Origin of the sequence: Cellulomonas sp. PhB143 (assembly GCF_003752595.1) — a bacterium.
GTDB lineage: Bacteria > Actinomycetota > Actinomycetes > Actinomycetales > Cellulomonadaceae > Paraoerskovia.
In genome coordinates this window covers 1-56959 of the sequence record NZ_RKIJ01000015.1, presented here as the reverse complement: position 1 = coordinate 56959, position 56959 = coordinate 1, and the positions used below count along the sequence as shown (strand labels likewise).

Annotated in this window: 47 protein-coding genes, 1 pseudogene and 2 riboswitches (1 of these 50 cut by a window edge); of the genes and pseudogenes, 13 read left to right on the top strand and 35 right to left on the bottom strand. The window is 74.0% G+C overall.

Features of this window, described 5'->3' with window-relative positions; all coding sequences use genetic code 11:
- From EDF32_RS12995 to EDF32_RS12935, 13 genes are all read right to left on the bottom strand, one after another.
- Positions 1–2225, bottom strand: the 5' portion of a protein-coding gene (locus tag EDF32_RS12995) for a glycoside hydrolase family 38 C-terminal domain-containing protein (protein ID WP_123308987.1). It extends 793 nt beyond the left edge of the window; only the first 2225 of its 3018 coding nucleotides appear in the window; its start codon is at positions 2223–2225; its stop codon lies off the left edge, out of view.
- 60 nt (positions 2226–2285) lie between these two features.
- Positions 2286–3209 carry a carbohydrate ABC transporter permease gene (locus EDF32_RS12990; RefSeq protein ID WP_370449989.1) on the bottom strand — a complete coding sequence of 308 codons (924 nt, stop codon included), beginning with the start codon at positions 3207–3209 and terminating at the stop codon, positions 2286–2288.
- A complete protein-coding gene (locus EDF32_RS12985) occupies positions 3209–4144 on the bottom strand; it encodes a carbohydrate ABC transporter permease (RefSeq protein WP_123308986.1) in 936 nt (311 codons plus the stop codon). The genes EDF32_RS12990 and EDF32_RS12985 overlap by 1 nt, the downstream gene beginning before the upstream one ends.
- A gap of 2 nt (positions 4145–4146) precedes the next feature.
- Positions 4147–5520: an extracellular solute-binding protein gene (locus EDF32_RS12980; protein ID WP_233565907.1), complete on the bottom strand. Its 1374-nt coding sequence runs from the start codon at positions 5518–5520 to the stop codon at positions 4147–4149.
- A gap of 115 nt (positions 5521–5635) precedes the next feature.
- A complete protein-coding gene (locus EDF32_RS12975) occupies positions 5636–6883 on the bottom strand; it encodes an ROK family transcriptional regulator (RefSeq protein ID WP_123308984.1) in 1248 nt (415 codons plus the stop codon).
- Between the two features lie 74 nt (positions 6884–6957).
- A complete protein-coding gene (locus EDF32_RS12970; RefSeq protein WP_123308983.1) occupies positions 6958–7608 on the bottom strand; it encodes a sugar O-acetyltransferase in 651 nt (216 codons plus the stop codon).
- Positions 7605–9746 (bottom strand): alpha-galactosidase, encoded by a 2142-nt coding sequence (locus EDF32_RS12965; RefSeq protein WP_123308982.1) that lies wholly within the window; start codon positions 9744–9746, stop codon positions 7605–7607. Before EDF32_RS12965 ends, EDF32_RS12970 begins: the two co-directional genes overlap by 4 nt.
- 44 nt (positions 9747–9790) lie before the next feature.
- Complete coding sequence (locus EDF32_RS12960; protein WP_233565906.1) at positions 9791–10870, bottom strand: LacI family DNA-binding transcriptional regulator; 1080 nt, start codon at positions 10868–10870, stop codon at positions 9791–9793.
- 28 nt (positions 10871–10898) lie between these two features.
- The gene (locus tag EDF32_RS12955; RefSeq protein WP_123309042.1) at positions 10899–12938 is read right to left on the bottom strand and encodes a beta-galactosidase; all 2040 of its coding nucleotides are present in this window, start codon (positions 12936–12938) and stop codon (positions 10899–10901) included.
- Positions 12939–12985: 47 nt separating this feature from the next.
- Positions 12986–14752 (bottom strand): beta-galactosidase family protein, encoded by a 1767-nt coding sequence (locus tag EDF32_RS12950; RefSeq protein ID WP_123308981.1) that lies wholly within the window; start codon positions 14750–14752, stop codon positions 12986–12988.
- A gap of 92 nt (positions 14753–14844) precedes the next feature.
- The gene (locus tag EDF32_RS12945) at positions 14845–16203 is read right to left on the bottom strand and encodes a sugar ABC transporter substrate-binding protein (RefSeq protein ID WP_123308980.1); all 1359 of its coding nucleotides are present in this window, start codon (positions 16201–16203) and stop codon (positions 14845–14847) included.
- 97 nt (positions 16204–16300) lie between these two features.
- The gene (locus EDF32_RS12940) at positions 16301–17308 is read right to left on the bottom strand and encodes a carbohydrate ABC transporter permease (protein ID WP_123308979.1); all 1008 of its coding nucleotides are present in this window, start codon (positions 17306–17308) and stop codon (positions 16301–16303) included.
- Between the two features lie 4 nt (positions 17309–17312).
- Positions 17313–18251: a carbohydrate ABC transporter permease gene (locus tag EDF32_RS12935; RefSeq protein WP_123308978.1), complete on the bottom strand. Its 939-nt coding sequence runs from the start codon at positions 18249–18251 to the stop codon at positions 17313–17315.
- A gap of 197 nt (positions 18252–18448) precedes the next feature.
- Between EDF32_RS12935 and EDF32_RS12930 the strand changes: the two genes are divergently transcribed.
- The 3 genes from EDF32_RS12930 (at position 18449) to metE (ending at position 23755) form a co-directional block, all read left to right on the top strand.
- Positions 18449–19981, top strand: a complete 1533-nt coding sequence (locus EDF32_RS12930) for an ATP-dependent DNA ligase (RefSeq protein WP_123308977.1) — start codon at positions 18449–18451, stop codon at positions 19979–19981.
- A gap of 151 nt (positions 19982–20132) precedes the next feature.
- A riboswitch (SAM riboswitch) is annotated at positions 20133–20236 on the top strand.
- A gap of 49 nt (positions 20237–20285) precedes the next feature.
- The gene (locus EDF32_RS12925; RefSeq protein ID WP_123308976.1) at positions 20286–21293 is read left to right on the top strand and encodes a methylenetetrahydrofolate reductase; all 1008 of its coding nucleotides are present in this window, start codon (positions 20286–20288) and stop codon (positions 21291–21293) included.
- Positions 21290–23755, top strand: coding sequence for a 5-methyltetrahydropteroyltriglutamate--homocysteine S-methyltransferase (gene metE / locus EDF32_RS12920; protein ID WP_123308975.1), 2466 nt, complete (start codon positions 21290–21292; stop codon positions 23753–23755). The genes EDF32_RS12925 and metE overlap by 4 nt, the downstream gene beginning before the upstream one ends.
- 69 nt (positions 23756–23824) lie before the next feature.
- Here metE and EDF32_RS12915 read toward each other — a convergent pair whose 3' ends face one another.
- Both EDF32_RS12915 and EDF32_RS12910 read right to left on the bottom strand, forming a co-directional pair.
- Positions 23825–25582, bottom strand: coding sequence for a SulP family inorganic anion transporter (locus EDF32_RS12915; protein ID WP_123308974.1), 1758 nt, complete (start codon positions 25580–25582; stop codon positions 23825–23827).
- A gap of 101 nt (positions 25583–25683) precedes the next feature.
- A complete protein-coding gene (locus EDF32_RS12910; protein ID WP_123308973.1) occupies positions 25684–25914 on the bottom strand; it encodes a hypothetical protein in 231 nt (76 codons plus the stop codon).
- 160 nt (positions 25915–26074) lie between these two features.
- On the opposite strand from EDF32_RS12910, the gene EDF32_RS12905 reads away from it, so the two are divergent.
- From EDF32_RS12905 to EDF32_RS12895, 3 genes are all read left to right on the top strand, one after another.
- Positions 26075–26347, top strand: coding sequence for a GlsB/YeaQ/YmgE family stress response membrane protein (locus EDF32_RS12905; RefSeq protein WP_123308972.1), 273 nt, complete (start codon positions 26075–26077; stop codon positions 26345–26347).
- Positions 26348–26377: 30 nt separating this feature from the next.
- Positions 26378–27289, top strand: coding sequence for a PhzF family phenazine biosynthesis protein (locus EDF32_RS12900; protein WP_123308971.1), 912 nt, complete (start codon positions 26378–26380; stop codon positions 27287–27289).
- A gap of 96 nt (positions 27290–27385) precedes the next feature.
- Positions 27386–28780 carry a sugar MFS transporter gene (locus EDF32_RS12895; RefSeq protein ID WP_123308970.1) on the top strand — a complete coding sequence of 465 codons (1395 nt, stop codon included), beginning with the start codon at positions 27386–27388 and terminating at the stop codon, positions 28778–28780.
- Here the strand turns inward: EDF32_RS12895 and EDF32_RS12890 are convergent.
- From EDF32_RS12890 to EDF32_RS12875, 4 genes are all read right to left on the bottom strand, one after another.
- Positions 28761–30575: a thiamine pyrophosphate-requiring protein gene (locus EDF32_RS12890; protein WP_123308969.1), complete on the bottom strand. Its 1815-nt coding sequence runs from the start codon at positions 30573–30575 to the stop codon at positions 28761–28763. The genes EDF32_RS12895 and EDF32_RS12890 overlap by 20 nt on opposite strands.
- Before the next feature lie 93 nt (positions 30576–30668).
- Positions 30669–31721 (bottom strand): NAD-dependent epimerase/dehydratase family protein, encoded by a 1053-nt coding sequence (locus tag EDF32_RS12885; protein ID WP_123308968.1) that lies wholly within the window; start codon positions 31719–31721, stop codon positions 30669–30671.
- Positions 31718–32941 carry a zinc-dependent alcohol dehydrogenase gene (locus tag EDF32_RS12880; RefSeq protein ID WP_123308967.1) on the bottom strand — a complete coding sequence of 408 codons (1224 nt, stop codon included), beginning with the start codon at positions 32939–32941 and terminating at the stop codon, positions 31718–31720. Before EDF32_RS12880 ends, EDF32_RS12885 begins: the two co-directional genes overlap by 4 nt.
- A 52-nt stretch (positions 32942–32993) precedes the next feature.
- A complete protein-coding gene (locus EDF32_RS12875) occupies positions 32994–35099 on the bottom strand; it encodes a catalase (RefSeq protein WP_123308966.1) in 2106 nt (701 codons plus the stop codon).
- A gap of 185 nt (positions 35100–35284) precedes the next feature.
- Between EDF32_RS12875 and EDF32_RS12870 the strand changes: the two genes are divergently transcribed.
- From EDF32_RS12870 to EDF32_RS12860, 3 genes are read left to right on the top strand one after another with little or no spacing between them, the layout of a single operon-like run.
- The gene (locus tag EDF32_RS12870) at positions 35285–36004 is read left to right on the top strand and encodes a GAF and ANTAR domain-containing protein (protein WP_123308965.1); all 720 of its coding nucleotides are present in this window, start codon (positions 35285–35287) and stop codon (positions 36002–36004) included.
- A gap of 2 nt (positions 36005–36006) precedes the next feature.
- Complete coding sequence (locus tag EDF32_RS12865) at positions 36007–36765, top strand: ANTAR domain-containing protein (protein WP_158614100.1); 759 nt, start codon at positions 36007–36009, stop codon at positions 36763–36765.
- Positions 36762–37457 (top strand): GAF and ANTAR domain-containing protein, encoded by a 696-nt coding sequence (locus EDF32_RS12860; RefSeq protein WP_123308963.1) that lies wholly within the window; start codon positions 36762–36764, stop codon positions 37455–37457. Before EDF32_RS12865 ends, EDF32_RS12860 begins: the two co-directional genes overlap by 4 nt.
- A gap of 15 nt (positions 37458–37472) precedes the next feature.
- On the opposite strand, the gene EDF32_RS12855 is transcribed toward EDF32_RS12860, so the two are convergent.
- From EDF32_RS12855 to EDF32_RS12840, 4 genes are all read right to left on the bottom strand, one after another.
- Positions 37473–38801 carry an APC family permease gene (locus tag EDF32_RS12855; protein WP_123308962.1) on the bottom strand — a complete coding sequence of 443 codons (1329 nt, stop codon included), beginning with the start codon at positions 38799–38801 and terminating at the stop codon, positions 37473–37475.
- Positions 38802–38843: 42 nt separating this feature from the next.
- A complete protein-coding gene (locus EDF32_RS12850; protein WP_123308961.1) occupies positions 38844–39518 on the bottom strand; it encodes an ANTAR domain-containing protein in 675 nt (224 codons plus the stop codon).
- Positions 39519–39669: 151 nt separating this feature from the next.
- Positions 39670–40455: an MBL fold metallo-hydrolase gene (locus EDF32_RS12845; protein WP_123308960.1), complete on the bottom strand. Its 786-nt coding sequence runs from the start codon at positions 40453–40455 to the stop codon at positions 39670–39672.
- A gap of 4 nt (positions 40456–40459) precedes the next feature.
- Positions 40460–41218 (bottom strand): OBAP family protein, encoded by a 759-nt coding sequence (locus tag EDF32_RS12840; RefSeq protein WP_123308959.1) that lies wholly within the window; start codon positions 41216–41218, stop codon positions 40460–40462.
- Between the two features lie 400 nt (positions 41219–41618).
- Between EDF32_RS12840 and EDF32_RS14750 the strand changes: the two genes are divergently transcribed.
- Positions 41619–42200, top strand: coding sequence for an AAA family ATPase (locus EDF32_RS14750; RefSeq protein ID WP_199734937.1), 582 nt, complete (start codon positions 41619–41621; stop codon positions 42198–42200).
- Between the two features lie 253 nt (positions 42201–42453).
- Here the strand turns inward: EDF32_RS14750 and EDF32_RS14745 are convergent.
- The 7 genes and pseudogenes from EDF32_RS14745 to EDF32_RS12805 all read right to left on the bottom strand — a co-directional run.
- A pseudogene (locus tag EDF32_RS14745) lies at positions 42454–42792 on the bottom strand (NUDIX domain-containing protein); the annotation flags it as partial.
- 109 nt (positions 42793–42901) lie between these two features.
- Entirely contained in the window at positions 42902–43147 is a 246-nt protein-coding gene (locus tag EDF32_RS12830) for a helix-turn-helix transcriptional regulator (RefSeq protein WP_123308957.1), read from the bottom strand.
- Between the two features lie 276 nt (positions 43148–43423).
- Entirely contained in the window at positions 43424–43801 is a 378-nt protein-coding gene (gene gcvH / locus EDF32_RS12825) for a glycine cleavage system protein GcvH (protein WP_123308956.1), read from the bottom strand.
- 66 nt (positions 43802–43867) lie between these two features.
- Complete coding sequence (gcvT, locus tag EDF32_RS12820; protein ID WP_123308955.1) at positions 43868–45010, bottom strand: glycine cleavage system aminomethyltransferase GcvT; 1143 nt, start codon at positions 45008–45010, stop codon at positions 43868–43870.
- Positions 45007–48003 carry an aminomethyl-transferring glycine dehydrogenase gene (gcvP, locus tag EDF32_RS12815; RefSeq protein WP_123308954.1) on the bottom strand — a complete coding sequence of 999 codons (2997 nt, stop codon included), beginning with the start codon at positions 48001–48003 and terminating at the stop codon, positions 45007–45009. The genes gcvT and gcvP overlap by 4 nt, the downstream gene beginning before the upstream one ends.
- Before the next feature lie 172 nt (positions 48004–48175).
- Positions 48176–48266, bottom strand: a riboswitch (glycine riboswitch).
- Positions 48267–48303: 37 nt separating this feature from the next.
- The gene (locus EDF32_RS12810; RefSeq protein WP_123308953.1) at positions 48304–48825 is read right to left on the bottom strand and encodes a DUF4190 domain-containing protein; all 522 of its coding nucleotides are present in this window, start codon (positions 48823–48825) and stop codon (positions 48304–48306) included.
- Positions 48826–48941: 116 nt separating this feature from the next.
- Positions 48942–49889 (bottom strand): LysR family transcriptional regulator, encoded by a 948-nt coding sequence (locus EDF32_RS12805; protein ID WP_123308952.1) that lies wholly within the window; start codon positions 49887–49889, stop codon positions 48942–48944.
- A 218-nt stretch (positions 49890–50107) separates the two neighbouring features.
- On the opposite strand from EDF32_RS12805, the gene EDF32_RS12800 reads away from it, so the two are divergent.
- On the top strand, positions 50108–50539 hold the full coding sequence (locus EDF32_RS12800; protein WP_123308951.1) for a hypothetical protein: 432 nt from the start codon (positions 50108–50110) through the stop codon (positions 50537–50539).
- A gap of 47 nt (positions 50540–50586) precedes the next feature.
- Here the strand turns inward: EDF32_RS12800 and EDF32_RS12795 are convergent, their stop codons facing one another.
- The 5 genes from EDF32_RS12795 to EDF32_RS12775 all read right to left on the bottom strand — a co-directional run bounded on the left by EDF32_RS12795 (position 50587) and on the right by EDF32_RS12775 (position 55089).
- Positions 50587–51780, bottom strand: a complete 1194-nt coding sequence (locus tag EDF32_RS12795) for an aminotransferase class I/II-fold pyridoxal phosphate-dependent enzyme (RefSeq protein ID WP_123308950.1) — start codon at positions 51778–51780, stop codon at positions 50587–50589.
- Positions 51777–52496, bottom strand: a complete 720-nt coding sequence (locus tag EDF32_RS12790; protein ID WP_123308949.1) for a GAF and ANTAR domain-containing protein — start codon at positions 52494–52496, stop codon at positions 51777–51779. The genes EDF32_RS12795 and EDF32_RS12790 overlap by 4 nt, the downstream gene beginning before the upstream one ends.
- 249 nt (positions 52497–52745) lie before the next feature.
- Positions 52746–53468 carry a PAS and ANTAR domain-containing protein gene (locus tag EDF32_RS12785; RefSeq protein ID WP_123308948.1) on the bottom strand — a complete coding sequence of 241 codons (723 nt, stop codon included), beginning with the start codon at positions 53466–53468 and terminating at the stop codon, positions 52746–52748.
- A gap of 115 nt (positions 53469–53583) precedes the next feature.
- Positions 53584–54318, bottom strand: coding sequence for a GAF domain-containing protein (locus tag EDF32_RS12780; RefSeq protein ID WP_123308947.1), 735 nt, complete (start codon positions 54316–54318; stop codon positions 53584–53586).
- A 180-nt stretch (positions 54319–54498) separates the two neighbouring features.
- Entirely contained in the window at positions 54499–55089 is a 591-nt protein-coding gene (locus tag EDF32_RS12775) for a PAS and ANTAR domain-containing protein (RefSeq protein ID WP_123308946.1), read from the bottom strand.
- Between the two features lie 241 nt (positions 55090–55330).
- Here EDF32_RS12775 and EDF32_RS12770 point away from each other — a divergent pair, with 241 nt between their 5' ends.
- Together EDF32_RS12770 and EDF32_RS12765 are read left to right on the top strand one after the other, a co-directional pair.
- Complete coding sequence (locus EDF32_RS12770) at positions 55331–55726, top strand: SHOCT domain-containing protein (RefSeq protein ID WP_123308945.1); 396 nt, start codon at positions 55331–55333, stop codon at positions 55724–55726.
- 65 nt (positions 55727–55791) lie between these two features.
- A complete protein-coding gene (locus EDF32_RS12765) occupies positions 55792–56787 on the top strand; it encodes a hypothetical protein (RefSeq protein WP_148061606.1) in 996 nt (331 codons plus the stop codon).
- Positions 56788–56959: the final 172 nt, after the last annotated feature.

Here is a 56959-nt window from a genome sequence, read left to right as displayed (position 1 = left end):
ACGACGACCTCGTCCGGCCCGGAGACGACGACGTCGACCGTGGCCGGCGTGTCGAGGTCGGTGAGGTGCACGCGGTCCTCCAGGTCGACGTCCCACGCGTCCCACTGCCGCGGGGTGTCGCGCTGCAGCTGCAGGAGGTTGCCCGCCTGGCCCGCGGGCACGAGCTCGCGGTCGGCGCGCAGGTCGCGCAGCGACCGGACCAGGCCCGCCCCGTCGATCCGCAGAGACACGATCCCGTTGCCCACGACGACGCCGTCGGGCCCGTCCTCGACGCCCACCGCGTCGCCGTCCGCCGCTGCCGGGGCCGACGCACCGAGGGCCGCGACCCCGTCCCACGCCTGGGGCGCGGCGTTGAACAGCAGCGGCCGGTCGCCGTCGCCCGCGAGCGCGCCCACGGCGCCCGCCACGATCTCCTCGACGTCGCTCGCCACCTGCGCGTAGCCGGCCTCCGCGTCGCGGTAGACCCACGCGATGGAGCTGCCCGGCAGGATGTCGTGGAACTGGTTGAGCAGGACCGTCTTCCACGCGGCGTCGAGCGCCTCGTACGGGTAGTCGGCCCCCGTGCGCACGGCCGCGGTCGCGGCCCACAGCTCGGCCTCGCGCAGCAGGTGCTCGCTGCGCCGGTTGCCCTGCTTGGTCCGCGACTGGGAGGTGTACGTCCCGCGGTGGAACTCGAGGTACATCTCCCCGCTCCACACCGCTGGCTCGGCGATCGCCTGCTCGGCGTCCTCGAAGAACTCGTAGGGGCTCGCGTGGCGCACCGCCGGCACGCCCTCCGTGGACGCGTACCGCCGGGCCCGGTCCATCATCTCGGCCGTGGGGCCGCCGCCGCCGTCGCCGTACCCGAACGGCACGATCGACGCATCGAACCGGCCCTTCTCGGCGTTGTTGGTCGCGGCGTGGTCGAGCTCCGTGGCCGTGAGCTCGCCGTTGTAGGAGTCGACGGGCGGGAAGTGCGTGAAGATGCGCGTCCCGTCGATGCCCTCCCAGTCGAACGTGTGGTGCGGCATCCGGTTGATCTCGTTCCAGGACAGCTTCTGGGTGAGCATCCAGCGGTTGCCGGCCGCGCGGGCGATCTGCGGCAGGGCGCCGGAGTACCCGAACGAGTCGGGGAGCCACACGTCGCGGGTCTCGACGCCGAGCTCGTCACGGAAGAACGCCTTGCCGGTGAGGAACTGGCGCACGAGCGCCTCCCCGCCCGGCATGTTGGTGTCCGACTCCACCCACATGCCGCCGACCGGGACCCAGCGGCCCTCGGCGACCTTCTCCTTGATCCGCTCGAACAGGTCCGGGTAGGACTCCTTGATCCACGCGTACTGCTGCGCGGAGGAGCACGCGAACACCAGGTCCGGGTCCGCGTCCATCAGGGTGACGACGTTCGAGAACGTGCGGGCGCACTTGCGCACCGTCTCGCGCACCGGCCACAGCCACGCGGAGTCGATGTGCGCGTGCCCGACGGCGTAGGCCGTGTGCGCGCTCGCGGCCGCCGGCATCGCCAGGTGCGGGGCCAGGACGTCGCGTCCCGCCGAGGCGGTGCCGGGCACGTCCGTCGGGTCGACGGCGTCGACCATGTCGTCGAGCGCGGCGAGCACCCCGGCGAACCGGGTGCCCTCGGGCGGCAGGACGCGCAGGAGGTCGCGCAGCGCGAGGGCGTCCTGGTGCAGCTCGTGGACCTCGGCCTCGAAGGTCACGACGTCGGCGCGGCGCAGCACGTAGACCGGCTCGGTGCCCGCCGTCTCCTTGTCGCCGAGCGGGGTGGGGCGGAACCCGTCGGGGCCGAGCACCGTGGGGTTCCCCGCGGCCTCGAGCCACAGGTCGACGGGCTCGTCGGCCGGCCAGTCGACGGCCCGGCTGCGGGGGTTGAGCGCCTTGAGCGGGCGCCCGTCGGCCGACCAGAGCTGGCCCTCGGCCTGGAAGCCCGGGTTGACGTCCGTGAACCCGAGGTCGACGTGCACGGCGGTCCGGTCGCCCGCCGCCGCGGCGCCGTCCACCGGCGCCGGGCCGGTGAGGTGGAACCACGTGGTGCTCCACGGCGCGCCCCAGCGGTGGCCGGGCTCGACGGGAGCGCCGTCGTGCTCCACCGCCTCCGCGAACGGGACGGGCTCGCCGGGCGCCTCCCAGGCGGTGACGGACAGGGGCTCGGCGCTGCGCTGGACGTGCGGGGCGATCCGCTCTTCGACGAAGCGGTCCACCCTGGCGAGGGTCAGCTGCTCGGGTGTGGGCATGACGGAGTTCCTTTGCGTGGTGCGGTGTTCTGACGTGTGGTCGGTGCGCAGGTCCGGCGGTCAGCCCTTGATGCCGCCGGCGAGGGCGTTGGACCCGCCCGAGAGGCGCTGCGTCACCAGGTAGAGGACGAGCACGGGCACCGAGTAGAGGATCGAGAAGGCCGCGAGCTTGCCGTAGGCGACGCTCCCGTAGGTCCCGAAGAAGTTGTAGATCGCGACGGCGGCGGGCTGGTGCTCCGCCGAGGTCATGAGGATGAACGGGACGAAGAAGTTCCCCCAGGCCCCCGTGAACACGAAGATCAGCACGACGGCGATCCCGGGCCGCATGAGCGGCAGGACGATCGTGCGCAGCGCGCGCATCGAGCCGGCGCCGTCCACCCAGGCCGCCTCCTCGAGGGAGATCGGCACGGAGTCCATGAAGTTCTTCAGCATCCAGATCGCCATGGGCAGCGAGGTCGCGGCCATGAAGAAGATGACGCCGGTCGTCGAGTCGAGCAGCTGCAGCTTCACGAACAGCGTGTAGACGGGCACCATGATCGCGGTGATCGGCAGGCACGTCGCGAACAGGATCGTGTACATGAACCCGCGCTGGAACCGCATGCGGTACCGCGAGAGCGGGTAGGCGGCGACGACCCCGACGATCACGGTGAGGAAGGCGGTGCCGAACGAGATCACCGCCGAGTTCCACAGGGGCCTGAAGGTCTGGTCGAGGTTCCACACCGCCGCGAAGTTCTCCGTCGTCAGGCTCGACGGGACGCTCACGGACACGGTCGCGGACGGGTTCACCGACGACAGCAGGATCCAGGCCAGGGGCACCAGGAACGCGACGCCGACGAGCACGAGGATCGCCGAGGCGATGAGCCGGCTGCTCGAGCGGCGCGGCGACGCGACGGTCATGACGCGGCCGCCGCGCGGCGCCCTGCCGGCGCGCCCTCCCCGGGTCCCCGGGGTGCCCGACGACGTCGGGACGGTCGTGGCGGTCATCAGTCCACCTCCGGCTTGAGCACCTTGATGTACACGATCGAGAACACGGCGCCGACGAGGATGGTGACGGTCGCGATCGCGGTCCCGTAGCCCACCTGGGAGTACTTGAACGCCTCCTGGTACGCGAGCACCGGGAGCGTCGAGCTCTTGGTGCCGGGACCGCCGCCGGTCATCACCCAGATGATGGTGAACACCGCGAGGGTCTGCAGCGTCGTCAGCATGAGGTTGGTCGAGATGGACCGCCGGATCATCGGCAGCGTCACGCGGAAGAACGTCTGGCGCCGGTTGGCGCCGTCGATCTGCGCGGCCTCCTCGATCTCGGTCGGCACCTCGGACAGCGCGGCCCGGTAGACCAGCATCGAGAACGCGGTGCCGCGCCAGACGTTGGCGAGGATGACCGCGAGCAGCGGGACCGTGATGAGCCACGTCGTGTCGCCGAGGCCGACGACGCCGAGCACCGAGTTGAGCGTCCCGTCGGTGGAGAAGAACGCGTACAGCGCGAACGCGGCCACGATCTCCGGCATCACCCACGCGACGACGACGAGCGCACCGATCGCCGAGCCGAGCGCCTTCGGCGCCATGCGCTGCAGGACGGCCAGGCCCATGCCGAGGACGTTCTGCCCCACCACGGCCGAGGCGAGGGTGAACACGACCGTGATCCACACCGACGCCCAGAAGTCCGCGTCGGCGAAGAGGGACGTGTAGTTGTCGAGCCCGACGAACTGGGGGTCCGCGGCGCGGTACCCCGTCAGGGCGGTGTTGGTCATGGACCCGTACAGGGACCAGAGGATCGGGCCGAGGAGGAAGACGGCGAGCAGGAGGATCGCCGGCACGAGGGGGACCGAGCGGGTCAGCGCCCGCAGGCCCCCCGACCGGGGCCGGGACGTGGTGTCCCGGCCCCCGTCGGTGCCCGGCGCGAGTGTCTGCGTGGACATGCTCAGCCCGCGGCGACCGTGTTGTTCTTGCCGACGATCTTCTGCAGGCCCTCGTCGTACGACTTCGCGGCGTCCTCAGGCGACTTCTGGCCGCTGGCGACCGCCTCGACCTCCGTCTGGATCACGGAGGAGATCTGCGAGTAGTCCGGGGTGGCCGGGCGGAAGTGCGTGTACGGCACGAGGCTCGAGAAGAACTCGAACGACGGGTTGTAGCTCAGGTACTTCGGGTCCTCCGCGACGTCCTTGCGGACCGCGATCTGGCTGTTCGTCGTGTCGTACTCGAGCGAGCTGTCCTTGTTCGTGGCCATCGCGACGAAGTCGAACGCCGTCTGCGGGCTCTTGGTCTGCGCACCGACCGACAGCAGCCAGCCGCCCGACATCGAGGTGAACCCGTCGCCGGAGCCGTCCTTGGTCGGCATCTTCGCGAAACCGAGCGTCTTCTCCCACTCCGGCCACGCGTTCTCCCCGGAGATCCAGCCGCCGGGCATCCAGGAGCCGTCGATGTCGATCGCGAGCTTGCCCTGGGGCAGCAGCTCGGAGAACACCTTGGTGCCGATGTTCGCGTCGAGCGCCTGGTCCAGGGAGGGTGCCAGCCCGCCGTCGTACACGGTCTTGTAGAAGTCGAGGGAGTCCGTCATCCCCTGGTCGCCGGTGACCCACTTCTTCTGGTCCGTGTTGTACAGGTCGGCGCCGTCGCGGCTGCCGTAGTACAGCATCTCGAGGCCCTGCATGGTGGTCTGCTCGCTGCCGGCCTTGCCCGCGTAGATGTTCATCGGCGTGACGTCCGGGAGCTTGTCCTTGATCGTCTGGGCGGCGTCGATGATCTCCTGCCACGTGGTGGGCTGCCAGTCCGTGGGCAGGCCCGCCTTCTTGAACAGGTCCTTGTTGTAGAAGATCCCGCGGGTGTCGGTGCCCATCGAGACGCCGTAGGTCTTGCCGTCGACGCCGAGGCCGGCGTTCTTCGCGGCGTCCTCGAACTGCGACCAGTCGTCCCACTTCGCGGTGTAGTCGTCGATCGGCAGGAGGTAGCCGGCGGCGGCGTCGGACATGACCTGGAACGTGTCCTCGTAGATCACGTCCGGGGCCGTGTCCTTGGAGCCGTTCATCAGGGCGAGCTTCGTGTAGTACTGGTCCGCCTCGGCCTCGATGGGCGCGAGCTTGACCGTGACGTCGGGGTTCGCCTTCTCGAACTCGGGCTTGACCTTCTGCAGCAGGTCGTCGAGCTGGTGGAACGCCGAGGTCTTCTGGTAGGCGATGGTGATCGTGCGCGGGCCCGAGTCCTGGGCCGCGTCGCCGTCGTCCGACGACCCGCAGGCGGCGGTCGTCAGGGCGAGCGCCGCCACGGCGCCGACGGCCGCTGCTCTCCGAATACGCATCAGATGCTCCTTTGCTCTGGTCGCCGCGTCCGTGCGGCGGCGCAAGTTCATCATTTCGCGGAACTAATTGCAAGGCCCGACGACGTCGCCCAGGTCCGGCGGGCCGGGGTCTGGGTCAGGAGCCGAGGAGGAGGCCTGCCGCGCGGGGCGTGAACGCCTCGTCCAGCGCGAGGCACGCGGCCCCGATCGCGGCCGCGTGCACCCCGCCGACCGACGGCACGACCCGCACGGGATGCCGCCCCGGCAGCCGGAACCGGTCCACCGCGCCCTGCAGCCCGCGCTCCAGCCACGGGCCGAGGCGCTCCCACACCGGCCCCGAGGTGACGATCGTGTCCAGGTCGAGCAGCTCGCACACCCCGGTCACGGCGAACCCGAGCGCGTCGCCCGCGTCCGCCAGGAAGTCGTGCACCGCGGCCTCGCCCCGCTCGGCGCGGACGCGCAGCTCGTCGACGGCGGCGTCGGCCCGCAGGATCGGGTCGGGGGTGACGGCCGAGGCGGCGGCGAGCCCGATGCCGCGCGCCGTCGCGTTCGCCAGGAGCGACTCGGCGCTCAGCACCCCGCCGAGGCACCCGTCGCGCCCGCACGAGCACGGCCCCGACGCGCGGCCGATGCTCAGGTGCCCCGCCTCCCCCGCGTTGCCCGAGACCCCGCGCACCACCTCGCCGCCGCTGACCACGCCGACGGCGACGCCCGTCCCCGCGTACACCACGGCGGCGTCGCCGGAGTGCCCGCCGTCGGGGAACCAGAGGGTCGCGGCGGCGACGGCGAGGACGTCCTTGTCGAGCAGGGTCGGCAGGCCGGTGCGCCGGGCGACCTCGTCGCGCAGCGGGACGTCGTGCCACATCTTCAGGTGCGGCGGGTCGAGCACGAGGCCCCGCTCCCGGTCGATCGGTCCCGGGGTGACCACGCCGACCCCGACGAGCCGGTCGCGGCGCACCCCCGCGTCCTCGACGATCGCCGCGATCTCGTCCGCGACGACGTCGAGCACCGCCTCCGGGCGCTCGGACTCCGGCGTCGAGACCGCGCGCTGGGTCACGAGGTCGCCGGCCAGGTCGATCAGGGCGACGACCACCGCGGCCGGGTCGAGGTGCACGCCCACGGCGTACCGACTGTCGGGGACGACGGCGAGCGCCGTCCCGGGCCGGCCGGAGCCGGAGCGCCGCTGCAGCTCGCGCTCGGCGACGAGGCCCTCCTCGATCAGGCGGCGGGTCGCGTTCGTGACGGTCTGGGCCGAGAGGCCCGTGATGCGGGCGAGGTCCGCGCGGGTGCGGGAGCCGTCGCTGCGGCGGACGGCGTCGAGCACGGCGAACTGGTTGAACCCGGCCATCTGAGGCAGGTTCGTGCCTCGCGTCATCGTCGCCATCGAACGCACGGTAGCGCCTCCCTGTCGCCGCACCGCCTCCGGCCGCCGTGATCCACGGCCGCGACGACCGGGGGCTAGGGCCTCGAGAGCGTGCCCGGCGGCCGGAACCGCCACTCGAGGTCGGCGTCGGTGACCACCCGGAGCACGCGCGCCGGCACCCCGGCCACGACGACGCCGGGCGGCACGTCCGCCGTCACGACGCTCCCGGCTGCGACCACCGACCCTCGCCCGACGGTCACGCCCGGCAGGAGCACCGCGCCGGCACCGAGCCACACGTCGTCCTCGACGACCACGGGGGCCGAGAACTGCCCGCCGCCCCGACGCAGGTCCGGGTGCACGGGGTGGCCGGTCGTCGTGATCGTCACGTTCGGCGCGACCATCACCCGGTCACCGAGGGTGACCCCGACGTCGTCGACGAGGGTGAGGTTGGTGTTGACGTACACGTCGTCGCCGACCGTGACGTTCGCGCCGTACGCGACGTGCAGCGGCGGTTCGACCCATACGCCCTCGCCGACACCGCCGAGCAGCTCGCGCAGGAGGCGCTCCCGGGCCGCGGTGTCGCCGGGCCTCGTGTGCAGCAGGTCGAACGCCAGCTCCCTGGCGCGCACGCGCTCCGCCGCGAGCGCCTCGACGCCGGCGTCGGTGTAGAGCTCGTGCGCCGCCATCCGCCGCCGCACCTCGGCCTCGCGGTCGTCGGCCGCCTGCTCGTCGAGATCCCCGGTCATGCGACGACCCTCAGGCGCAGCAGCACCGCCTGCTCCGGCGCGAGGCCCGGCAGCGGCAGGCCGACCTCCCCGAGCAGCCCGCCGGGCAGCGTCACGACCCGCTCGTCCCACCACGGCGGCGGCACGTCGCCGACGATCACGGGCTCGCCCGCGAGGTCCACCCGCTCGACGCGGTAGGTGCGCGCCGGGTCGAGGCCCGGCAGCCGCGCGGGCGGGGGCACGGCGTCGGGCGTCGAGGTCCGGCTGACGACGGCGAACGCCGCCTCGCTACCGTCCGGCGCCACGAGCCCGTGCACCCAGCACGACTCGTCCGGCCGGTCGGCGCGCACGGTGCGGCCCGTCGCGACGAGCGGGCGCAGCCCGCGCACCAGCGCCGCCCACCGCGTGATCGCCGCCAGCTCCTGCTCCCCGACCCGCGTCAGGTCCGACTCGATGCCGCTGTGCCCGAACGTCGCGGTGACCAGGCGCAGCCCGAGCGACTGCGTGCGGCCGGTGGTGTGCGAGCGGGCGTCGCCGACGTGCGTGCCCACGAGCTCCGGCGGCACGAGCAGGCCCGTCCACCGCTGCACCTGCTCGCGCTCGAGCGCGTCGTTGGTGTCCGACGCCCAGACCCGCGCCGTGCGGTCGAGCACGTCGAGGTCGACCCGGCCCCCGCCCGAGGAGCACGACTCGATCTCGACGCCCGGGAACCGGGCCTGCAGCTCGTCCATCAGGCGCCGGGTCGCGAGCACCTGCGGGCGCGAGGCGGCGTCGAGCACGTCCCGGTTCTGGTCCCACTTGAGGTACTCGACCGGGTACTCCTCGAGCAGCGCGACCAGCGCGTCGCGCACGTGCGCGTAGGCGTCCGGGCGGGCGAGGTCGAGCACCTGCTGGTGGCGCCACCCGACCGGGTCGCGGCCCGGGGCCCCGCGCAGCACCCAGTCCGGGTGCGCCCGCGCGAGGTCGGAGTCGGCGTTGACCATCTCGGGCTCGACCCACAGGCCGAAGTCCATGCCCAGCCCCCGCACGTGGTCGACCAGCGGGTGCAAGCCGTCGGGCCACACCCCCGCGTCGACCGTCCAGTCGCCGAGGCCCCGCCGGTCGTCGCGGCGCCCGCGGAACCAGCCGTCGTCGAGGACGAACCGTTCGACGCCGACGCGCGCTGCGGCGTCGGCCAGGTCGCGCAGGCGGACGAGGTCGTGGTCGAAGTACACGGCCTCCCACGTGTTCAGCGTGAGGGGGCGGGGCTTCGGGGCACGCCCGGGCCGGGCACGCACCCAGGCGTGGAAGCGCTCGGAGGCCCCGTCGAGGCCGTCGCCCGACCACGCGGCAAGGGTCCGCGGCGACTCGTACGCCTCGCCCGGCGCGAGATGTACGTCCCTAGGGCCCCAGATCTCGCCCGCGCCGACGACGGTGTGCCCGCTCGGCAGGTGCTCGACGCGCACGGCGCTGTCCCCGCTCCACGCGTGGTGCACCACCCAGGTCTCGCCCGCGCGGAAGCCGAACCCCGGCGTCCCGACGACCGTCGCGAACGGTGCGTCGTGCCCGGGGCGGCCGTGCCGCGTCTCGCGCGACCACACGCCGTCGCGCACCGGGAGCCGTTGCGGGCGCCGCTCGCCCGACCAGTGCCCCGACAGGTCGAGGATCTCCCCGGCCCTCGCGGGCAGCGGGAGCGTGGAGGCGACGCTCGTCAGGGCGTACGACGACGTCCCGGTGTTGGTCACGGCGGTGCGGCTCTCGAGGACGCCGGAGGCGCCCAGGGCGAGGGTGACGACCACGCGCAGGCCGGCCGCGTCGTCGGCGAGGACGGTCCGCAGGGCCGCGCCGTCGGACGTGGTGCCGGCGTGCCGCAGGCCCGGGTGCGCGGCCGCGCGCGCCTCGTCCGACGCGTCGCCGGGCCCGCCGCCCGGCCGCCAGCCGGTCAGCCCCGGCCGCCCCGACCACCCGTCGGCGGGCAGCGGGACCAGCCTCGCGCGCAGCGGCACGTCGACGGAGCTGGCCGTGACCGCCGGCACCTGGGCGTCCGCGAGCGCCGCGAGCTGGGGGGCGGTCAGGTCGCCGAGGTCGCGTCCCCAGTGCACGACGACGGGGGTCGCGTCGCCGCGCGCATCCAGGACGACGCTCGTGCCGGCGGCGCGCAGGTGGTGGATCTCGGGCATGCGGTACCTCTCTGGTGCGGTTCTGGGGGCGTCGGCGCGGGGCCTCAGCGCAGGGCGCCCGTGCGCGGCGGTGCGGTGCTCTCGCGGGTGACGAGCTCGACCGGCACGGTCACGTGCACGTCCGACATGTCCTGCCCGCTGTCCATCTGCTCGGCGAGGAGGCGCACGAGCTCCGCGCCGATCTTCTGGAAGTCCTGGCGCACCGTGGTCAGCGGCGGCCACAGGTAGCCGGCGAGCGCGACGTCGTCGAACCCGACGACCGAGACCTCCTGCGGCACGCGCACGCCGCGCTCGTGCAGCGCGCGCACCACGCCCGCGGCCATCTCGTCGTTGGCGCAGAACACGGCCGTGACGTCGTCCAGGTCGAGCCCGGCGCCCCACGCGTACCCGGCCTGCGCGGTCCAGTCGCCCTCGCCGTGCGGCGGGACGGGGCGGCCCGCGGCCCGCAGGACCTGCGCCCAGACGTCGCGGCGCTCCTGCGCGGGCCCCGACTCCGCGGGCCCGGCCAGGTGGTGCACGGTGCGGTGCCCGAGCCCGAGCAGGTGCTCGACGAGGAGCCGCGAGCCCTGGCCCTGGTCGGTGCCGACGGCCGGCCGGCTGCCGAGGAGCCGCGAGTCGGAGACGACGACGGGCAGCCGCGCGGGCAGCAGCAGGTTCTCGGTCGCGGACAGCTCCGAGCGGATGATCACGAGGCCGTCGATCGACTGGTGGTTGAGCTGCGCGACGGCCTCCGTCATGTCGTGGGTCGTCGGGGCCAGCACGTCCACGAGGGTCACCGTCAGCCCCAGCGCGCGCGCCGCCTCGACCACGCCCTCGACCGTGCGCGACTCGCCGGTGCGCGCGAGGCGGTGGGCGATCAGCCCGATGGTCCCGAACCGGCCGTAGCGCAGCGCGCGGGCCGCCGTGTTCGGCGCGTACCCGAGCGTCTCCATCGCGGCGAGGACGCGGTCGCGGGTGTCGGCGCGGACGCTCGGGTGCCCGTTGGCGACCCGCGAGACGGTCTGCGAGGAGACCTGCGCGAGCGCCGCGACGTCCGCCATCGACGGCCCCGGGCCCTTGCGCCGGCCCCCTGCGGCGGGACGCACCTGCACGCCGGCCGTCCCCGACCCACCCAGCTGGTCCACGGTTCCCTCCTCGCCGGTCGCCACGACCCTAGTGGGCGACCCGGAGCACGGCGACGCCGCGCGCGGACAGGGCCACGACGCCGTCGGCCACCTCGCCGACCAGCGCCTCGGCCCGCACGCCCTCGCCGGCGAGATCGACGTCGACGGGCGCGTCCGTCCGGTTCACGAGGAACCAGAAGGTCGCCGCGCCGCGGGTGCGCACCGTCAGCTCGACCGCGCCGCGGGCACGGTCGGGCAGCTCGCTGCGGACCCCTGCGCCGTCGAGCACCGTGCGCAGCGTCGCCGCCACGCCGTCCGGCCCCGCGGCGCCGAGGCGCGTCCCCACGTAGGTCGCCGAGCCGTGCCCGACGGCGTGCCGCGTCACGGCGGGCCGGCCCGCCTGCTCGCCGTCGGCGTACGCGGACAGGACCTCGACGCCGCCGGCCACGACGTCGACCGGGTCGGCCCACAGGCCCACGGTCCGCCCGTCGTCGAGGCGGGGCGCCTCGTCGTCGAGCAGCGGCGCCATCTCCTGGACGCGGACCCCGAGCAGGTCGCGGAACGCGCCCGGGTAGCCGCCCAGCCACGCGTGGTCGTGCTCGTCGACGATGCCGGAGAAGTAGGTGGTCACCAGGTGACCGCCGTCGGCCACCCACGCCGCGAGCCGCGCGGCGAGGTCCGCCGGGACGACGTGCAGGACGGGCGCGACGACGACGTCGTAGCCGGCGAGGTCGCTCGCCGCCGGGACGACGTCGACCCGCACGCCGAGCGCGAGGAACGCCGAGTACCAGTCGAGCGCCTCGCGGTGGTAGCGCAGGCGGTCGCTCGGGTGCGAGTCGAGCTCGGACGCCCACCACGAGTCCCAGTCGAACAGGATCGCGGCACGGGCGTGCTCCCGGCGCGCGCCGACGACCGGCGCGAGCCGGCCGAGCGTGCGACCGAGGTCCACCACGGCCCGGAAGACGTCGCTGTCCGCGCCGGCGTGCGGGACCATCGCCGAGTGGTACTTCTCGGCGCCCGCGGCGGACTGGCGCCACTGGAAGTAGCAGACGGCGTCGGCGCCGTGCGCGACGTGCGTGAGCGAGTCGCGCGCCAGCTCGCCGGCACGCTTGGGCCGGTTGACGGGCTGCCAGTTGACCGCGCTCGTCGAGTGCTCCATGAGGAACCAGGGCTCGCCGCCCGCGATCCCGCTCGTGAGGTTGGCGGAGAACGACAGCTCGTCCGGGCCCTGCGGGCCCGGGTGCACGTAGTGGTCGTTCGAGACGAAGTCGACGTCGCCGGCCCACGCGGCGTAGTCCATGCCGGTCGTGTGCGCCATGACCATGAAGTTCGTCGTCACCGGCACGGTGGGCGCGTGCCGGCGCAGGACGGCGCGCTCGGCGCGCAGGTGGTCCCGCAGCGCGTCCGAGGAGAACCGCTTGAAGTCGAGCTGCTGCGTCGGGTTCGGGTGCGCGGCGGCCAGGCGCGGCGGCAGGATCTCCTCCCAGTCGCCGTAGCGCTGGGACCAGAACGCGGTGCCCCACGCGGCGTTGAGCGCGTCGAGGGAGCCGTACCGCTCGCTCAGCCAGGTGCGGAACGCGGCCGCGGCGTCGTCCGAGTAGTCCCAGACGTTGTGGCAGCCCAGCTCGTTGTTGACGTGCCAGGCGACGAGCGCCGGATGGTCCGCGTAACGGCCCGCCATCGCCTCGACGAGCTCGAGCGCGTACCGGCGGAACACGGGCGAGGTGGGCCGCCACTGCTGGCGCGCGCCCGGCCAGAGCGTCTCGCCGGTCCGCGTCACCGGCAGGACCTCGGGGTGCAGGCGCGTCAGCCACGGCGGCGGCGAGGCGGTGGCGGTCGCCAGGTCCACCCCGATGCCGTTCGCGTGCAGCAGGTCCATGGCCTCGTCGAGCCACCCGAAGTCCCACTCCCCCGGCGCCGGCTGGAGGCGCGCCCACGAGAAGATCGCGAGGGAGACGACCGTGACGCCGGCCTCGCGCATCAGCGCGACGTCCTCGTCCCACACCTCGCGGGGCCACTGCTCGGGGTTGTAGTCCGCGCCGAACCCGAGGGCCGCGACGTCGTCCGCGCTGCGTGGCGCGCCGGGCATGCCGAGGCGCTGGAAGGTGGGTGCGGGGGTGGTGCTCGCGGTCATGCTCACTGCTCCGTGTGTCCGAGGTCGGGTCCGGCGACGAACCGTGCCGTCGCGGTGGCTGCGCCGTGCAGCTCGAGGATGGTCAGCTCGTTGTCCCGCGCCCGCAGCAGCGGCCCGGGGACGTAGAGGGTGCGGGTCGGACCGGCGCTCCAGTACCGGCCGAGGAGGAACCCGTTGATCCAGGCGAACCCCTTCGTCCAGCCGTCGAGGCGGAGGAAGTGGTCGCGCCCGGGCTCGGTGGCGAACGTCGCGAGCCGGAACGCAGGCCCCGCCACGGGCCGCATCGATTCGACCCGGTCCCGGCCGCGCAGCCGCTCGACGAGGGCCCCGGGCAGCTCCGCGAGATCCAGGGGCGTGACGTCCCACCGGTCCAGACGGCGGGTCGCCGTGCGCGCCGGCCCGACGAGCCCCTTGGGCTCGCCGATGCGGGGGCCGTAGCCCACCCGGCCCTGGTCCTCGACGACCAGCTCCAGCGTCCCGGCCCGCGCGGGCAGCGGCAGCGTCGTCGCGTGCTCCGCCCGGCTGAGGACGCCCACCGGCGCGCCGTCGAGGAGCGCGAGCGCCCGGTCGCGGACCTCGCCCACGGCCAGCGCGACGTCGTCGGGCAGGACCTCGGTCCGGTAGGAGGTCAGACCCGACCACGCCCCCACCTCGTCCATGGTCGGCAGGTGCTCGTGCCGGGAGCCCTCGCCGAGCAGGCCCCGTGCGTCGGTCCACGCGAGCGCGCGGTCGAGGACGAGATCCAGCTCGGGGGCCGGGACGCGGGCCGCGGGCAGCTCGTCCGGGACCGGCGCGTACCGCGCGATCACCTCCCGCAGCGCGAAGTACTTGTCGGTCGGGTCGCCGCTCTCGGAGAGCGGGGCGTCGTAGTCGTACGACGTCGTCACGGGCACGTACACGCCCTTGTCGTTCGCGCCGTTGGTCAGACCGAAGTTGGTGCCGCCGTGGAACAGGTAGAGGTTCACCGACGCGCCGGAGGCGAGGAGCTCGTCGAGGTCGTCGACGTTCAGCCCCACCGGGGCGGTGTGGTGGTGCTGCCCCCAGCTGTCGAACCAGCCGTTCCAGAACTCCCCGCACATCAGCGGACCTGTCGGCTGGTGCCGGCGCAGGGTCGCCAGCCGCTCGGCCGCGCGCGAGCCGAAGGTCGCGGTGCGGTGCAGCTCGGGCAGGCCGCCGCGGGCGAGCATCGCATCGTCCGCCTGGTCGCAGGTCAGGAGCGGGACGTCGATCCCCCCGTCCCGGACCATCCACACCAGGGCGCGCAGGTACCCGGGGTCGTCGCCGTACGCGCCGTACTCGTTCTCGACCTGGACCGCGACCACCGGGCCGCCGCGGCCGACCTGCCGCTCGGCGACGATCGGCAGGAGCGCCGCGTAGTAGTCCGCGACGGCGGCCAGGTACCGGGGCTCGTCGCGCCGGACGCCGACGGCCGGGTCCGCGAGCAGCCAGGCGGGCAGGCCCCCGCCGTCCCACTCCGCGCAGACGTACGGGCCGGGACGCACGATCGCGTGCAGGCCCTCTGCCGCGACGAGATCGAGGAACCTGCCCAGGTCGCGGCGCCCGTCGGTCTCGAAGACCCCGGGCCGCGGCGCGTGGAAGTTCCACGCCACGTACGTCTCGATCGTGTTCAGGCCCATGAGCCGCGCCTTGCGGATCCGGTCCGCCCAGTGCTCGGGGTGGACGCGGAAGTAGTGCAGCGCCCCGCTGATCACCTGGAACGGCCGACCGTCGAGGAGGAAGTCCTCCTCGCCGATCTCGAACGTGCTCATGCCTCCGCCTTACGTCGTGGGTGGGGAACCCGGGCCGGCGGCGGGAGACTGCCGCCGGCCCGGGCGATCGCGGGCGCCGCTGCGCGAGGGCGCTACTTGTTCACCGAGAAGCCCTGCTCGTTGCCGTACTTCGCGCTCGCGTCCTGCCAGGCCTTCAGGCCGTCCGCGAGCGACGTCGACCCGTCGATGTAGGCCTTGCCGACCGTGTCCTTGTAGATGCTGTTGGCATAGACCTGGTACGGCAGGTACTGCCAGTCCGGGGCCACGTCCTTCGCCGCCTGCGACAGGACCTCGTTGATCTTCTGCCCGCCGAAGTACGGGAACTCCTTGTCGAGGAACTCCTTCGAGTCGAGGTCCTTCGTCGTCGCCGGGAACGCGCCGCCGTCGAGCCGGGTCTGCACGCCCTCGTCGACCGTGGCGTACTTCAGGAAGGCGTAGGCGAGCTCCTTGTTCTTGCTCGCCTCCATCACGGACAGCGCGCTGCCGCCGCTCTCCGCCGTGACGGACTCGCCCTCGGAGTACTGCGGCATCGGCGCGACGCGCCACTTGCCCTTGCCGTCCGGGGCGCCGGACTCGAGGTTCGCCGGCATCCACGCCCCGGTCACCAGGGTGGCGATGGTCCCGTTGCTCATGCCCTGGAACCACTCGTCCGTCCAGCCGTTGACCGGGGAGAGCAGCTTCTCGTCGATCATCTTCTGCCACTGCGTGGCGTACTTCGTGCTGCCCTCGTCCGAGAAGTCGATCTTCACGTCGGTGCCGTCGACGGAGTACGGGTGGCCGCCGGCCTGCCAGATGAAGCTCGTGCTCGTCCCGGCGTCGCCGTTGTCCGAGGTGATGTAGGCCTTCGGATCGGCGGCGTGCAGCTTCTTGGCCGCTTCGTAGTACTGGTCCCACGTCTTCGGCACGTCGATGTCGTACTTCGCGAACAGGTCCGCGTTGTAGAACATCGCCATCGGCCCCGAGTCCATCGGCAGGCCGGAGACGATGCCGCCCTGGTCGACGGCGTTCCACGGCCCGGGCGAGAACGTGCCGTCCAGGTCTCCGGCGCCCATCTGCTTCAGGTCGGCCAGGGACTTGCCGATCGCGAACTGCGACTGGGCGAAGTACTCGATCTGCGCGACGTCGGGGATGCCGTCTCCGGCGGCGAGCGCGTTCTGCAGGGCCGTGTACTGGTCCTGGCCGGTGCCCACGTTGGCGAGGTCGACCTTGACCTTCGGATACTTCTTCTCGAAGTCGGTGACGACGTCGGTCAGGGTGGGCTCCCACGCCCAGACGGTGATCTCCCCGCCCTTGTCGAGCGCGGCCTGGATGTCGGAGGCCGCGTCGGCGGACGAGACGGCGCTGCCGCCGCCCCCGTCGTCGGACCCCGAGCTGCATGCGGCCAGGGCGAGCGACAGCGCTCCTGCCAGGGCTGCGGACCGCACCAGCGTGCGGCGGTGACGGATCTTCATGATGGTTCCTCTCACTTCGTCGTCGAGACTCACGGCATCGGGACTCACTGCATCGGGACTCACTGCATGGGGACTTGCTGCATCGGGACGGGCCGGGTCACTCCTTGACCGAGCCGGCCGCGAGGCCGGACTGCCAGTAGCGCTGGAGGAAGAGGAAGGCGATGACGAGCGGCAGGATCGTCAGCAGGGCGCCGGTGATGACGAGGTTGAAGATCGCCTCGCCGCCCGCGGTGGAGGACTGGGAGTTCCAGGCGTTCAGCCCCAGCGTGAGCGGGTACCACTTCGGGTCGCGCAGCATGATCAGCGGCAGGAAGTAGTTGTTCCAGGTCGCGACCATGGTGAACAGCAGCACGGTCACGATCCCCGGGGACAGCAGCGGCAGGCTGACGCGGAAGAACGTGCGCACCTCCCCCGCGCCGTCGATCCGCGCGGCCTCGAGCAGCTCGTCCGGCACGGCCTCGGCGGAGAACGTCCACATCAGGTAGAGGCCGAACGGGGAGATCAGCGACGGGATGATCACCGACCACGGGGTGTCGGTGATGCCCATCTGGCTGAACATCAGGAACGTCGGCACGGCGAGCGCGGTCCCCGGCACGGCGACGGCCCCGATGACGATCGCGAAGACGCCGCGCTTGCCGGGGAAGCGGAACTTCGCGAGCCCGTAGCCGCCGATGAGCGCGAGGAACGTCGCACCGCCGGCGCCGACCACCACGTACAGCACGGTGTTGGCGAACCAGCGCAGGAAGATGCCGTCGTCGTACGTCAGCGCCTGGCGGATGTTGTCCCCCAGGGCGAAGTCGCCGGAGAACCACAGCCCGAACGAGCTGAACAGGTCCTTCTGCGTCTTGGACGCGTTGATCACCAGCCACGCCAGCGGGACCAGGCTGTAGACGAGCACGACGCCGGTGAGCACCGTCAGCGTCAGGCTCCGCCTCGGGCGGGTGACCGACGCGCGGGGCCGGCGGGTCCGCAGGAGCGAGGCGCCGCCCGCCGGTCGTCCGGTGGCGGGGGCGGCGGACGACGTCGTCGAGCCGGTCCCGCTGCTGGTGCCCGCGCTGCCCGGGCGGCCGCCGCTCAGCCGGCCGGTGCTGCTCACGCTGCTCATCGGTTCATGCCTCCTTGCGCATACCGCGCAGCTGCACGACGTACGCCACCAGCATCGTGAGGAGCCCCATGATGATCGCGACGGTGGCGGCGTAGTTGTACTGCTGGCCCGAGAAGGACAGCGAGTAGGCGTACAGGTTCGGGGTGAAGTACGTCGTGATGTAGTTCGGGGACAGGCTCTGCAGGATGCTCGGCTCGTTGAAGAGCTGGAAGCTGCCGATGATCGAGAAGATCGTCGCGATGACCAGCGCCCCGCGGATCGCGGGGATCTTGATGGCGGTGATGATGCGCCACTGGCCCGCGCCGTCGATCTCGGCCGCCTCGTACAGCGAGTGCGGCACCACGCGCAGCGCGGCGAAGAAGATCAGCATGTTGTAGCCGACGAACTCCCACGTGACGATGTTGCCGATCGCGGCGAGCACGAAGCTCGACGTGATCGGGTCGGGGATGCTCGTGCCGAACGCGTCGTTGATGTTGCCGATGAGGCCGAACCGCGTCCCGTACATGAACCCCCACATCAGCGCCGCGACCACGCCCGGCACCGCGTAGGGCATGAAGATCGAGATGCGGAAGAAGTTCTTGCCGTACAGCCGCCCGGAGTCGATCGCGAGGGCCACGAGCAGCGCGATCCCGAGCATGATCGGCACCTGGATCAGCAGGAAGAGGCCGACCCGCGCGACGCCGGACCAGAACTGCGGGTCCTGAAAGGCCGCGACGTAGTTGTCGAGCCCGACGAACGTCGTCCCGCCCACGAGCTGGGTGCGGAACAGGCTGAGGTAGACCGAGTAGGCGATCGGCGCGAGGAACACCAGCGTGAAGACCGCCATGAACGGCCCGACGAACTTCCAGCCCGTCCAGGACCGACGCGTGCGCCGGGTCCGCACCCCCCGTGGCGGGGGCTGGCCGGCGAGCCCGCGACCGGTGGTGATGGACGTCGTCGTCATCGTGCTCCGCCCTCCATGGCTTCGGCCGGCCCGTTCCGACCCGGATGTTCACGTGAACTGTTTACGTAAACATCCGCTGTCGAAGGATCTTGGCACCCCCGCCCGGGCCTGTCAACGCCCCCGGCGCCGAACCGCGTCGGGCACGATCCCGCGCCGAGGCGCGCGACAGCGTCGGGAGCGGGTGGGACGATCGACGCGTGCTCCTCGCCGAGCTGGTCACCACGCACGCCGCCGTCGCCGCGACGCGCTCGCGGCTGCGCAAGCGCGAGCTGCTCTCGGACGCCCTGCGCGCCGCGGACCCGGGCGCCGAGGTCGAGATCGTCGCGGCGTTCCTGTCGGGGCGTCCGCGCCAGCGCCGCACCGGGCTCGGCTGGCGCACCCTGGGGTCGTTGCCGCCGCCGGCCGCCGGGGCGTCGCTGAGCCCCCAGGACGTCGACGCCGCGCTCGCGCACCTCGAACGGCTCGCCGGGACGGGCTCCCAGGCCGCGCGCCGGGCGTCCGTCGACGAGCTGTTCGCCCGCGCCACAGCCGAGGAGCAGGACTTCGTCCGCCGCCTGGTGCTGGGCGAGCTGCGGCAGGGGGCGCTGGACTCGCTGCTGCTCGATGCGATCGCCGAGGCCGCCAGGGTGCCGGTCGCCGCGGTGCGGCGCGCCGCCATGTTCAGCGCCCTCACCGGCCCGATCGCCCGCGCCGCTCTCGCCGGGGGCGCGGGCGCCCTCGACGCGTTCCGGCTCGAGCCCGGACGGCCGGTGCGGCCCATGCTCGCGGCGTCGGCGCCCGACGTCGCCGCGGCGCTCGAGCGCTTCGACGGCGCCGCCGTCGCGGCCGACACCAAGCTCGACGGCATCCGGGTGCAGGTGCACCGCAGCGGGGACGACGTGGTCGTGTTCACCCGGTCGCTCGACGACGTCACCGAGCGGCTGCCCGAGGTCGTCGCGGTCGTCCGCTCCCTGGACGTGCGCGCGGTGGTGCTCGACGGCGAGGCGATCGCGCTCGACGACGCCGGGCGCGCCCGCCCGTTCCAGGAGACCGCGGCGCGCACGGGCAGCCACGACGCGGAGGCGGGGAGCGCCGCCGTGCCCCTCAGCGTGCGCTTCTTCGACGTGCTCCACCACGACGGCACCGATCTCGTCGACGCACCGGCGGCGGAGCGCCTCGAGGTGCTGGACCGGGTGCTGCCGCCGGAGGCCGTGGTGTCGCGGCTGGTGTCCGCGGACGTCGGCGAGCTCGAGCGGTTCTTCGCCGACACCGTCGCCGCGGGCCAGGAGGGCCTGGTCCTCAAGGCGCTCGATGCGCCCTACGCCGCGGGGCGCCGCGGCGCCGGCTGGGTGAAGGTCAAGCCGCGGCACACGCTCGACCTCGTCGTGCTGGCCGTCGAGCGCGGGTCCGGGCGCCGCGAGGGCCTGCTGTCGAACATCCACCTGGGTGCCCGCGACCCCGCCACCGGCGGGTTCGTCATGCTCGGCAAGACGTTCAAGGGCATGACCGACGAGATGCTCGCGTGGCAGACGGAGCGGTTCCGCGAGCTCGAGGTCTCCGACGACGGCTGGCTCGTGACCGTGCGGCCGGAGCAGGTGGTGGAGATCGCCTTCGACGGCGTGCAGCGCTCCACGCGCTACCCCGGCGGGATGGCGCTGCGCTTCGCCCGCGTGCTGCGCTACCGCGACGACAAGGACGCGAGCGAGGCCGACACCCTCGAGACGGTGCGTGCCCTCGCCGCCGGCGCCTGACCGTCCCGGTCCACCCATCCCGCCGAGATGTCGAATTCCGCCCCTGGATTCGAAGAATCAGGGGCGGAATTCGACATCTCGGCGGACGGGGCGTCTCAGGGATCGGATGGTGGTTGGCCCGGATCCTGGGCACGCCGTACCGTGGACGGACACACCATCCAGAGCGGTCGAGAGTCCTGGCTCGACGACACCGCAGCAACCCCACCGACGGAAGCCTCCCGAGGGTCAGGGTGCTACAGCCAGGTTCGATGGAGAGATTCATGCATCCCGAGGCATCCTGCACGTGCACCCCCGGACCCGTCCGATGACCGTCACCGTCGGCACCGGGCACCGCCCCACCGTCTCGTTCGAGCTCATGCCCCCGCGCAACCCCGACGCGGCACCGAAGTTCTGGGAGACCGCTCGGCGGCTCGTCGCCGTGCGCCCCGACTTCGTGTCCGTCACCTACGGCGCTGCGGGCAACGACCGCACGACGGCGCGCACCGTCGTCGGCCGCCTGCTGCGCGACACCCCGGTGCTGCCCATCGCCCACCTGACGTGCGTGGGCGCCTCCGAGGAGGACGTGACCGACGTGATCGGCGACTTCCTCGACGAGGGCGTGCGGAGCTTCCTCGCGCTGCGCGGGGACCCGCCCAAGGACCAGCCCGACTGGCAGCCGGCCGCGGACGGCGTCGGCTCCAGCATCGAGCTCGTCGACCTGCTCCGGCGGGTCGAGGCGGAGCGCTGCGCCGCGAGCGCCAGCACCGCCCTGCGGGGGGCCGCGCGCCCCCTGACGATCGCCGTCGCCACGTTCCCCGAGGGGAACCGCGACGCCGGCACCACGCGCGAGCAGGAGGTCGCCCGCCTGCTGCAGAAGCAGCAGGCCGGCGCCGACTTCGCGATCACCCAGCTGTTCTACGAGGCCGCCGCGTACACGGGCTTCGTCGAGCAGGCCCGCGACGCCGGGGTCACGATCCCGATCCTCGCGGGCATCCTGCCCATGACCGAGCCGCGGCGCCTGCGCCGCGTCGAGGAGCTCATGGGCGTCCCGGCCCCCCGGACGATCGTCGCGGAGCTCGAGGCCGCGGCGGACGACGACGCCGCGCGGCACGCGCTCGGCGTCCGGCGGTCCGTGGAGCTCGCCCAGGAGGTGCTCGACGCGGGCGCTCCCGGGATCCACGTGTACACGTTCAACAAGCACGAAGCCGCACTTGACCTGCTCGAGGGTGTCCACCTCGGCGGCGGGAGCACCGCTCCCGACCTGGCCAGCGGGCCGTGGGTCATCGGTCGGACCACTCCTGCACCCGATACCGCAGAAGGACTCAGACGATGACTGCCCAGACCAGCACCCCGAACCCCGCCGCCTTTCCCGGCGGCACGATCCTCGGCTACCCCCGCATCGGCCGGCGGCGCGAGCTCAAGAAGGCCGTCGAGTCCTTCTGGGCCGGCGAGAGCGACGCCGTCGACCTCGAGGTGGCCGCCGCCGCCCTGCGCCGCGACACCGTGCGCCGCCTCGTGGCGCTCGGCCTGAACCCGGACGACGGCTCGGTGCCGGCGTCGTTCTCCTACTACGACCAGGTGCTCGACGTCGTCGCGATGCTGGGCGCCGTCCCCGAGCGGTTCCGCGACCTGATCGACCCGGACGACGGCTCGCTCGACCCGGCCGGCTACTTCACCGTGGCGCGCGGCCGTGGCGGCGACGCCCCGCTCGAGATGACCAAGTGGTTCGACACCAACTACCACTACCTGGTCCCCGAGATCGGCCCGACGACGCCCGTCTCCTTCGCCGACCACCGCGTCGTGCGCGAGTTCACCGAGGCCCTGGAGGCGGGCGTGACCACGCGCCCCGTCCTCGTCGGGCCGGTGACGTTCCTCGCCCTCGCCAAGCGCGAGCAGGCCGTGGCGCCCGACGACGACTTCGTCCCCCTCGACCGCCTGGACGACGTCGTCGCCGCCTACGCCGAGCTGCTGCGGGCGCTGGCGGCCGTCGGCGCGCCGTGGGTCCAGCTCGACGAGCCCGTGCTCGTGTCGGACTCGGTGGACGTGCCGGTCGAGCGCGTGCACGCCGCGATCGAGCGCGCGTACCGGGCGCTGGCGACCGAGCTCGCCCCCGCGTCGCCCGACGACGCGCTCGACGTCGTGCCCGAGCGCCCGCGGATCCTGCTGGCGGCGCCGTTCGGCGGCCTGGTCACGGCAGAGAGCGACGCGCTCGCGCTGCTCGCGGCCACCGACGTCGAGGCCCTCGCCCTCGACCTCGTCAAGGGCGACCTGCCCGACGGCGCCGGCGCGGCCACCTACCCCGGGCTCGCCCGCAAGACCGTGGTCGCGGGCGTCGTCGACGGCCACAACGTCTGGCGCGGCGACCTCGCCGAGAAGCTGTCCGCGGTGGAGACGCTCGCCGGACCGGACGGGCTCGGCGCGGGCGCGCTGGCCGTCGGCACGTCGACCTCGCTGCTGCACGTGCCGCACGACGCCGACGACGAGGAGTACCTGCCGGTCGGCGAGGCGCCCACGCCGGGGGCGGCGCGGCGCAAGCTCTACCCGCGGCTGCGGGAGTGGCTCGCGTTCGCCGACCAGAAGGTCGGGGAGGTCGCGGTGCTGGCCCGCGGGCTCGCCGAGGGCCGCGAGGCCGTCGCCGAGCAGCTGGCCGCGTCGTCCGAGGCCGTGGCCTCCCGGGCGGCCGCCGCGGGCGTCGTCGTCCCCGCGGTGCGTGAGCGCGCGGCCGCGCTGAGCGCCGCGGACTTCTCGCGGGGGCCCGTCGCGGAGCGCGTCGCCGCCCAGCGCGCGGCCCTCGACCTGCCCCCGCTGCCGACGACGACGATCGGCTCGTTCCCGCAGACCGCCGACGTGCGCCGGGCCCGGGCCCAGCACGCGCGCGGCGCCCTGGCCGACGCCGACTACGCCGCCGCGATGGAGGCGGAGATCCGCCGGGTCGTCGAGCTCCAGGAGCGGATCGGCCTCGACGTGCTGGTGCACGGCGAGCCGGAGCGCAACGACATGGTGCAGTACTTCGCCGAGCTGCTCGACGGCTTCGCGACGACGGCGAACGGCTGGGTCCAGTCGTACGGCTCGCGCTGCGTGCGCCCGCCGATCCTGTGGGGCGACGTCGTGCGCCCGGAGCCGATGACGGTCGGGTGGACGCGGTTCACGGCCTCCCTGACCGACAAGCCGGTCAAGGGCATGCTCACCGGACCGGTGACGATCCTCGCATGGTCGTTCGTGCGCGACGACCAGCCGCTCGGCGACACCGCGAACCAGGTCGGCCTCGCCCTGCGCGACGAGCTGGCGGACCTCGAGGCCGCCGGGATCGGCGTCATCCAGGTCGACGAGCCCGCGCTGCGCGAGCTGCTGCCGCTGCGCCGCGCGGACCAGGACGCCTACCTCGACTGGTCGGTCGGCTCGTTCCGGCTCGCGACGTCGGGCGTGGGGCCGGCCACGCAGGTGCACACGCACCTGTGCTACTCGGAGTTCGGCGAGGTGATCGGCGCGATCGACGCGCTGGACGCGGACGTGACGTCCGTCGAGGCGGCGCGCTCGCGCATGGAGATCGTGCCGGAGCTCGAGGCCGTCGGGTTCGCCCGCGGCATCGGCCCGGGGGTCTACGACATCCACAGCCCCCGGGTGCCGTCGACGGACGAGGTGACCGAGCTGCTCGGCCTCGCGGTCACCTCGATCGACCCCCGCGTCGTGTGGGCGAACCCGGACTGCGGGCTCAAGACCCGCGGCTACGCGGAGACGGTGCCGGCGCTGGAGAACCTCGTGGCGGCGGCGCGGACGGTGCGCGCGGGGCTCTGACCCGCCGCTCCGCTCCTGCCCTCCGCCGCCCTCCCCCGCCCTCGCGCCGAGCACGGGGTTCTCGCCGGATCAGCTCTCGCGATCCGGCGGGGACCCCGTGCTCGCGGCCCCGTTACCCGCGGCCCCGTCGCCCGCGGAGCGCGTGCGGCGCGACTCCGCCAGCTCGTACGCTTCGCGGATCGGGCCGAGGATGGCGGGGCCGGTCGGCAGCACCGAGGCGGCGAGCCGGTCGAGCGTGCCGTCCTCGACGAGGCGGCGCTGCAGGGCGTCCGGAACCCCGCACAGCACGACGGTGACCCCCTGGTCGTGCCAGCGCGTGAGCATCCGGTCCAACGACTTGAGGAACGTCGCGGACGGCACCCCCGCGGAGGCCCGGAGGGAGATGACCAGCGCCGCGTCCTCGACGTCGGTGGTCGCCGGCCACTCCTCCTCGAGCCGGTTCACCTCGGCGAAGAAGCCGGCGCCCGTGTAGTGCAGCACCGTCGTGCGCCCGCTGGGCAGGGTCGCGGGCGCGTCGGCGACCGCCCAGTCGCCGTCGCCCGTGCGCACGAGCTGCACGAGCCGCCCCTGGCGCGCCGACTGCACGGCGTAGAGCAGGATCGAGATACCGGCGCCGCAGAAGATCGCGACCTGCAGGGGCAGCTGCGTGGTGGCCAGGAACGTGACGACCATCGCCACGGCGGACAGGGGCGCCGTCCGCCACACGAGCCGGATGTCCGGCCAGCGCCCGACGACGAGCTCGCCGCCGATGACGAGCAGCAGCCCGCCGATCACCGGCATGGGGATCGCGGAGGCGAGCGGCCCGAGGGTCACGACCAGCAGCAGGAGCCAGACGCCGGCGAAGATCCCGGCCCACCGGGTGCGCGCGCCGCTGCTCGTCGCGATCCCGGTGCGCGAGAGCGAGCCGCCGGTCGGCAGCGCGGAGAAGAAGCCGCCCGCGACGTTCGCCAGCCCCTGGGCGGTGAAGTCCTTCGACGCGTCCGAGCGCGAGCCGTCCGGGTTCGGCACGGCCGCCCCGATCCCGGCCGCCTGGGCCAGGGCGACGAGCGCGATGGCGACGGCGCCGGTCGCGAGCGCGGGCACCGCGGAGAGGTCGGGCAGGGAGAACGGCGGCAGCGAGCGCGGCACGGCGGCGATGTCGGAGACCAGCTCGACGTCGACGTGCGCGACCGCGACGACGACGGTGACGACGACGAGCGCGACCAGCGTCGCCGTCGAGCGCAGCCTGCGTACGCGACCGATCACCAGCCAGACGAGCACGGTGGCTCCCGCGACCCCCACCGCCCACGGGTCCCAGGAGCCGACGTGCGCGACCGCCTCGACGAGCTTGGCGAGCGTGTTGCTGCGCTCGGGGGTGTACCCGGTGGCGTCCTTGACCACGCCGGCGACGATCTGCACCGCGATCCCGGCGGTGAAGCCGGTCATCACGGCGGTGGAGACGAACGACATGACCGAGCCGAGGCGGAGCAGGCCGAGCGCGAGCATCGCGACCCCGACCAGGACGGTGAGCGTCGCGACGGCGCCGACGTCGTCGGGCTGCAGTCCGGCGTCGGACAGGATGCTCGTCGCGGAGAGCGCGATCGCGCTGGTCAGGGTCGTGACCATGAGGACGGTCCGCGAGAAGACGGAGCCGACGACGGTCGGCACCACCCCGGACCACAGGCCCATCGGCGCGGCGAACCCGCCGATCGTGGCGTACGCCATGCCCTCAGGGATCGAGAAGAGGCCCGTCACCAGGCCGGAGACGACGTCCTTGCCCGTGGGCCGGCCGAGCCGGTCGCGGGGTCTCCCGGACGGCCGTTCGCGACCCGCCGCGCCCGCCGCCATCTGGAACCTCCACCCGCGCGGGGGCAACTCGCCCCCTCCGTCGACCGTCTCTGACCCCGCCGATCATGTCGGACGGAGCGTGCCGCGTCGACCGCGGGGCGTCAGTCCCGGCGCATCATCGGGATGAAGAAGGCGAGCGACGCCACGACGATCCCGCCGAAGAAGATGAAGGCGTTCTCCTCGGAGTAGCCGAGGCTCAGCAGGCCGAGACCGACGAGGAACAGGACGCACATCACGACGAAGTTCGTGACGCCCGCCATGGTCGACTCCTTCGCGGGGTCGCGCTCGCGGTCGTCGACGCGGTCGTCGACGCGGGTCTCGGGGGCGTCCATGGTTCCTCCTGCTGCGCGTGGGTCGGGCGGCCGTCGGCCGATGGTGCTCACGGTACCGTCCGCGACCTCTTGCGTGCCGATCCGGTTGCTGTCACAGTCAGGCGCCGCATATCGGTCGATGCGGTCATGTCACATCAAAACTCACGTCTGGAGCATCTCCATGGGCTGGATCGCCCTCATCATCCTCGGTCTGATCGCTGGCCTGATCGCCCGCGCCATCCTTCCCGGCAAGCAGACGAGCAGCCTGCTGCTCACCCTCGTCCTCGGCGTCCTCGGCGCCCTGCTCGGCGGCTGGATCGGGAGCGAGTTCTTCGACGGCGGGCTCGAGGAGTTCTGGGACCTGAAGTCCTGGCTGCTCGCCATCATCGGCGCCGTCATCGTGCTCGCGATCTACGGCGCGGTCTTCGGCCGCGGCCGCAGCCGGCGCGCCTGAGGCGTGGGTGGCTCGACGTAGCCTGCGCCCATGAGCACCGAGCGCGTCGAGCCACCCGCCCCGCACGACCCGACCGGCCGGAGCGTGCCGTTCCGCCAGGTCGACGTCTTCACCGCCGTCCCCTACCGGGGCAACCCCCTCGCCGTCGTGCAGGACGCGCGGTCGCTCACCGACGAGCAGATGGCCGCGTTCGCGCGGTGGACCAACCTCTCCGAGACGACCTTCCTGCTGCCGCCGACGCCGGAGGGCACGGCCCGCGGCGCGGACTACCGCGTGCGCATCTTCACCCCCGGCGGCGAGCTGCCCTTCGCCGGGCACCCCACGCTCGGCACCGCCCACGCGTGGCTGGAGGCGGGCGGCGTGCCGGCCGACGGCGCCGCCGTGGTCCAGGAGTGCGGCGTCGGGCTCGTCCGGGTGCGCCGCGAGCCGGGCGCGGGGCGCCTCGCGTTCGCCGCCCCGGAGCCGACGACGGACGAGCCCCTCGACGAGGCGACGCTCGCCACGGTCGTGGCGAGCCTCGGGATCGCGGCGGACGACGTCGTCGGGCACCGGTTCCTGGACAACGGCCCGGGGTGGAGGTTCGTGCTGCTGCGCACGGCGCAGCAGGTGCTGGACCTCGTCCCCGACGTCGCGGTGATGGGCGACCTGAAGGTCGGCGTCGTCGGCCCGTGGCCGGACGCGGCGCCGGGCGGGCCGGCGTTCGAGGTGCGCGCATTCGTCCCCGGCATCGGCATCCCGGAGGACCCGGTGACGGGGAGCCTGAACGCCGTGCTCGCGCAGTGGATGGTCCGCGAGGGACACGCGCCCGGCGCGTACGTCGCGGCGCAGGGCACGGCGCTGGGCCGCGCCGGGCGGGTGCACGTCGAGAGCGACGCGGACGGCACGGTGTGGGTCGGCGGCGACGTGGTGACCTGCGTCGAGGGCACGGTGCGCACCGCCTGACCGCGGCTCCCGCGGCGTGCGCGGGCGCGATGCGGCGTGACGCGGCGCACCGTCCGGCCGCTACCGCGGGTCGAAACGATTCGATACCATCGTGCGGTGCCTCCCGCCCCGCCCGCCGGCCCCTCCGCAGCCGGCCCCGCTGCCACCGACGTCGTCCGACGCGCCCGCTGGACGCTCGTCGCGATGTTCGGCCTCGTCGGCCTGACGTTCTCGAGCTGGCTCAGCCGGCTGCCGTCGATCCGCGCCGACCTCGGCATCTCCTCGGGCGAGCTCGGCGGCCTGCTCGTCGTCGGCGCGGTCGGCGCGACCGTCTCCGTCGTCAGCGCGGGCGCGCTGGTCGTGCGGTTCGGCAACCGGACGGTGCTCACCGCGGCGACCGCCGCCACCGTGGTCGGGTTCGTGCTCATCGGCGTCTCGACCGTCGTCGCGAACCCCGCGCTCTTCGCCGTCGGCGTCTTCGTCAACGGCCTCGCCGGGCCCGCCGCCAACGTGCCGATCAACCTCGACGCGGCCCTCGTCGAGAAGCACGTCGGGCGCGCGATCATGCCGCACTTCCACGCGGCGTTCTCGGTCGGCGCCGCCGTCGGCGCCCTCACCGCCGCCGCGTTCGCCCACGCGCACGTCTCGGTCGCGGTGCAGGTGATCGTCGTCGCCGTCGTCTCGGCGGCCGCCCGGTTCGCGATCGTCGCCCCGTGCACGGCGCTGGCGCACGAGGCCGAGGCCGAGGGCCGCGCCGAGGTCGTCGCCGGCGGCCGCGGGAGCAGCGTGCGGACGGCGCTGGCCGCCTGGCGCGAGCCGCGCACGGTGATGATCGGCCTCGTCGTGCTCGCCGCCGCCCTCTCGGAGGGCTCCGCGGGCGACTGGCTCTCGATCGCCGTCGTCGACGGGTTCGACGAGAAGGAGGCCGTCGGGGCGGTCGCCTACGCGAGCTTCATCGCGGCCATGACGGTCCTGCGCATCGCCGGGCCGCAGGTCATCGGCCGGTGGGGGCGCGTCGCCGTGCTGCGCGGGTCCGGGGTGCTCTCGCTCGTCGGCCTCGCGCTGTTCGGGTTCGCCCCGACGCTGGTGCTGGCGTGGGTCGGGATCCTCGCGTGGGGGCTGGGCGCGGCGCTCGCCAACCCCATCGGCATCTCGGCGGCGTCCGACGATCCGCGGCACGCCGCCGCGCGCGTCTCGGTCGTCACGTCCTTCGCGTCGTTCTCCAAGCTCGGCGCCCCGCCGCTGCTCGGCCTGGTCGCCGACGCGACGGGCGCGCGCCACGCGCTGATGCTCATATGCGCCGCGATGGTCGTCAGCCTCGTGTTCGCGGGACAGGTCCGCCCGCTCGGCGCGTCGGTCCCGCCCGTCCCGCCCATCCCGCCCGTCCCGCCCGCCGAGATGTCGAATTCGGCCCCTAGATTCGAAGAATCAGGGGCCGAATTCGACATCTCGGCGGAGGGTTCGGCAGGGGTCTCGGCGGACCGGGAGCCCCTCAGGAGTCGCCGCGGGTGACCGCGTTCTTCGCTGTCGCCACGACCTGCGCAGCCACCGCCCGGGCCGAGTTCCGGATCACCGAGCCCTCCGCGGGATCGCCCTTGACCAGCATCTCCAGGTACGACTTCGCCTGCGAGACGGTGATGTGGGGCGGCAGCGGCGGCACGTTCGGGTCGGTCCGGACGTCGAGCACCACCGGCCGGTCCGCGGCGAACGCCTGGTCCCACGCCGCGGCCAGGGCGTCCGGGTCGTCGACCTTGATGCCGCGCAGGCCGAGCAGCTCGGCGTAGCCGGCGTAGTCCATCTCCTCGACCAGCTGGGCGGTGTCGTAGCGCGGGTCGCCCGCCTCGCGCATCTCCCACGAGACCTGGGTCAGGTCGTCGTTGTGCAGCACGAGGACGATGAACCGCGGGTCCGCCCATGACTTCCAGTGCCGCTTGACGGTGAGCAGCTCGTTCATCCCGAGCATCTGGAACGCGCCGTCGCCGATGGTGCAGATCACGGGCCGGTCCGGGTGGGCGAACTTCGCCGAGACCGCGTACGGCATCGCGGCGAGCATCGACGCGAGCATCCCCGAGAGGTTGCCGTTCATGTGGCGCCCGAGCTTGATGTGGTGCCCGTACCAGTCGGCCGTCGAGCCGGCGTCGGCCGTGACGATGCTGTTCTCCGGGAGCCGCTCGTTGAGCAGGTGGTAGACCAGGCGCGGGTTGACCGCGTCGGACGTGACCCGCGCCTCGCGCTCGGTCACCTCGTCCCAGGTCTTCATCCCCTCGACGACGCCCTCCTGCCAGCTGCGGTCCTCCTTGCGCTGCAGGAGCGGCAGCAGCGCGGCCAGGGTCGCGCGCGCGTCGCCAGCGAGGTTCACCTCCATCGGGTAGCGCAGGCTCAGGTGCCGGGAGGCGAGGTCGATCTGCACGCCGCGCGCCTGGCCCGTCGGTGGGAGGAACTCCGCGTACGGGTAGTTGCTGCCGACCATGAGCAGCGTGTCGCAGTCCTGCATCATGTCGAAGCTCGGCTTCGAGCCCAGCAGCCCGAGCTGCTGCGTGTGGTAGGGCAGGTCGCCGGGCACGACGTCCTTGCCGAGCAGCGCGGTGACGATGCCCGCCCCGAGCTTCTCGGCGACGGCGATCACCTCGTCGGTCGCCCCGCGAGCACCGGCCCCGACGAGCATCGCGACCTTCCCGCCTGCGTTCAGCACGTCGGCCGCGCGGCGCAGCTCCTCCTCCGGCGGGGTCAGCACGGTCGACGCGTGCCCGACGCCGGTCCGCGACACCCAGTGCTCGAGCGCCGGCTCGGCCATCTCGAGCTCCTGCACGTCGGCGGGCAGGATCACCACGGTCGGGCACCGCTCCGCGCGGGCGATCCGCACGGCCCGGTCGACGACCGCCTGCGCGTGCATCGCGGTCGTCACGGTCTGCACGTACCCGGCGACGTCCTGGAACGCCCGCTCGAGATCCAGCTCCTGCTGGGCGGTGGTGCCCAGCGCGACCCGGCCCTGCTGTCCGACGATCGCGACGACCGGCTGGTTGTCGAGCTTCGCGTCGTACAGCCCGTTGAGCAGGTGCACCGCACCGGGCCCGGACGTCGCGACGCAGACGCCCACCTCCCCGGTGAACTTGGCATGGGCCGTCGCCATGAAGGCGGCGATCTCCTCGTGCGTCGGGCGGACGTAGGTGAAGTCCTTGCCGGCCTTCTCCGCGCGGCCCAGCGCGCCGTCGAACCCCCCGATCCCGTCGCCCGGGTACCCGTAGAACCGGTGCAGGTCCCACTCGATCAGGCGGTCGATGACGAAGTCGCTGACGGTGCTGCTCATGGAGACGCTCCCTTTCGTGTGCCTGGCGAGGGCGGCGCCTGCTCGACCGCCCCGTCCTCCGGTCTACACCGACCGGCCCCGACTCGCGGGCGCTCAGCCGCCCGCGCGCATCGGCACGCTCCCCACGCCACGGCGACCGGCGATCCCCTCGAGCAGGCTGGTGAGCGTCTCGCGCGCGTCGTGCCGCGGCTCCCACCCCAGCGCGGTCCGGGCGCGCCCGGCGTCCATCACCGGCGCGCCCATGCCCATGTCGAGCCAGCCTGCGTCCGTCGGGAGCAGGTGCGCCGACCACCCGAGCGCGACGACGGCCCGCACGAGCCCGACGGGCAGCTCGAGCAGCCTCCCGTGGTCGACCAGCCGCGCGAGGTCCTCGCCGCTCAGCACCGGGTCGGCAGCGACGTTGAACGCCCCGCGGGCGGCGTCGCGGTGGGTCACGGCCAGCACGTACGCCCGGGCGACGTCGTCGGCGTGGGTCACCTGCAGCCGCAGCCCCCGCGGCGCCGGCAGGACGGGCAGCCGGCCCGGCGCGAGCAGGCTCCGCGGCACGAGCGGCCCGAGGAAGTACCGGCCGATCTCGGCGCCGGCGTCGGGCTGGAAGATCAGCGACGGCCGCAGCCGGGTGACGACCGTCCCCGGGTGCGCGGCCTCGACCTCGTCGAGCACCCGCTCCTGCGCGGCCTTGTCGACGCTGTAGTGGGAGGTCGGCACCCCGCCGGTCGGCCAGGACTCGTCGCGCGGCACGTCGTCGTCCACCGGGGAGTACGCCCCGACCGACGAGGCCACCACGAGGTGCCCGACGCCGGCCCGCAACGCGGCCTGCGCGACCCGCCGCGTGCCGTCGACGTTCGTGCGGCGCAGCAGGTCGCGGTCCCGGTTCGGCTGGATCAGCCAGGCGAGGTGGATCACGGCGTCCGCCCCGGAGAACGTGCCCGCGAGGGAGTCCACGAGCGCGTCCTCCGCGGCGGCCGACGCCGTCCGCGCCCCGACGTCGTGCGTCGCCCAGCTCGCGCCGTCGAACGGCGCGGCGGCCCGGTCGGGCAGGCGCCGCGCGACCCCGACCACGGAGGTGACCGCGGGCTCGGCCGCGAGCGCCCGCAGCACCCCGGTCCCGGCGTTGCCCGTCGCGCCGACGACCGCGACCCTCATGACGCGGCCGCCGCGGCGGGCCCGCGCCGCGCGGCCGGGTCGAGGACGACCTTGACGCAGCCGTCGGTCTTCTTCTGGAACATGGCGTAGGCCTCGGGCGCCGCCTCGAGCGGGAGCCGGTGCGTGCGCAGGTCGAGGACGCCGAGCGGGTCGGCGGGGTCCGAGACGAGCGGCAGGACGTCGTCGATCCAGCGGCGCACGTTCGCCTGGCCCATGCGGAACGTGAGCTGCTTGTCGAACATCTCCATCAGGGGCATCGGGTCCGCGGCGCCGCCGTAGACGCCGGAGAGCGAGACCGTCCCGCCGCGGCGCACGCTGCTGATCGCGCTCCGCAGGGCCGCCAGCCGGTCCACCCCCGCCTTCTCGATGAACGGCCGGGCGACGGCGTCGGGCAGGAAGCCCGCCCCGCGCTGCAGCGCGCCGGCGACCGGGGCGCCGTGCGCCTCCATGCCGACGGCGTCGATCACCGCGTCCGCGCCGCGTCCCGAGGTCCGCTCGCGCACGGCCTCCGGCAGGTCGTCGACGTCGCGCAGGTCGAGGACGTCCACGCCGTGCCGCCGCGCCATCGCGAGGCGCTCCGGGACCAGGTCGACGCCGATCACGGCGCCCGCCCCCCGGTGCCGGGCGATGCGCGCGCACATCTGGCCGATCGGCCCCAGCCCCAGCACGAGCACGGTGCCGTCGGCGGGGACGCCCGCGTACTCGACCGCCTGCCACGCCGTCGGCACCACGTCCGAGAGGTACAGGTACCGCTCGTCCGGCTCGCCGTCGTCGGGCACCACCACCGGCCCGTACTGCGCCTGCGGCACCCGCAGGTACTCGGCCTGCCCGCCCGGGACCTGGCCGTAGAGCTTCGTGTACCCGAAGAGGGCGGCGCCCTTGGACTCCGCGCGCGTCTGGGTGGTCTCGCACTGGCTCTGCAGCCCGCGCCGGCACATCCAGCACGTCCCGCAGGAGATGTTGAAGGGGACGACGACGCGGTCCCCGGGCCGCAGGTTCGTCACCTCGGCGCCCACCTCCTCCACGACGCCCATCGGCTCGTGCCCCAGCACGTCGCCGGGATCGATGAACGCGCCGAGGACGCCGTACAGGTGCAGGTCGGAGCCGCAGATCGCCGTGGACGTGATCCGGACGACCGCGTCGGTCGGCTCGACGATCTGCGGGTCCGGGACGTCCTCGACGCGGACGTCCTCGCGTCCCTGCCAGGTCAGTGCTCGCATGGTTCCTCCGTACGGTCGTGGGTGGGTGGACAGGTAGCCGGGCGCCGGGCGGTCAGAGGCCCGCGAGCGACGCGAGCCGCTCCCAGGACCGGTGCATCCCGAGGGCCGGGACCAGGTCGGCGACGACGTCGTCGGGCCCGGAGACGGTCCGCACGTCCGGCGCGGCGGTGTCGACGCCGGCGTCGGCCAGCACCTCGGCACCGTCGCCCCAGGCGGCGATCGCCTTGCCGTGCCGGAAGGCCTCGCTCAGCAGGACGGCGGTCTCGGGGGCCGCCGCGAGGGCCCCGCCCGCGACGTCGTCGGCGACGACGAGCGCGTCGTACTCGATCGAGCGGGTCGTCACGAGCGCACGGTCGACGACGACGGACCGGCCGCCCGCAGCGATCTCGCCCCCGTGCGGGGCGACCACGCGCACGACGACGTCCTTCGCCGCCAGCGCCTCGCGCAGCGCCTCGACGCCCGCCAGGTCCGCGCCGTCGTCGGCCAGGACGCCGACGACGCGGCCGTCGACCCGGCCGGGCTCGGACGGCACCTGGGAGAGCGCCGGCGACGGGGTGACGGAACCGGCGTCGACCACCTCGTCGTCCGGGACGTCGGGCACGGCGATGCCGAGGCCCGCCGCGACGCGCGCGGCGAGGTCGCGGTGCACGCGGGCGAGGTTCCCGACCATGCGCTCCTTGACCTGCGCCTCGAGCACCTTCCCGAGCTCGAACGTGAAGCCGCCGGCGAGGTGGGCCTGCTCCACGGGCGTCATGGAGAGCCAGAAGAGCGTCGCCTGGCTGTAGTGGTCGTCGAAGGACGCGGGAGCAGCACGCCCCTTGGTGCCCTCGACGGGCGTCGCGACGTGCACGTACCCGTCGGCGCCGGACGTCTCGGGCTCACCGCCGTCGAGCGAGTTCGGCTGGTAGGGCGCGACGCCGCGGTGCACGGCGCTCTGGTGCATGCCGTCGCGCAGCATGTCGTTCACGGGGGCGTGCGGGCGGTTGATCGGGAGCTGGCTGAAGTTCGGGCCGCCCAGCCGGGTGATCTGGGTGTCGAGGTAGGAGAAGAGCCGGCCCTGCATGAGCGGGTCGTTGGTGACCTGGATGCCGGGCACGAGGTTGCCCACGTGGAACGCGACCTGCTCCGTCTCGGCGAAGTAGTTGTCCGGCTGACGGTGCAGGGTCAGCCGGCCGACGGGCTGCACCGGGCACAGCTCCTCGGGCACGATCTTCGTCGGGTCGAGCAGGTCGATCCCCTCGAACGTCTCCTCCGGGGTGTCGGGCATGACCTGCAGCCCCAGCTCCCACTCGGGGAACGTCCCGGCCGCGATGGCGTCGGCGAGGTCGCGCCGGTGGAAGTCCGGGTCGGCGCCGCCGGCGAGCTGGGCCTCCTCCCACACCAGCGAGTGCACGCCGAGCACGGGCTTCCAGTGGAGCTTGACCAGCGACGTCGTCCCGTCCGCCGCCTCGAGGCGGAAGGTGTGGACGCCGAACCCCTCCACGGTGCGGAAGCTGCGCGGGATGCCGCGGTCGGACATCACCCACATGAGCATGTGCGTGGACTCGGTGTGCAGCGACGCGAAGTCCCAGAACGTGTCGTGGGCGCTCTGCGCCTGCGGGATCTCCTTGTCCGGCTCGGGCTTGCCGGCGTGGATGAGGTCCGGGAACTTGATGGCGTCCTGGATGAAGAAGACCGGGATGTCGTTCCCGACCAGGTCGAAGGTGCCCTCGTCGGTGAAGAACTTCGTGGCGAAGCCGCGCACGTCCCGGGCTGTGTCGAGGGATCCGCGGGAGCCGAGGACCGTCGAGAACCGGGTGAACACCGGCGTCTCGCGGCCCTCCTCGGCGAGGAAGCGCGCCTTCGTCACGCTCGCCGCGGTCCCGTAGGACCGGAAGGTGCCGTGCGCCCCCGCGCCACGGGCGTGCACGACCCGCTCCGGGATCCGCTCGTGGTCGAAGTGGGTGATCTTCTCGCGCAGGTGGTGGTCCTCCATCAGGACCGGCCCCCGGCGTCCGGCCTTGAGCGAGTGCTCGGTCTCGTCCACCCGCAGGCCCTGCGCGGTGGTCAGCCGGCCGCCCTGCTGGGCCGCGTAGCCGGCTGGGCAGCCGGGCGCGCCGGTGGGGCTGAAGCGTGCTGCACCGTCGTCGGGGCTCGTGCCGTCGTCGTGGGTGGTCATGGCTGCTCCTCCAGGGGTCGGACCGTGCGGCGTGCGGTCGAACCACCATGGGAGCCGCTGCGGGAACTCGCACCGGGTGGCGAGCGACGGCGACGGCCGCGAGGATCGTCGGACTCCCCCGGAACCGACGGATCGGCGGCGTCGCGGAGGACTACCGTGGAGAGAAGGGGGTGGAAGGAGCACGCATGGCTGACGACCTGATCGAGTCCGAGGAGTACTCGCTCGAGAGGCACGTGGCCCGGGCGACCCGGCAGCTGACCAGCGAGCCGACGCTCCAGGACACCCTCGACCGGACCGTGGAGCTGGCCGTCGAGATGATCGAGGGCTGCGACGCCGCGGGGATCTCCATGGTGGAGCGCGCCGGGAAGATCGACACCCCCGCCGCGAGCGACCAGCTGGCACGCCGCGGCGACGAGCTGCAGTACGAGCTGGGCGAGGGCCCGTGCCTCGACGCGATCCGCGAGTCCGAGATGATCAGCACGCCCGACCTGGCCGACGACCCCCGCTGGCGCACCTGGGGCGAGCGCGCGGTCTCCGAGCTGGGGGTCGGGAGCATGCTCTGCCTGCAGCTGTACACCAGCGACACGACCCACGGCGCCCTGAACCTCTACTCGCGCGAGCGGGACGGCCTGCGCGCGGACGTGCACCCCGTGGCCAGCACGCTGGCGGCGCTCGCGGCCGCCGCCTACGAGAACGCGCGCACCACCGACCAGCTCCGGTCCGCGATCCATACCCGCACGATCATCGGGCAGGCGCAGGGCATCGTCATGGAGCGCTTCAACGTCTCCGCGTCGCAGGCGTTCTCCATCCTGAGCCGGCTGTCGCAGGAGTCGAACACCAAGCTCGTCGAGGTCGCCCGCAGGATCGCCGACGACCGCATGCTCCCCGCGCCCACGGACCGATGACCGTGGAAGAGCACGCCGACATGCTCGCGCGACTGACGCAGATCGTCGCGCACGCCCCGCAGGACACCCCGCTGGCGGCCCGCATGTGCCGGGCCGTCGTCGAGATCCTCGCTGCCGACGGCGGCGCCCTCACCCTCGCGTCGACCCGGCCCGAGCGGCTGACCGTCTTCACCTCCGACGGCACGTCCGAGCGGATCGAGAACCTCCAGGAGGTCCTCGGCGAGGGGCCGGGCCAGGACGCCTACGCGTCCGGCCGGCTCGTCGTCGCGGAGGTCGACGGCTTCTCCGGCGGGCCGTTCCCGATGTTCACCGAGATGGCCGGCGACATCACGGGGCCCGTGCACCTGTACGCGATCCCGATGCACTCGGCGGAGACGACGATCGGCGTGATGACGCTGTACCGGACCCATGGCGAGGTCGAGGCGTCCGCCGACCGCATGCAGTTCCTCGGCGACGCCGTGGGGGCGGCGCTCCTCGGGGGCCAGCACGCTCGCGACGTGCTGTCGTCCGTCGGGTGGCAGCAGCGCAGCCGCGTCCACCAGGCGACGGGGATGGTGGTCGCCCAGCTGGCGGTCGCCCCCTCGGACGCGCTCGCGCTGCTCCGCGCCCACGCCTACTCGCAGGCCTCGAGCCTCGAGACCGTCGCCGACGCCGTCGTCGCGCGCCGGCTGGTCTTCAGCTCGGCCCCCGACGGGGCGCAGCCGGGGACGACGATCGAGAACGGCCCGGCCGACAACGGCACGAAGAACGGGGAGAGATGACACGCCGCAGCTCCGCACAGGCCCTCGCCGAGGTGGCCTCCGAGCTGGTCACCGACTACGACGTCACCGACCTGCTCCGCGGCCTGGTGATCCGGTGCGCCCGGCTCGTCGGGGCGGACGCTGTCGGGCTCCTGGTGCGCTCGGACGGCGCCCTGGAGCTCCTCAGCGCCAGCTCGCACCGTGCCCGCGAGCTCGAGCTCTACCAGCTCCAGCGCCACGAGGGGCCGTGCGTGGACGCCGGGAGCACCGGCACGATGCAGCACGCCGTCGGGCCGGACGCGATCATCGAGGCGTGGCCGAACGTGGCGCGCGGGATCGTCGGCGCCGGGTTCGGTGCCGTGTACGCGTTCCCGCTGCGCTGGCACGACGGCGTCGTCGGCTGCCTGAACCTGTTCACCGTCGACCCGCACCCGCTCAGCGCGGAGCAGCGGCGGACCGCGCAGAACCTGGCGGACCTCGCGACGCTCGCGCTGGTACGGCTGGGCGCGTCGGAGCGGGGCCGGGTCGGCGAGAACATCCTCGACGCGCTCGAGGGCCGCGTCGTCGTCGAGCAGGCCAAGGGCGTTCTCGCCGAGCGGCAGAAGATCCCGATGGACGAGGCCTACGACGCGCTCGTCGCGCGCGCGGACGCTCAGGGCGGGGCGCTCACCGAGGCGGCGCGGCGGGTCGTCGAGGAGGCCGCGCGCCGCTGAGGCTCGGCGACCCGCTCAGGCGTCGGCGTGCGGTGCGGGGTCGGCCGCGCGACGTCCGGCGCGGCGGGTCACCGCGAACAGCACCACGCCCACGAGCACGAGCACCCCGGCACGGAGCCAGGTCTGCGCGTCCTGCTGGGTCAGCAGCAGGACGCAGCTGGCGGCGCCGAGGACGGGGACGACGGTCGCGACGCGGAAGTGCCCGTCCTCGACGGTGTCCCGCCGCAGCACCAGGACGGCGATGTTGGTGCTCAGGAAGACCAGCAGCAGGAGAAGGACGACGGTCTCCGCCAGGGCGCCGAGGTCGCCCGTGAAGACCAGGATCATCGCGACGAGCGTCGTCGCGACGATGGCGACCCACGGGGTCCGGCGACCGGGCAGGACGCGCGCCAGGCCCGCGGGCAGGAGGCCCTGCCGGGCCATCCCGTAGGTGAGGCGGCTCGCCATGATCATCGTGAGCAGGGCGCCGTTGGCCACCGCGACGAGGGCCACCGCCGAGAAGAGCTTCTCCGGGACGACGTCGGCCACCGCGACGACCTCGAGGAGGGGCCCGGTGGACCCGGCCAGCCGCTCGGGCGTCGCCACCGCGACGGCGGCCACGCCGACGGCGACGTAGACGACACCGGCGGTGATCAGCGCTCCGAAGAGGGCGCGCGGGTAGACCCGCCGGACGTCCTTGACCTCCTCGGCGAGGTTGGCGGAGGTCTCGAAGCCCACGAACGAGTAGTAGGCGATCAGCGACGCCGAGAGCACGGCGACGGCGGGCGTGGTGCCCTCGGAGAACTCGAGCGCCCGGCCGGGCGCCCCCTCACCGCGGCCCAGGACCACCGCCGCCAGCACGACGATGAGGACCAGCCCGGAGAGCTCGATCGCCGTCATCGCCACGTTGGCGCGCAAGGACTCCTGGATGCCCCGGGCGTTGAGCGCCGCGACGAGCACCAGGAACGCGAGCGCGACCGGCACGGTCGGCAGGTCCACGAACGACCCGAAGTAGTCCCCCGCGAACGCGATCGACAGGCCCGCCGCGCTGGTCACCCCGGCGGCCAGCATGCAGAAGCCCACGAGGAACGACACCAGGGGCTTGCCGAACGCGCGCTCGGCGAACACCGCGGCGCCGCCCGCGGCCGGGTACTTCGTGACCAGCTCCGCGTAGGAGCCCGCGGTCAGCAGCGACAGCCCCAGCGCCACCAGCAGCGGTAGCCAGACGGCACCCCCGACCTTTCCGGCCATCTCGCCGACCAGGGCGTAGACGCCCGCGCCGAGGACGTCACCGAGGATGAAGACGTAGAGCAGGCGTCCGCCGACCGAGCGGGACAGGGGCGTGGTCGTGGTCGTGTCGGACATCCCGGCACGGTCGCACGGGCGCGCACCGGTCGCCCGCTGAGATCACACGTCCCGGATGCTGCCCGGCTGGACGGGGGGCTCGGGGGCGACGAGAGCCCGCAGCACGGACTCGGCCACCTCGCGCGGGCTGATGTCGCGACCGCCCGCGGCGGAGGCCAGGACCGCGCGGGCCTCCTCCTCGGAGCAGGCGTTGGTGAACATGATCGCTCCGACGGCGCGCTCGGCCACGACCGCGTCGGTCAGGTTGCGGTAGAGGCCGACGGCGGCGTCCTCCAGGTCCGCCGTCTCGAGCTGCAGCCGCACCATGGCGGCCACGAGCTGGGCATAGCCCTCGGCGCTGCTGCGCATGCCTGGCGTCCACACCTCCGGGTCACGGGAGTAGAGGTTGAGCGCCACCGCCATGTCGGTGCCCACGAGCGCGGGCACCGCGATCGCGGTCGCGAACCCCTCCCGCAGCGCCTGCTCGCGCCACGCGTCCCAGCGTCCCTCGGTAGCGATGTCCGGCACGACGTGGATCGTGAGGTCGGTCATGGCGTCGATGCACGGGCCCGCGTCCGCGCGCGCCTCCGCCTGGTCGCAGCGGGCCGCGGCATCGCTGCTGCTGCCCGCGCGCACCGTGAGCCCGTGCTGGCGCACGGTGATGCTCGTCTCGATCGTGGACCCCAGGATCGTGGCGGCCCGGCGGGCGAACTCGTACGGATATCCCTCGATGCGCATCGCGCGGTGTCCTCCTCTGGCAAGCGGAGCCAGCGCGTGGATGTCGCGAGCGCGGACGCAACCGACCGGGTCGGCAGGTGGCGGGCCCGCAGGTCCGCCCGAACCCCCACCGTACGCCGCGCGCGGACCACGGCGACAGCGGCTCCCGCCCTCAGTGGGCGCCGCGCGCCCGCGCCTGCTCGACGGCGGCGGTGAGGCTGCCGCTCCACGGATCACCGTGACCGGGCAGCAGGACGGTGGTGCCCGTGTCGCACGCCGCGAGCCTGTCGAGCGACGCCAGGGCCTGCGCGCTGTCGGCGGTCGCGGCCCCGGCGATGATCTGGGCCCCGCGGCTGCCCGTGTAGGGATCGAGCGTGACCAGCGCGTCCCCGGACAGCACCACGCCGCGGTCCGGCAGGTGCAGCGCGCAGTGGCCGTACGTGTGGCCCGGGGTGAGGATCACGCGCGGGCGTCCGGGCACCGGGAGCTCCGTCTCGGGCCCCAGGGGCTGGGTGTCCGGCACCCCGCGCACCCGGAGGGCACCGGCGGACACCATGGCGGCGAGGATCCGCAGGGACGCCGGATACCGCAGCGGGTACATCGCCCTGGCGCTCTCGTGCGAGTAGCAGTACGGGTGGGCGGCGACGGCGGCGTCCGCCGGGTGGAGCCAGACCGGCACTGCGAGCCTCGACCGGATCCTGGACGCCGTGCCGATGTGGTCGAAGTGCGCGTGCGTGAGCACCACGGCGGCGACGTCCGACGGGCGGTGCCCGAGCGCGCGCAGCGCGTGCCCCAGCGGTTCCCACGCCGCGGGCAGGCCCGTGTCGACGATCAGGAGGCGCCCGTCGTCGTCCGCGACGACGTAGAGGTTGACGCAGGCGTGCTCGAGCCGGTGGACGCCGTCGGCGACCTCGCTCAGCAGGGCGCCGCCGGCGATCCTCGACGCGCGGGGAGACATCGGGCTACGCCCGCTCGTCGTCGGAGTCGGGACCGCCGGTGTCGGGGCTGCCGGCGTCCGCGTCACGGACCCCCGGGACCGGCACGGACCCCGGGAAGTCGTCCCGCATCGCGTCGACCCCGTGCTGCGGCTCCGCGTCGGGCTCCAGCGTCCGGCGCGACTCCCGTCGCCCCGCCGTGTCCAGGCCCATCGCCTCGTTGCGGTCCCGGATCAGAGCCTCGTCGCACTCGCCCTCGCGGTTGAACGACCACATGAGCTTCGGGTCACCGAGCGGGAGGCCGGCGTCGGGCGCCCCGGTGCTCGTGTGCCAGGTGTGCCACGTCTTGCCGTAGGAGTTGAGCAGGCGGGCCATGAGCTCGCGCTCCACCCGCTCCGGCAGACCCGGCGCGGCCAGCTGTCCGGAGAGCACCTCGAAGTTGTGCGGGTGCCAGTACGCCTGCTCGGCGGGGTCGAGCGTCGCGTGCAGGCGGCCGGAGACGATGTACTCCACGCCGATGAGGTTCGCGTCGCGGGTGTTGCCGTCGAACAGGACGCACTGCAGCAGGTCGTCGTTCACGACGCGGCAGAAGTGGTGCGCCTCCATCTGGAAGTCCGGCTCACCCTTGGCGCAATGGAAGCCGACGACGTACACGTCGAAGCCGGGCAGCGGCCCGCCGGACTGCAGCAGCCGGGCGCCCTCGTCGAGCACGCGCAGCGGCACGCTCGTCGGCGCTCCCGCCGCCGTCGTCCCCGTGCGACGCTCGCTGATCGTGGGGTTTCTCATCGCGTCCGTCTCCTCGGTCGGCTCGCCGCGCCGCCGTCCGGGCGGCGAACGGTCTCACCCGCACAGGGTGTGGCCGTTCGCCGGGTGCCCCTGCTCTCGCGACGGGGCACCGTCAGACCGGACGACGCGTCCCGTGGGACGCCGTGGGGGCGGAGACTCCGGATGTCCACAGCCCTCCTCGTCGCACGGGGGGATGGGCCTGGTCTCGACGCCGCGCTGACCGTACCCCGCCCCCGCGCCCCCCGCACGGCGAGCCGGCCGCTCGCCCGGTGCCGCTCACGTCACGCGGGCCCCCGCGTCCGCCGAGATGTCGAATTCCGCCCCTGATTCGTCGATTCTCGGGGCGGAATTCGACGTCTCGGCGGACGGTGGGCGGGCGACCTGGCCTAGCATCGGGCGCGTGCAGCTCCTCGGCCCGGACGACGACGTCGTCGCCCACCTCGGGCGAGCACCGCGGCGGATCGCGGTGGCCGGGACGTCCGGCGCGGGCAAGACGTCGTGGGGCCGGCGGATCGGTGCCACGCTCGGCCTCCCGCACACCGAGGTCGACGCGCTCTTCCACGGCCCCGCCTGGACCGAGCGGCCCGAGTTCCTCGACGACGTCCGCGCGGTTCTCGCGCGGGACCGGTGGGTCTGCGACTACCAGTACCCGGCGGCGCGGCCGCTGATCTCGTCGCGGGCCGACGTCGTCCTCTGGCTCGACCTGCCCGTACGGACGCGCATGCGCCAGGTCGTGCGGCGCACGTGGCGTCGCTGGCGTACCCGCGAGGAGCTGTGGAACGGCAACCTCGAGCCGGTGCCGTGGTCGCTCTGGCGCGGGTCGAAGAGCATCATCGTCTGGGCGTGGACGTCACGGCACTCGCTCGACGACCTGCCGGGACGCCTGACCACGGAGGCACCGGGCACGGCGCTGGTCCGGGTGGGCTCGCACGCGGAGGCCGAGCGCTGGCTCGCCCGCCTGGTGCGGTCGACCGGCGCCTGACGGTCGCCCCCGTCCGCCCCGGAGGGGGGGGGGGGCCCCCCCCCCCCGGGGGGGGGGGGGGGGGGGGGGGGAGGGGGGGGGGCCGCGCCCCCCCCCCCCCCCCGCGCGGCCGCCCCCCCCCCCGCGCCCCCGCGCGCCGCCCCCCCCGGCCCACAAACACCAACGCGCCACCCCCCCACGCCGCGCGCGGGACCAGGGCCTGCACGATCGGCACGTCAGCGTCGAGCCACGGGACGCTGAACGGGTCGTCGCCGGTCAGCCAGCGCACCTCGTCGTGCGCGTCGATCGGCGCGGGCTCGCCGCGGGTCACCCGCGCGAGCCAGAGCCGCATGACGTGCCGGTCCGTGATCGGCCAGGCCTCACCGCCCGGCGCCACCACCTCCGCGCCGAGCTCGACCTCGATGCCGAGCTCCTCGAAGAGCTCGCGGTGCAGCCCGTCCTCGGGCGTCTCGTCGGGCTCCACCTTGCCGCCGGGGAACTCCCAGCGGCCCATCAGCGCCTCCGGGTACGCGCGGCGCGCCGCGAGCAGGCGACGGGGCTCGGCCAGGTCGTCGACGATCGCCGCCGCGACCACGAGCTTGCGGGGACTCATGCGTCGGATGATGCCACGGGCACATGTCCCGCGGGTGTCGGGGAGGTTCCGGGTTCCCGGCCGTCGACCGCGGGCAGCCGGCCAGGCCCGGAGAGGTGCCGCGACCGGGTCAGCGCAGGCCGCGCACGTCCGCCCACGCGACGGCCTCGGCACGGGTCGAGACGCCGATCTTGCGGTAGAGGCTGCGCACCTGCGACTTGACCGTGTTGCGCGTGACGAACAGGGTCGTCGCGATCTGCTCGAGCGTCACGTCCTCGGACAGGTGCGAGAGGACGACCTTCTCGCGACGCGTCAGCGGCGCGCCGAGGAGGGGGGCGGCGGCGACAGCGGGACGGGCGAGCTCGATGGTGCTCATGATTCTCCTCAGGTTCTCTCCGGACGATGCCCCGCGGGCCGCGGGGCTTGCTCATCCGGTTCGGTGCGGTTACCTGAAGAGATGGGGCGGCGGACGATCCATGACGCCGTTCGTCACAGCAAAATCACCCGCGTCCCGCATGCTGAGACTTTCGGGGATGCCAGTCCGCATCGGCGCAGGTCAGCGCGTCGCATCGCGTCGCGACCACACGCGGAGGTTACCGAACTGTGACCTGGGGTCCGGTGCGGAGCCCGTCCGGGCCACGTTCGGCGCGCGTCAACCGCCGACCTGTGCGCGGTACTCCTCGGCCGTGAGGACCGCACCGACCTCGCTCACGTCGACCTTGACCAGCCAGCCCGCCCCGTACGGGTCCGAGCCCACGGTCTCGGGAGCGTCGACCGCCTCCTGGTTGATCTCGACGACGGTCCCGGTCACGGGCGCGTAGAGCTCGGAGACGGACTTCGTCGACTCGATCTCGCCGAAGACCTCCCCCGCCGTCAGCGCGGCCCCGACCTCGGGGAGCTCGAGGTAGACGATGTCGCCGAGCGCCTCGGCGGCGTTCGCGGTGATGCCGACGGTGGCCGGCGAGGCGTCGTCGATCCACTCGTGCTCGGCGGTGTACCGGAGGTTCTCGGGGAAGGCGTCGGACGGCATGGGGGTTCCTCCTGGGACGAGTGCGGTCGGGTCGGTGCGGGTCGGTGCGGGTCGAGCGTAGGGCGGTCAGTCGGCGGGACGCGTGTAGAACCGCAGGGGGACGACGACGAACGGCTCCTGCCGCCCGCGCACGTCCACCGCGAGCGCGGTGCCCTCGGCCGAGAGCTCCGGGGTCACGTACGCCATGGCGACCGGGTGGCCGAGCGTGGGCGACGGCGCCCCCGAGGTCACGTGCCCGACGGGCGCGTCGCCGCCGGGGACGACGACGTCGTACCCGGCCCGCGCGGGACGGCGGCCGAGCCCTCTGAGCCCCACCAGGACGCGCGCGGGCTCGGAGTGCCGGCGCGCCTCGAGCGCGGCGCGGCCGACGAACGGGAGGGGCGAGCCGTCGTCGGTCACCTTGTCGAGCCGGACCACGCGCCCGAGCCCGGCGGCGTACGGGGTCACGGTGGTGTCGAGCTCGTGCCCGTACAGCGGCATGCCGGCCTCGAGGCGCAGGGAGTCGCGCGCTCCGAGCCCGGCCGGGACGAGGCCGAGCGGGCGGCCCGCCTCGAGGACCGCGCGCCAGACGGCGGTCGCGTCCTGGGCGGGCACGAACAGCTCGAAGCCGTCCTCGCCGGTGTAGCCGGTGCGCGCGACGAAGGCGTCGACGCCGGCGACCGTGGCGGGCGCCCCCGCGTAGTACTTCATGTCGCGGACGGTCGGGACGTCGTCGGGCGCGGTGAGGCCCACGACGATCTCCGCGGCCCGTGGCCCCTGGACGGCGACGAGCGCCGTGCTCGCGGAGCGGTCGGTCACCACCGCGTCGAAGCCCGCCGCGCGCTCGACGAGCTCGGCGAGGACGCGCGCGGCGTTGCCCGCGTTGGCGACGACGCAGAACGAGTCGCCGGCGGTCCGGTACACGACGAGGTCGTCGAGGATGCCGCCGTCCTCGGCGCAGAGCATCGTGTACCGCGCGCGGCCGGGGCTCACGGCGGACAGGTTCCCGACGAGCGCGCGGTCGAGCGCCGCGGCGGCCTGCGGCCCGGCGACCTCGATCTCGCCCATGTGGGACAGGTCGAACAGGCCGGCCGCCTCGCGGACCGCGCGGTGCTCGGCGAGGTCGGAGGCGTAGCGCAGCGGCATCTGCCAGCCGCCGAACCCGGTGAGCGTCGCGCCGAGGGCGACGTGCTCGTCGTGCAGGGGGCTGTGCTTCTCGGTCCCGCTCATGCGTCGGTCCTCTCCTCGTACTCGGACAACGGCGGGCAGGCGCAGACGAGGTTGCGGTCGCCGTGGGCGCCGTCGACCCGGCGCACCGGCGGCCAGTACTTGCCCTGGCGCAGCCCCGCGACGGGGTAGGCCGCGAGCTCGCGGGAGTAGGGCCGGTCCCAGACGTCGGCGGTGACCGACGCCGCGGTGTGCGGCGCCCCGCGCAGCGGGGAGTCCTCCACCGGCCAGCGCCCGGCCTCGACGGCGTCGATCTCGCCGCGGATCGCGACCATCGCCTCCACGAACCGGTCGAGCTCGCCGAGGTCCTCCGACTCGGTCGGCTCCACCATCAGCGTGCCCGCGACGGGGAAGGACAGCGTCGGCGCGTGGAAGCCGTAGTCCTGCAGCCGCTTCGCGACGTCCTCGGCGGTCACGCCCGTCGCCTTCGTCAGGCCGCGCAGGTCGAGGATGCACTCGTGCGCGACGAGCCCGGCCGGCCCCGTGTACAGGACCGGGAAGTGCGGGTGCAGCCGGCGCGCCAGGTAGTTCGCGGCGAGGACGGCGGTCTCCGTCGCGGCGGTGAGTCCGTCGGGACCCATGAGTGCCAGGTAGGCGTAGGAGATCGGCAGGATCCCGGCCGAGCCGTAGCGTGTCGCCGAGACCGGCGTGCCCGCGGGGCCGCCCGACGGCGTCGCCCCGGCTGCGAACGGGTCGCCGGGCAGGAACGGCGCGAGGTGCGCGGCGACCGCGACCGGCCCGACGCCCGGGCCGCCGCCGCCGTGCGGGATGCAGAAGGTCTTGTGCAGGTTCAGGTGCGAGACGTCGCCGCCGAGCTCGGCGGGCCGGGCGAGCCCGACGAGCGCGTTGAGGTTCGCGCCGTCGATGTACACCTGGCCGCCTGCTTCGTGTACGAGCTCGCAGACCTCGCGGACGTGCTCCTCGTAGACGCCGTGCGTCGACGGGTAGGTGATCATGATCCCGGCCACCCGCGGGCCGTGCTGCGCCAGCTTCGCCCGCAGGTCCTCGAGCAGGATCTCGCCGTCGTCCGCCGTCGCCACCACCGCGACGCGCAGCCCGGCCAGCGTCGCCGACGCCGCGTTGGTCCCGTGCGCGGACGCCGGGATGAGCACGACATCGCGCTCGCCCTCCCCGTTCGCGCGGTGCAGGTCGCGGATCGCCAGCAGGCCGGCCAGCTCGCCCTGCGACCCCGCGTTCGGCTGCACCGACACCGCGGCGTACCCCGTGATCTCCGCAAGCTGCGCCTCGAGCGACTCGATCAGCTCGCGGTAGCCCTCCGCCTGCTCGACGGGCACGAACGGGTGGACGTCCGCGAAGCCCGGCCAGGAGATCGCCTCCATCTCGGCCGTCGCGTTGAGCTTCATGGTGCACGAGCCGAGCGGGATCATCGTCCGGTCGAGCGCGAGGTCCTTGTCGGCGAGGCGGCGCAGGTAGCGCAGCATCGCGGTCTCGCTGCGGTGGGCGGAGAAGACCGGGTGCGTGAGGTACTCCGACGTGCGCCGGGCCCACTCCGGAAGCTCTGCCGTCGCCTCGGGGGCCGCGGGCGACGACGTCTCCGCAGGGTCGGCGAGGGCGTCGGCGAAGGAGGCGAGGACGTCGGTGAGGGTCTCGGGGGTGGTCGTCTCGTCGCAGGAGGCCTGCACGTGGTCGGCGTCCGGCGCGTAGAGGTTGATCCCGCGCGCGGAGGCGGCCGCGACGACGTCGGCGGCGCGACCCGGCACGACCGCCCGGACCGTGTCGAAGACGTGCTCGTGCTCGACCGGGACGCCCGCGGCGCGCAGCGCGGCCGCCAGCGAGGCCGCGCGCGCGTGCACGCGCTCCGCGATCGCACGGATGCCGTGCGGCCCGTGGTGCACGGCGTACATCGAGGCGACGACCGCGAGCAGCGCCTGCGCGGTGCAGATGTTGGACGTCGCCTTCTCCCGCCGGATGTGCTGCTCGCGGGTCTGCAGCGCGAGCCGGTACGCCACGTCGCCGTCCGCGTCGACCGAGACGCCGACGAGCCGGCCCGGCAGCGAGCGCTCGAGGCCGGTGCGCACGCTCATGAACGCCGCGTGCGGACCCCCGTAGAACAGCGGCACGCCGAAGCGCTGGGCCGAGCCGACCGCGACGTCGGCGCCCAGCTCCCCCGGCGGCGTGACCAGCGCGAGGGCCAGGAGGTCGGACGCCACCGTCACGAGCGCCCCGGCCTCCTTGGCCTCCGCGACCACGCCGCGCAGGTCGGCCAGCCGGCCCGAGGCGCCCACCTGCTGGGCGACGACACCGACGAGGCGCGCCCCGCCCTCGGCGTCGTCGGGCAGGTCGCCGGACTCCCGGGCGGCGTCGATCCCCGCGGCCAGACCACCGGCGAGGTCGGCGACGACGACCGGCAGCCCCACCGCCTCCGCCCGCCCGCGGGCGACGGCGAGCGTCTGCGGGAACAGGTCCGCGTCGAGGACGACGTAGCCCGCCTTCGCGCGCGAGGCCCGCCACATCAGGGCCACCGCCTCGGCGACGGCCGTGGCCTCGTCGAGCAGGGACGCCCCCGCGACGTCGAGCGCCGTGAGGTCCGAGACGACGGTCTGGAAGTTGAGCAGGGCCTCGAGCCGGCCCTGGGAGATCTCCGGCTGGTAGGGCGTGTACGCGGTGTACCAGGCGGGCGCCCCGAGCACGTTGCGGCGGATCACGGGCGGCGTGATCGTGCCGTAGTAGCCCAGGCCGATCATCTGGGTCTTGACGGTGTTGCGCCCGGCGATCTCGCGCAGGTGCTCGAGGACCTGCGTCTCCGTGCGCGCGGCGGGCAGGTCCAGCGGGCGGTCCGTGCGGATCGAGGCGGGGACGGCGGCGTCCACCAGCGCGTCGAGCGACGGGTAGCCCAGCACGTCGAGCATGCGCCGGACGTCGCCGTCCGGGCGGTCCTCGGTCTCGGCGCGCACGCCGCGGGGGCCGATGTGGCGGAACGCGAAGTGCTCGCGGTCGAACGCGGAGGAGGCGGGGCGCTGTACCGGCTGGCTCACGGGGGTCTCCGGGCGGTGGTCGGGGAGACCGACCCCGTGCGGGGCCGGTCTGTCCCTCCCCGCTCTGTCACCGGACGCGTGGCGTCCACCTGAGAGTTTTTGCACCGTCGGTGGGTGGGCCGGGCCCGCCCCACGCGAGGGCGAGCGGCGGACCACCGCTTTTCAGAGTTGCCTCACCGTGACGGTCTGGGGGCCTGAGAGATTCCCGGGGAGGGGTTGCTCCTTCGGCGCCGGGCGGACCCGGGCTCTCCCGTCGCGGTTCGAGCGGCTCGTACGCGCACGAGCATACCGGCAGGGGCGTCAGCCCTGGCAGCTGTACTCCGAGCCGTTGAGGGTGTAGGTGCCGTTCGGGTTGTCGACGCACGCCTGGATCACGTCGCCGAAAAGCCCGAAGACGACGATCGCGGCCACGACGAAGAGCACGCACAGCACGGCGCCGATGATGATCCCGGCGAGCGCCAGCCCGTTCTTCGCACCCGCCTTGCGCGACTGGACGAACGCCACGATGCTCACGATCAGCCCCACGAGCGGCAGGACGAACGCCAGGACGAAGCCGACGATGCCCATCGTCTTGCCGGGAACCGGGCCGATGGGCGCGTACGGCGCGGGCGCGCCCGGGTACGGCTGGCCGTACCCGCCGGGCTGGCCGTACGCCGGCGGCTGCTGCTGACCGTACGCGGGCGGCTGCTGACCGTACGCCGGCGGCTGTCCCTGCCCGTAGGCCGGCGGCTGCCCGGAGGGGCCCGACGAGCCGTGCTCCTGCGCGGGGGGCTGCTCCTCCGGCGTGCCCTGACCCTCCGGCCCGGGGTGCTGTCCGCTCATGTCGTGCGCCTCCTGCGTCGTGTGGTCTGCCGTGCGGTCCGTCGTCGTCCGCGCGCCAGACTATGCGGTGCCTCCCGCCCTGGACAGGAGGCACGTCGGGCCGAGCCTCCGGCGGGTCACCACAGCTCGAGGGCGGCCCCCGCGGCGAGCATCTCGTCGAGCACGGCGCTGGTGGCCGGTCCGGGCTCGCTGCGCGTCGAGCGGTGCCGCGCGACCAGCTGGCGCGAACCGAGACCCGGGAGCCGGACGACCGTGACGCCGTCGGGCACGTCGCCCTGCAGCGCGAGGGCCGGCAGCAGCGCGACACCCTGCCCCGCGGCGACGAGCGAGAGCGCGACGTCGAAGTCGTAGTACCGGTGGCGGACCGTCGGCGGGCTCGCGAGCTGCCCGGCGACGCGCTGGACCGCCCGCGCCGCGGCCGTCCCGTCCGCGGCACCGAGCCAGACGGCGTCGGCCAGGTCGTCGAGCTGGGCGGGGGTCGGGAATGCGACGGGCGTGACCAGGCACCAGGGCTCGTCGAGCACGATGACGTCGTGCATGCCGCGAGGCGTGGCGACGTCCGCGTCGCCGTCCTGCTCGGCGAGGGCGATGTCGTAGCCGCCCGCCCGCAGCCCGCGCAGCGCCTTCTCGGGCTCCGCCTCGACGACCTGCAGCTCGATGCCGGGGAACCGCTCGGGGAGCGTGGCGAGCACGGGCCCGACGACGGCGCGGATCGCCGTCTGGACCGACCCGACGACGACGCGGCCGGACACGTCGTCGCCCATCGTCGCGATGGTCTTGCGCGCCTCGACCATCTCCGACTCGATGCGCTCGGCGGCGTCCGCGAGCACGCGGCCGACCGGGGTCAGCGTGACGCCGCGCGGCCCGCGCTCGAGGACGGTCACGCCCTCCTCCGCCTCCAGGCGGTGGATCTGCTGCGAGACGGCCGACGGCGTCACGCCCAGGACGTCCGCGGCAGCGAGCACGCCTCCCGTCCGGTAGACGGCCAGGAGGAAGGCCAGGCGCCGGGGGTCGGTGCCGCCGGGGGCGTCGGTGCCGGGCGCACGCCGGGGCGGGGGAGTCATGGCCCGAGCCTAGGCTGCGGCGACCTCGGGACCATGCGCGGATGCGACTTCTTCCATGTAGCGCTGCTTAACGGGGATTGAAGTTGCGTTCGATTGTGCTGAACCCCTGGGTGGTCTCAGAATGGTCTCGACGCGGTCCGGGGCAGCACGCCCGGCACGGCCGAGGGCCCGCGTCGACCCCGCCCCTGATCCACCCCTGTCCTGCTCGGAGCACGCCCATGTCCGCTGTCCTCGCCCAGTCCCTGACGATCCTCGGCTGGGTCAGCGCCGCCTTCGGCGCCGTCGCGTACCTCATGGCCTCCCGCGGCCGGTGGGACGCCAAGTCGCTGCGCTTCAACGTCACGAACGTGACCGCGGCCGGGCTCATGGTCGTGGTGGCCGGCGCGAACGGCCTGTGGCCGTCGGTGTTCTCGAACGTGGTGTGGGTCGTCATCGGCGGTCAGGCGCTGTGCACGATCGTGGCGGGGCGCCGCGCCGCGGCGCGGACCGCGCGGGTCGCCGCGGGCGAGGCCGCCGTCGCGAGCGCCGAGGCCGTGCTCGCGCGCGCCGTGCTCGAGGAGGTCGCGCAGCCGGACGCCCGGCTCGAGCTCGACCTGCCGCTGGTGCGGCGCCGGGCCCTGGTCCGCCGAGAAGTCGAGCTCCGCCCCTGATCTCGACGTTCTCGGGGCGGATTTCGACGTCTCGGCGGAGGGGGCCGTCAGGCGGGGAGCGTCGCCTGCCAGGCGACGATCCGGTCCACCGCCCGCGCGACGACGTCGGGCGCCGCGGCGAACGACAGCCGCACCCAGTCCCCGCCGCGCACGCGATCGAAGTCCGTCCCCGGCGTGAGCGCCACGCCCGCCTCCGCGAGCAGCCGCTCGCAGTAGGCCACCGAGCCCAGCCCGGACCGCGCGACGTTCCCGTAGAGGTAGAACGCGCCGTCCGCGGGCGCGAGCGGCCACCAGCCGAGCTCGTCGGCCCGGGCCAGGAGCAGGTCGCGGCTGACCGCGTAGCCCGCGACGTTCTCGCGCGCGGCCGCCATCCCCGCGTCGCTGAACGCGGCCACCCCGGCGTGCTGCGCCAGTGCCGGCGGGCACAGCGCGACGTTCCCGGCGAGCGCGTCGACGGGCCCGACCAGGTCGTCGGGCAGGACGAGCCACCCGAGCCGCCAGCCCGTCATCGCCCAGTACTTGGAGAACGAGCTGACGACGACGGCGCCGCCGTCCAGGTGGTGCGCGGCGGTCGCCGCCCCGGCGCCGTCCGCGGCCCCGCCGCCGCTGCCGTACGTGATGCCGTGGTAGATCTCGTCGCTCACCAGGCGCACGTCGTGGTCGGCGCACCAGGCCGCGAGCGCCGCGAGCTCGGCGGGCGCGACCATCGTCCCGGTGGGGTTCGCGGGGCTCGCGAGCACGAGGCCGTCCAGGCCGCCGTCGTAGTAGGCCTCCATGAGCCGCTCGACCGTGGGCTGGTACCGCTCGTCGGGCCCGCAGTCGAGCTCGACGACCTCGCACCCGAGCGCGGCGAGGATGTTCGCGTACGCGGGGTACCCGGGCCGGGCGAGGGCCACGCGGTCGCCGACGTCGAACGCCGCGAGGAAGGCGAGGACGAACCCGCCCGAGGAGCCGGTGGTCACCGCGACCCGTGCGGGGTCGACGTCGGCGTCGTACCAGCGCCCGTAGTGCGCGGCGATCTCCCGCCGCAGGGCCGGCACGCCCATCGCCTCGGTGTACCCGAGCGAGCCGGAGCGCAGCACCTGCACCGCCCGGTCGCGGACGGCGTCGCTCGCCCCGGTCGCCGGCTCCCCCGCGCAGAGGTTGAGCACGTCCTCGCCGGCGTCGCGGCGCGCGTTGGCGGCCGCGAGGATCTGCATGACCGCGAACGGGGCGACGCCGGAGCGGCGGGAGACCTTCATGCGCCCGGGAGCGTGCGCTCGTCCACGACCCGGCGCGCGACGTCGGCGAGCCTGACGTTGCCCTCCTGCGAGAGGCGGCTGAGCACGGAGAACGCCTGGGTGGCGGAGATCTTGTACCGCTCCATCATCAGGCCCTGCGCCTGGCCGATGATCGTGCGCGTCTGGACGGCGGACTCGAGCTGCTCCTCCGTGCGGGCCGCCGCGACCGCCGCCGCGGCGACCGCGGCGAACGTCGTCGCGAGGTAGTAGTCGCCCTCGGGGAACGCGTGGGGCTCCGTGGCGTACAGGTTCAGGGCGCCGTGCCGCGTCTCGGTCGTGAAGAGCTGCACGCACAGCATGCTGCGCACCCCGAGCTCCTCGACGACGCGCGAGCCCCACCGCGACCAGCGCGGGTCGTCCGCGAGGTCGGGGGCGGAGACGACCTCCGCGTCGCGCACCGCGTCGAGGCACGGACCCTCGCCCAGCGCGTACTGGAGCTCGTCGCCGCGCCGCGCGACGTCGTCGGTGGCCGCCGGGGTCTCGATCCGACCGCCGCGGGCGACGAAGGAGATGCCGGCGGCGTCGCAGCCGTCGACGAGGGCGACGGCGAGCTCGGCGGTGCGGGCGAGGGTCTGCTCGAGCGACGGCTCGTCGGCGAGCGTCCGCACGGACTGGGCGATCAGGCCGTGGACCCCGAGCTCGGGCGCGTCCTCCGACAGCTCGAGGGAATCCGTCATCGCTGGCCTCCACCATCCGTGCTCATGCCACTGCATGCGGCGCGTGCGCGCGCCGCACAGTCTACCGACGCGGGACCCGCCCACGACGACGGGTGCCCCGCCCGCCGGAGCTGGCGGACGGGGCAGGGGGACGGGGACCGTCTCGTCGGCACACGACGTGGCGCTCCCTTACCTTCGCGTCTGAGCTCTCGCCAGGCGCCCCCCGCCAGGGTGCGCGACCGCGCGGTCCCCGGCCCCGAGATCGATGGGTCAGCCGTAGTGCCGGGTCAGCTGCGCGTTGCGCGGACGCCTCTTGTCCGCGCCGGAGAGACCGTTGAGGACGGCGTCGACCTGCTCGGTCGCCGCGCCGCCGAGGCCCGGGCCGCCGTCGAACGACTCGACGAGCCGCGCGGCGACGTCGTGCACGCGCAGGCCCGCGTGGCTCGAGTACCAGACCAGGCGGTCCGCCGCGGTCGACTCGTCCATGCCGTAGACCGCCATGAGCACGCCCTTCGCCCGTTCGACGATGGTGCGCTCGGCGCTGGCCGCCGCCGCGAGGCGGTTGACGTCCCGGTCGAGCAGCTCGCGCTGGGCGGCCGACTGGTCGACGACGTAGCCCGCGATCTCGGTGATCTGCCCGGTGCCGTCACGCCGGCCCTGTCCGGTCACGGTCACGGTGCGGGTGCGCCCGCGCGAGTCGACGATGCGGTGCAGGAAGCTGAAGGGCCGGCCCGTCCGGCGGCACAGCGACACCTCGCGGGCGACGCGACCGCGGTCGTCCTGGTGCTTGTGCGCGGCGAGCAGCTCGGCGCTCGGTTCCACGGAACCCGGCGTCAGGCCGAGCATGAGGTACACCTCGTCCGACCACCACCAGGTGTGCTTGCTGAGATCGGTGCGGTACTGCCCGATGGGGAGGGATCGTCCCCCGCCGAGCGCATCCTCGACGCTGACGTCCCAGGGGGTGGTGGGGATCTCGGTGTCGTCGGTGGCCATTGTGTCCTCTCGGACCGTGGTTCGCGGGGCCGCTGCTTGACTCCGGTCTCACCGTAGCCGAATCGGCACCGCAGAGCGAGGGGCCCCGGGTGCGGGACCGGCGACCGCGGAGCCCTCAGCGGGAGCCGCGCGGGTGGCGGTCGTCGAAGACGAGCCGGCGCGCGAGGACCTCGCGGGCGACGGCGAGGACGGTCTCGTCGTCGGCGAAAGCCCGCGCACGCAGGACCGCGAGCGCGGCGGACGCCGGTATCCCGAGCTGTCCGACGACCATCCCGGTCGCCCTGTCCACCGCCGCGCGGGCTTCGTGCGCCTCGTCGGCGACGACGTCACCCGCCCCGCCGTCGTCCTGGGCCACGAGCGCCTCGCCCGCACGGTCCGCCAGGGCCCGTGCGGAGGGCCGGTCCGCACGCGGACCCGCCCCCTCGGAGTAGTAGGTGGTCAGCACGCCGAGCCGCCGGTGGCGGTGGACCAGCGGGAGGACGTGCACGCGCACCTGCCCGACGGCGGAGATCGCGGCCGGCAGGAACAGGGGCCACCGCGCGGAGACGGTCGCGAGGTCGACGGCGAGGCCGGCCGTCGTGTCGCCCGCGAGGCCGCGCCCCTCGTCGAGCGTCGTGTGCGCGGGACCCTCGCCGAGCGCCAGCTCGAGGTCCGCGATCCGGGTCGCACGCTCGTCCGTGGCATAGACCGGCCCGTCGGGCTCGGGGCCGTCACCGACGGCGATGTAGCCGCCGTCGGCGCCCAGGATCTCGACGCACAGCCGGCACACCGCCTCGGCGACGGGCTCCTCCGGCCTGCGCTCGGAGAGGCCGGAGTCCAGGCGCGCGGCGAGGAGCGTCGGGTCGCTCATCGGCCGTCCACCGCCATCGCCCCCGCGAAGCCGTCGGTCGGGCGCTGCCGGCGGCAGCCCCGTCGTCCTCAGGACGCTGCTGCGCCCTCGAGACACTGTGACAGCCGTGACCGCCCTCGCACGTCGGGGCCACGCCCGGCGCGGGTGAACACGCGCACCGGCCGGGCCGGTCCTCCGAGCTCAGCGCCCGGCGTCGACCCGCTGGCCGAGCACGGCGCGCGCCACGTCGCGCAGCTTGACGTGCTCCGCGGTCGAGGTCTCCCGCAGCACCTCGAACGCGGCGTCGGCGTCGATGCCGCGCAGCGCCATCAGGGCGCCCTTCGCCTGCTCGATCACGGCGGCGCTCTCGCGGAAGCGCGCGAGGGACTCGTGCACGTGGGACTCGACGTGGGTGCGCTGCGGCTCGCTCACATCGGTGACGTACCCCTCGACGCGGGAGACGCCGTCGTCCCCCGTCGTCACGCTGCCCACGCTGACGACGTGGCGGGTGCGCCCGCGCGCGTCCACGATCCGGTGCCAGCACGAGTAGTCGCCGGTGCCGCCGTGCAGCGCGCCGACCAGCGCGTCGAGCTGGGCGACGTCGTCCGGATGACGGTGCGCGGCGACCAGCTCGCGGCTGGGCACGACCTCGCGGGGCGCGAACCCGTAGATCGCGAACATCGCGTCCGACCACCAGACCTCGCCGGTGCCGGAGTCCCACGCGTAGCGCCCCACACGGGACGCAGGGACGGTTCCGTCCGCGTCGAGCCGTTCGTGCATCGCCTGGTCCACCTCCGCAGGGTCGCCCGTCGCTCGCGGGCGGAGGACAAGATACTCGCTGGTAACCCCCTGCCGGAAGCGCCCGCAGGCGCGCGCTCCCGGCACGGAGACCGCCCGTTCGCGGCGCGCGGCGTTGACCTCCCGCCCCGCGACCCGTTGAATGTCCGTGGTGACGCCCTGTCACCTGCGGTTCCCGAAGTCGACGTACGCCTCGGTGGACGCACTTCGCACTGACTCTTAGGAGACAACCCCGGTGAATTTCCTCGACTTCTTCTGGCTGATCGTCATCTCGTTCGCGTTCGTCGCGTACCTGATCCTGCTCTTCCAGATCATCGGCGACCTGTTCCGTGACAACAAGCTCTCCGGCTGGTGGAAGGCCGTGTGGATCTTCTTCCTGATCTGCATCCCCCTCATCACCGCCCTGATCTACCTCATCGCCCGCGGCCGCGGGATGACCGAGCGCCAGATCGCCGCCGTCCAGCAGGCCAAGGCCGACTCGGACGCCTACATCCGCTCCGTCGCCACCAACGGCTCGGGCGCGGGTGCCGCGACGCCGGCCGACCAGATCGCCCAGGCGAAGCAGCTCCTCGACTCGGGCGCGATCAACGCCGCCGAGTTCGAGTCGCTCAAGGCCAAGGCCCTGAGCTGACCTCCGCACCGATCACCGACGACGCGCCGCGGCACCTGCTGCGGCGCGTCGTCTGCGTCGTGCTCGTGGTGCTGTCGGTCCTGCTGGCGCTGCTCGCCGTCCCGGCGCGCTACGTCCAGCACAACGTCGTCGACACCCAGGGCTACGTGAAGATGGTCGGACCGCTCGCGTCCGACCCGGCGGTCCAGGCGGCGGTCGCCGACGCACTCACCGACCAGGTGATGAGCCAGCTCGACGTCGACGCGATCGTCGACGAGGGCCTGCAGGCGCTCGCCGGCCGCGACCGGGTGCCCGACGCGGTGACCGGCCTCGGGCCCGTCCTCGCGAACCAGATCGAGCAGCTCGTCCAGCGCACGGCGGACAAGCTGGTGGCCTCGCCGCAGTTCGCCGCGGTGTGGGTCCAGGCGAACCGCACCGCGCACGGCGCGGCGACCACGGTGATCGAGGGCCACGACGGCAAGTACCTGAAGATCGACGACGGCGTCGTGTCCGTCCCGCTCGACGGGCTCGTCGAGCGGCTGAAGGACCGGCTGGTCGACCTCGGCGTCGACCGCGCCGCCGACATCCAGCCGCAGGGCCGGAGCATCGTCCTGCTCGACTCCGCCCAGCTCGGGACCGCCCAGAACGGCCTGGTCTGGTTCGAGCGCGTCGCGGGCGCGCTGCCCTGGGTCGTGCTGCTGCTCGTCGCGGGCGCCGTGTGGGCGGCGCCGCGCCGGCGCAACCGCGTGGTCGCGGCCGCGGGAATCGCGATCGCGGCGGTGATGGCGGTGCTCCTCGTGGGCGTCACCCTCGCCGCGCACGCCTACGTCGGCAACCTCCCGCTGGGGGCCGTCGGGCTGGACGCCACCCGCGTCGTCGTCGCCGCGCTGCTCGACCCGCTGCGCGTGCAGCTGTGGTGGTGGTTCGGCCTCGGCCTCGTCGCCGCGGCGGTCGCGATCGCCCTGCCGTACGCGCTGCCCGCCGCCCGACGCCGGTGGGGCCGCCCCCAGGTCACCGGTGGCACGGAGGGCACCGAGAGCGAGGGCACCGAGGGCCGGGAGGCACGGGCCGTCGGCGCCTGACGTCCGCCGCGGCGCTGGGCCGTCCCCGCCGCTCCCGTCCCCGCCGAGAAGTGGGGGGAACCCCCCGGCGTGAAAAAAGAAAGGGCGGGGGGGGGGGGGAAGGGGGGGGGGGCCCCCCGCGGCCGCGCGGCCGCGGGGGGGGGGGTGGGGCCCCCCCCGCGGGCGGGGGCCC

Excerpts from the sequence above, each read along its gene's own strand:
- EDF32_RS12990 (WP_370449989.1), bottom strand. The coding sequence starts at position 3,209 with ATGACCGCCACGACCGTCCCGACGTCGTCGGGCACCCCGGGGACCCGG.
- EDF32_RS12985 (WP_123308986.1), bottom strand. The coding sequence starts at position 4,144 with ATGTCCACGCAGACACTCGCGCCGGGCACCGACGGGGGCCGGGACACC.
- EDF32_RS12980 (WP_233565907.1), bottom strand. The coding sequence starts at position 5,520 with ATGCGTATTCGGAGAGCAGCGGCCGTCGGCGCCGTGGCGGCGCTCGCC.
- EDF32_RS12975 (WP_123308984.1), bottom strand. The coding sequence starts at position 6,883 with ATGGCGACGATGACGCGAGGCACGAACCTGCCTCAGATGGCCGGGTTC.
- EDF32_RS12970 (WP_123308983.1), bottom strand. The coding sequence starts at position 7,608 with ATGACCGGGGATCTCGACGAGCAGGCGGCCGACGACCGCGAGGCCGAG.
- EDF32_RS12965 (WP_123308982.1), bottom strand. The coding sequence starts at position 9,746 with ATGCCCGAGATCCACCACCTGCGCGCCGCCGGCACGAGCGTCGTCCTG.
- EDF32_RS12955 (WP_123309042.1), bottom strand. The coding sequence starts at position 12,938 with ATGCCCGGCGCGCCACGCAGCGCGGACGACGTCGCGGCCCTCGGGTTC.
- EDF32_RS12950 (WP_123308981.1), bottom strand. The coding sequence starts at position 14,752 with ATGAGCACGTTCGAGATCGGCGAGGAGGACTTCCTCCTCGACGGTCGG.
- EDF32_RS12945 (WP_123308980.1), bottom strand. The coding sequence starts at position 16,203 with ATGAAGATCCGTCACCGCCGCACGCTGGTGCGGTCCGCAGCCCTGGCA.
- EDF32_RS12940 (WP_123308979.1), bottom strand. The coding sequence starts at position 17,308 with ATGAGCAGCGTGAGCAGCACCGGCCGGCTGAGCGGCGGCCGCCCGGGC.
- EDF32_RS12935 (WP_123308978.1), bottom strand. The coding sequence starts at position 18,251 with ATGACGACGACGTCCATCACCACCGGTCGCGGGCTCGCCGGCCAGCCC.
- EDF32_RS12925 (WP_123308976.1), top strand. The coding sequence starts at position 20,286 with ATGACCGTCACCGTCGGCACCGGGCACCGCCCCACCGTCTCGTTCGAG.
- metE (WP_123308975.1), top strand. The coding sequence starts at position 21,290 with ATGACTGCCCAGACCAGCACCCCGAACCCCGCCGCCTTTCCCGGCGGC.
- EDF32_RS12915 (WP_123308974.1), bottom strand. The coding sequence starts at position 25,582 with ATGGCGGCGGGCGCGGCGGGTCGCGAACGGCCGTCCGGGAGACCCCGC.
- EDF32_RS12910 (WP_123308973.1), bottom strand. The coding sequence starts at position 25,914 with ATGGACGCCCCCGAGACCCGCGTCGACGACCGCGTCGACGACCGCGAG.
- EDF32_RS12905 (WP_123308972.1), top strand. The coding sequence starts at position 26,075 with ATGGGCTGGATCGCCCTCATCATCCTCGGTCTGATCGCTGGCCTGATC.
- EDF32_RS12900 (WP_123308971.1), top strand. The coding sequence starts at position 26,378 with ATGAGCACCGAGCGCGTCGAGCCACCCGCCCCGCACGACCCGACCGGC.
- EDF32_RS12890 (WP_123308969.1), bottom strand. The coding sequence starts at position 30,575 with ATGAGCAGCACCGTCAGCGACTTCGTCATCGACCGCCTGATCGAGTGG.
- EDF32_RS12885 (WP_123308968.1), bottom strand. The coding sequence starts at position 31,721 with ATGAGGGTCGCGGTCGTCGGCGCGACGGGCAACGCCGGGACCGGGGTG.
- EDF32_RS12880 (WP_123308967.1), bottom strand. The coding sequence starts at position 32,941 with ATGCGAGCACTGACCTGGCAGGGACGCGAGGACGTCCGCGTCGAGGAC.
- EDF32_RS12875 (WP_123308966.1), bottom strand. The coding sequence starts at position 35,099 with ATGACCACCCACGACGACGGCACGAGCCCCGACGACGGTGCAGCACGC.
- EDF32_RS12870 (WP_123308965.1), top strand. The coding sequence starts at position 35,285 with ATGGCTGACGACCTGATCGAGTCCGAGGAGTACTCGCTCGAGAGGCAC.
- EDF32_RS12860 (WP_123308963.1), top strand. The coding sequence starts at position 36,762 with ATGACACGCCGCAGCTCCGCACAGGCCCTCGCCGAGGTGGCCTCCGAG.
- EDF32_RS12855 (WP_123308962.1), bottom strand. The coding sequence starts at position 38,801 with ATGTCCGACACGACCACGACCACGCCCCTGTCCCGCTCGGTCGGCGGA.
- EDF32_RS12850 (WP_123308961.1), bottom strand. The coding sequence starts at position 39,518 with ATGCGCATCGAGGGATATCCGTACGAGTTCGCCCGCCGGGCCGCCACG.
- EDF32_RS12845 (WP_123308960.1), bottom strand. The coding sequence starts at position 40,455 with ATGTCTCCCCGCGCGTCGAGGATCGCCGGCGGCGCCCTGCTGAGCGAG.
- EDF32_RS12840 (WP_123308959.1), bottom strand. The coding sequence starts at position 41,218 with ATGAGAAACCCCACGATCAGCGAGCGTCGCACGGGGACGACGGCGGCG.
- EDF32_RS12830 (WP_123308957.1), bottom strand. The coding sequence starts at position 43,147 with ATGAGCACCATCGAGCTCGCCCGTCCCGCTGTCGCCGCCGCCCCCCTC.
- gcvH (WP_123308956.1), bottom strand. The coding sequence starts at position 43,801 with ATGCCGTCCGACGCCTTCCCCGAGAACCTCCGGTACACCGCCGAGCAC.
- gcvT (WP_123308955.1), bottom strand. The coding sequence starts at position 45,010 with ATGAGCGGGACCGAGAAGCACAGCCCCCTGCACGACGAGCACGTCGCC.
- EDF32_RS12810 (WP_123308953.1), bottom strand. The coding sequence starts at position 48,825 with ATGAGCGGACAGCACCCCGGGCCGGAGGGTCAGGGCACGCCGGAGGAG.
- EDF32_RS12805 (WP_123308952.1), bottom strand. The coding sequence starts at position 49,889 with ATGACTCCCCCGCCCCGGCGTGCGCCCGGCACCGACGCCCCCGGCGGC.
- EDF32_RS12800 (WP_123308951.1), top strand. The coding sequence starts at position 50,108 with ATGTCCGCTGTCCTCGCCCAGTCCCTGACGATCCTCGGCTGGGTCAGC.
- EDF32_RS12795 (WP_123308950.1), bottom strand. The coding sequence starts at position 51,780 with ATGAAGGTCTCCCGCCGCTCCGGCGTCGCCCCGTTCGCGGTCATGCAG.
- EDF32_RS12790 (WP_123308949.1), bottom strand. The coding sequence starts at position 52,496 with ATGACGGATTCCCTCGAGCTGTCGGAGGACGCGCCCGAGCTCGGGGTC.
- EDF32_RS12785 (WP_123308948.1), bottom strand. The coding sequence starts at position 53,468 with ATGGCCACCGACGACACCGAGATCCCCACCACCCCCTGGGACGTCAGC.
- EDF32_RS12780 (WP_123308947.1), bottom strand. The coding sequence starts at position 54,318 with ATGAGCGACCCGACGCTCCTCGCCGCGCGCCTGGACTCCGGCCTCTCC.